The organism is Rothia sp. HMSC073B08 (genome assembly GCF_001812975.1).
In the GTDB taxonomy this organism is placed as follows: Bacteria; Actinomycetota; Actinomycetes; order Actinomycetales; family Micrococcaceae; genus Rothia; species Rothia mucilaginosa.
In genome coordinates, this window is record NZ_KV811082.1 from 57672 (window position 1) to 115342 (window position 57671).

Below are 57671 nucleotides of genomic sequence, written 5' to 3' on the forward strand. Positions count from 1 at the left end.
GCTCGAATGCCTTCGGGGGGATGGAGAGGTAGAAGGCGTGGTTGCCGTGGGCGCCACGCTCGTCGAGTTCAGCGAGGGTGTTCTTGAGCTTTTCGAAGGCTGCGTCGTCGTTGAAGGCACCTTCAACGAATCGCATGCCCTGCTGGAACTGGTTCCATACGTCCTCGCGGAAGGGGGTGCGGGCGTTTGCCTCAACAGATTCACGCACATAGGCGCGGAAGTCGTCATCGCTCCAGGGGCGGCGGCCGAAGCCGACAAGGCCGAAGCTCGGCGGGAGCAAACCGCGGTTCATGAGGTCATACACTGCCGGAAGCAGCTTCTTGCGGGCCAGGTCACCGGTTACGCCAAAGAAGACGAGCGCGGACGGCCCCGCAATGCGGGTAATGCGGCGGTCGCGAGTGTCCCTGAGGGGGTTCGCTTCATGACCGATAGTCACAATATATTCCTTTGATTGCCTTGGTTGGTTCGTGCGGCGCGCGGTTCGTACCTTGTCGCGCGGAGGCGATGCCGCATTCTGGAAGGTGTGTACCCTGTATTGTACCGGTTTTTGACGGGACGATATGAGGGGCACCTAACCCGCCGAGATTCTCTGGGACGCCTCGGGCGGTGAAGCCCTGGCGGGAATCCTGGCGAAAATCCTGGTTAGAATCTCTACGAGAATCCCGGCGGATTGGTGCTGTGCCCACAATATGTTGGGCGTGCATATCGGTTGGTGTGCGTCGGGTGGTGCACACCGGGAACGCATTGGTCATGCGCTATATTTCAGCGGTTGCTAAACTTCAGTAGCTTCCGAATTTCAATAGCTGTAGATTCGGCTGTGTCGCCTGGTTCTACTTAGCCTGCTCGAGTGCCTCGCGGACGGTCTGCAGCAGCTCTTCCCAGGAGACGTCGAACTTAGACAGGCCCTCAACCTCGAGCTTCTCCACGACCTCCGCGTAGGAGACGTAAGCGGAGATAGCGTCCAGAACCTCATTCGCTTCGGAGTAGTTCGGAACGATGGTGTTGCCGGTAACCTCGCCGTGGTCGGCAACAGCGTTCAGGGTTGCCTCGGGCATGGTGTTCACGGTGTTGGGCGCAACCAGACCGGTGACGTACAGGGTATCCGGCAGGGACGGGTCCTTCACACCGGTGGATGCCCACAGCGGGCGCTGTACGTTCGCGCCGTGTGCCTGCAGACGTGCCCAACGCTCGGAGGAGAACATTTCCTCGAACACCTCGTAGGCGAGGCGTGCGTTTGCCAGGCCTGCTTTGCCCTTGAGCTGCACAGCGTCGCCGCCGGCAGCTTCGAGGCGCGCATCGATTTCGGTGTCTACGCGGGAGACGAAGAAGGATGCGACCGAGTGGATGGTGGACAGGTCCTTGCCGTTCTCCAGCGCCTGCTCCAGGCCGAGCATGTAGGCGTTGATGACCTCGCGGTAGCGGGTCAGGGAGAAGATTAGGGTCACGTTCACGCTGATGCCAGCAGCCAGGGTCTCCGCGATGGGGCGCAGACCTTCCTGGGTTGCGGGGATCTTAATCATGACGTTTTCGCGGCCCACGCGCTCGTAGAGTTCACGTGCCATCTTGGCGGTGCCTTCGGCGTCGCGTGCCAGGCGGGGGTCAACCTCGATGGAGACGCGGCCGTCAAAACCGTTGGACGCCTTGTAGACGGGTGCGAACACGTCGCAGGCTGCGCGTACGTCGTCGCAGGTTGCGGCGAAGACTGCCTCTTCAACGCTTGCGCCGGCGGCGGCAAGCTCACGCATCTGCTCAGCGTATGCGGCGCCCTTGGAGAGCGCGCCAGCGAAGATGGTGGGGTTGGTGGTCACACCGACGACGTTGTGGGTCTTGATGAGTTCGGCAAGGTTGCCGCTGGTCAGACGCTCACGGGAGAGGTCGTCAAGCCAGATGGAGACACCGGCGTCGGAAAGCTTCTGAGTGGACTCAGACATGTGAAAACCTTCGATTCTTTGTCGAAATTGAAAATGTCGAAATTGAAATTTGAGATATCGGCGAAATCTTCTGGGCGGCGGGAGGCTCCGGCTGAGCGGTCAGCCGGAGCCTACCCGTTGCGTCCGCACCCCACCCGTACAGGGGGAGCGCAGTGTGCGCGGCAGTTACCGCGGCGTTGTTACTGCCTACTTAGCGGCGTCGATGGAATCCTTAGCGGCGGCCACGACAGCCTCCGCAGTGATACCGAATTCGCGGTACAGGGTCTTCGCATCGGCGGATGCACCGAAGTGCTCGATGGATACGGCGCGGCCGGCGGTGCCGAGCAGGTCGTACCAGCTCATCGCCAGGCCAGCCTCGACGGAGACGCGGGCTGCAACCGAGGAGGGCAGAACCGACTCGCGGTACTCTGCGTCCTGCTCAGCGAACCACTCACGCGAAGGCATGGAAACCACGCGGGCGGCGATGCCCTGCTCTGCGAGGGTTGCGCGAGCCTGAACAGCGAGCTCAACCTCGGAGCCGGTAGCGATCAGGATGACGTCCGGGGTGCCCTCGGTGTCAGCCATGATGTAGCCGCCGCGTGCGGTGCCCTCAGCGGAAGCGAACTTCTCACCCTCAGCGTCTGCGTGCACGTCTTCACGAGCCCAGACGGGCAGGTTCTGACGGGAGAGCACGATACCTGCGGGGCGGTCGGACTTCTCCAGGATGGTGCGCCATGCGACGGCGGTTTCGTTAGCGTCCGCGGGGCGAACCACGTCGAAGCCGGGGATAGCGCGCAGGGAGGAGAGGTGCTCGATCGGCTGGTGGGTGGGGCCGTCCTCGCCCACACCAATGGAGTCGTGGGTCCACACGTACAGTGCGGGAACGCCCATCAGCGCGGAGAGGCGAACAGCCGGACGCTGGTAGTCGGAGAACACGAAGAAGGTGCCCGAGAACGCGCGGGTCGGGGAGGAGAGCACGATGCCGTTGACGATTGCTGCGGCAGCCTGCTCACGAATACCGAAGTGCAGCACGCGACCGTAGGGGTTCGCGGTCCAGTCTTCGGTGCTGTGCGATGCCGGGTTGAAGGACTCTGCACCCTTGATGGTGGTCAGGTTCGAGCCGGCGAGGTCAGCGGAGCCACCCCACAGTTCGGGGAAGGTCTCAGCAATAGCGTTGATGACGGTGCCGGATGCCGCGCGGGTTGCTACGGAGGTGCCAGCCTCGAACACGGGGAAGGCAGCCTTGTAGTCTGCGGGCAGTTCGCCTGCGACGAGGCGCTTGTACAGTTCGGCGCGCTCGGGGTTAGCCTTGGCCCATGCCTCGAACTTCTCGTCCCATGCCTTGTGCGCTGCGGCGCCGCGCTCAACGAGCTGGCGGGTGTGCGCCAGGACGTTCTCCTCGATGAAGAAGCTCTTGGCGGGGTCGAAGCCGAGCAGTTCCTTGGTTGCGGCAACCTCTTCAGCACCGAGCTTGGAGCCGTGCACTGCGCCGGTGTTCTGCTTGGTGGGGGCGGGGTAGCCGATGATGGTGCGCAGCTCAATGAAGGAGGGCTTGTCGGTGACAGCCTTTGCACGCTCAATAGCGGCGTACAGTTCTGCGACATCCTCAACGTAGTCGCCGGTGCGGGTCCAGTCCACGCGCTGAACATCCCAACCGTAGGACTCGTAGCGCTTTGCTACGTCCTCGGTGAAGGCAACGTCGGTGTCTTCCTCAATGGAGATGTGGTTGCGGTCCCAGACGACGATCAGGTTGCCGAGCTCCTGGTGGCCCGCAAGCGCGCTGGCTTCGGCGGTCACGCCCTCCTGCACGTCACCTTCGGAGGCGATGACGTAGACGTGGTGGTCGAAGGGGGAGGTGCCCGGTGCTGCTTCGGGGTCGAACATGCCGCGCATACGACGCTGTGCGTAGGCGAAACCAACGGCGGAGGCCAGGCCCTGGCCGAGCGGGCCGGTGGTGATTTCTACGCCCTTGGTGTGCTTGTATTCGGGGTGGCCGGGGGTGAGGGCACCCCAGGTGCGCAGGGCTTCCAGGTCGCTCATTTCGAGGCCGTAGCCGCCGAGGAACAGCTGAGTGTACAGGGTGAGGGAGGTGTGGCCGGGGGAGAGGATGAAGCGGTCACGGCCTTCCCAGCGGTCGTCGGAGGGATCCTGGTTCATGACCTTCTGGAAGAGCAGGTAGGCGACCGGCGCCAGGCTCATTGCGGTGCCGGGGTGGCCGGATCCGACCTTTTCTACGGCGTCTGCGGCGAGGATACGTGCGGTATCTACGGCGCGCTGGTCGGTTTCTGTCCACTGGAAGTTCTCTGCCACGTGGGTGTCCTTTCACAACGTGAGTGGATGCGCCAGCAGGCTTGTGCTAGCGCGCTGTCCGTCGGGTGTAACGTGCCTTCGGGGGTGTTTATTCCCGCGCCGGTAGGTGTCCGGGTAGGTACCAGGGTAGGTGCGGAGCGCCGGGAGGTTTGTTTCGACCCTTTCGTTTTAACAGGATAGTTCACTGGGCGGAAGTATCCGGTGTGTGAATGCAGACATTCACAGGGTGATACGGGGCTGAGATGGAGAAAAAGCAACGCTACAACGCGGGCTCTGCGGATTTCGCGGTGCACGTTGAGCTGTGTTTCTGAGCTATGCGCTGAATATTGTTCAGTAACGTAACAATTTTTGTGTAAGTGGTGAAGCTCATGTTAAGGTTGAGCAGGAAGGTTGTAGACCGAAACAGTGGTTGGGTCGGTCTACATCTCGGTGATTGAAGCCCCTCCTCTGCGTAAGAACCATTGATTATCTCACTGTGGTGGTGAGATAAAAGGTTCTGGAGGAGGTGCTTTCTTTTAGTCTCTGACCGTGCACTTTGTGTGTGGTTGAGGCTAAAGGTTTGTGTTATATGAATGGGCGCCGGATATGTATCGGAACATATCCGGCGCCCGCCTTTTAATTTGCGATGAGAAGAAGCACTGGCTGCTCTTGCTCTGTCTGTGCTTGCGTTGTCTGTATTTGCGTTGCCTCTAGTCAGACCACTTGAACTTGCGCGAGGCAATAAACCCAATGACCACGGTCCACACAATGAGGACCCAGTGCGGGTCGGCGAGCCACTGATGCTGAATGAAGTTGCCACGCAACGCGTCACCCAGAGCCGCCGAGGGCGACCACGCCACGATTCCGGCGTACCAGTCGGGGAAGGACTTGAGCGGGAACACCACGCCGCCGGCACCGGCAAGAATTACCCAGGCGATATTTACGATGGCGAGGGTCGCCTCCGCACGCACCGTGCCGGCAATGAGCAGACCCAGTGCCGTAAACGCGCCGGCCCCCATGAGCATCGTGATGATGGAGCGCGAGACGGCGATAGCGTCCGGGCGCCAGCCCAGACCGTACCCGAGCACCGCAACCAGCGTGAACTGAATCGCTACGACCACCAGCACCGCAATGCACTTGCCCATGATCAGGCCGTTACGGCCCAGGGGAGTGGTCGCAAGGAATCGCAGCACGCCGTAGCGGCGATCAAAACCGGTGGCAATGCCCTGACCGGATAGCGCCGTAGAAATCACGCAGAGCGCCAGAACGCCGGGGACCGCCGCATCCATGCGGGAGACCCCGACCGAGTTGGCGTACTCATCGATCAGACCGGTGAACCGCAACGCAATGAGCGCCATGACGGGAAAAATAATGTTGAGCATCAGCTGCTCGCCGTTGCGGAGCATCGCCATCGTCTCGTAGCGGCCCTGCTCAATGACGCGCACGAGCGGGTAGTTCGCGCGCGGGGGAATGTACTCCTCATCTTCGTCAATAGAAGAGACCCTGGGGCGAGTGTCTACGGGGCGGGAGTCTACGGCGGGGCGGGTGTTCGCGGCGCGTTCTTCCATTCGGTTCCCTTCCGCTCGGCTCTCTTCTGCAGACTTTTCTTTTACTTGGTTTTCTGCCGCCCGGTTGTTGGCCGCCCGGTTGTTGTGAGTGCGTGCGGTGTTGCTCATCGGATATCACGTCCTGAAATGTCGAGGAAGACATCCTCAAGAGTCTTCGGTTCCATGGTGAGAGAAATCGGCATGAGGTAACGCTCAGCGAGCGCCGAGGTGAACGCCGCCAGATGCTCGGGGCGTAGCGCACCGACCAGCTCATACGCGCCGGGCACGGAGGGCGCGCCGTCGCGAGCCGGGGTGTAGGGCACCTTTTCGATGAGCTCCACACCGGCGCGCAGATGCGCGGGCAGCAGCTGCTCACGGGTGGGGGTGGGCGCATCCAGGGTGTACTGCAGGCGGTTCGTACCGTCGCTGGCGATGAGCTCCGAGACGGTGCCTTCCTGAACCGTGGTGCCGTTTTCGATGATGTAGACGTAATCGGCGAGCTTCTGCGCGTCGTCAATCAGGTGCGTGGTGAGCACGATTGCGGTGCCGAGTTCACGCTGTTCACGAATAATGTCGAAGACGACGTTGCGGGATTGCGGGTCCAGACCCGCGGAGGGCTCGTCGAGGAAGAGCACGTCCGGGCGGCCGATGAGGGCTGCGGCGAGGGAGACGCGCTGCTTCTGACCACCCGAGAGGCGGCGAATCGTGGTGCCGTTAAAAGTGTCAATGCCCAGGCGTTCCACGAGCTCTTCGACCGGGTACGGGTCGGTGTACATGGTCGAGATGTGCTCAAGCAACGGAACAGGATGCATGGCGTTGGGCAGGCCGCCGTCCTGGAGCATAATGCCGACCTTGGCGCGTAGCTCCGGGTCCGCCTGCAGCGGGTTTTCGCCGAGGAGGCGCACGGTACCGCGGGTGGGCTTGAGCAGGCCCTGTGCGCAGGCGAGGGTTGTGGTTTTGCCGGCGCCGTTAGCGCCGAGCAGGACGACCACTTCACCGGGGAAGACGCGCAGGTTGACCTTGTTGACGGCGCGGTAGAGCCCGCTGGCGGTGAGCCGTTCGGGGTATTTGGTGCGGAAGGCGCGTGAGGGCTTGAACTCTTTGATGAGGTCTTTAATGCTGAGCGCTGGTTCTTCTGCGATGGTGCGTCGTCGTGCGGTGGGGGAGGCGCTGGGCTCCGTGTGGTGCTCAGTGCGCGCCGTTGGTGCGGCGGATGCACGCCCCGGGTGGTCCTGCTGGCCCGCGGTGGTGGTCTCCATAGACAGTCACTTTCGAGTTTTTCGATGAATGAGCGTGTGTGCACCTTTCATCTTATGCCCTAACTCACGTTTAAGGCACACCCGTTACGACTCAAATGTTCACCTTCAGGTTGAAAAGTTATCAAGTAGGGGTACCTAACTAGCCAAATAAAAAGTAATTAGGACATACTTTATTTGTGTATTCCGTGAACAAGAGCTCTCAGCGCGCCTCAATGAACGAGACGCAGACCCGAAACGGCACCCGAACCGCCGCCTCGGGCTCTACTGGTGCTTCCAGTACCAAGTCCTCCGCGGCACGCACATCCAAGCGCAAAGCCGAGGCAGAAGAACGCACCAGGGATCGCGTCCTGCGCGAAGTCCTCAACAACGGCCCCGTATCCGCAGCAACCCTCGGTGAGCTCCTCAGCCTCACCCCCGCAGCGGTACGCCGCCACCTCGACGCCCTCGAATCCAACAACATGATTGAGGTCGCGCCCATCAAAAAGCACGGCGCCGGAGCTGGCCGACCCGCCCGCCGCTACGTGATCGCCCCCCAGGGCCACGAACGCCTCGGTAACGACTACCTCATCATCGCCCGCGACGCCCTACAAATGCTCCGCGACACGGTTGGGCAGGAAGCCCTCGAAGCTTTCGCCTCCGCCCGCGCCGCAGAAATGGAAGCCCGCTACCGACCCGTCGTAGAAGCCGCCGGTGATGACGTGGCAGCCAGAGCGCAGGCGCTCGCAGAGGCAATGAGTAAGGACGGTTTCGTGGCGACCGCTCAGGTCACCGCGCCTCCTGCAGGACGGACCGTTCCCGAGCATTTTCTGGCAAGTATTCAGCTCTGTCAGGGGCACTGCCCGGTACGCGACCTCGCTGGAGACTTCCAAGTGTTCTGTGAGCAGGAAACCGGGATTATTTCTGACCTGCTCGGCGTTGATGTCCGTAGGCTTTCAACCATGGCTTCGGGTGCTCACGTGTGTACCACGCACGTGCCCCTGAACCGCGTCACCGCCGAGGGTGAGAAGAACGCAGAAGAATCCTAGAGAAACCTATTCCTAGAGAAACCTTCCGCGTAACACTTACCGCAGTACCCCGCGGCGCACCCCGATGAACCCCTCAAAGGGTGCGACCCGCACGCTGGAACCCGCCCGCCCCACGCTGCGTTAAACGCCGTGGTCGAGCGCGGCATCAGCCCCCTAAACTACCGCGCCTGCAACCGGCAGGTGGCGGCGAGAAATGTAATAACCATCGAAGAAAGGCCGTAATGACTGAGAAAGTTGGGCAGAACGCCAACGACACCGTCATTTCAGAGATCCTGGAGATGAACCCCGAACTCGAGGGCATTGGCAACTACGAGTACGGTTGGGCAGACTCCGACGAAGCAGGCCAGGTAGCAAAGCGCGGCCTGGACGAGAACGTCGTGCGCGACATCTCTGCGAAGAAGAACGAACCCCAGTGGATGCTGGATATGCGTCTGAAGGCGCTGAAGTTCTTTGAGCGTAAGCCCATGCCCACCTGGGGTGCGGATCTTTCCGAAATCGACTTCGACAACATCAAGTACTTCGTGCGCTCGACCGAGGGCCAGGCGGCTTCTTGGGAGGAACTGCCCGAGGATATCCGCACCACCTACGAGCGTCTGGGTATTCCCGAGGCGGAGCGTAACTCCCTCGTCGCGGGTGTGGCTGCACAGTACGAGTCTGAGGTCGTGTACCACCAGATCCGTGAGGACCTGGAGAAGCAGGGCGTGATCTTCGTCGACACCGACACCGGTCTGCGCGAATACCCCGAACTGTTCAAGGAATACTTCGGCTCCATCATCCCGATTGGTGACAACAAGTTCTCCGCACTGAACACCGCCGTATGGTCCGGTGGCTCCTTCGTGTACGTTCCCCCGGGAGTTCACGTGGAGATCCCGCTGCAGGCGTACTTCCGCATTAACACCGAGAACATGGGTCAGTTCGAACGCACCCTGATTATTGCGGACGAAGACTCCTACGTTCACTACATTGAGGGCTGCACCGCCCCCATCTACAAGTCCGACTCCCTGCACTCTGCAGTGGTTGAGATTGTGCTGAAGAAGAACGCACGCGTTCGCTACACCACCATCCAGAACTGGTCGAACAACGTCTACAACCTGGTGACCAAGCGCGCTGTTGCGCACGAGGGCGCCACCATGGAATGGGTGGACGGCAACATCGGTTCGAAGGTCACCCAGAAGTACCCGGCTGTTTACATGGTCGGCGAGCACGCTAAGGGTGAGACCCTGTCCATCGCATTCGCGGGTGAGGGTCAGCACCAGGACACCGGTTCGAAGATGGTTCACATTGCACCGAACACCTCCTCGACCATTGTGTCCAAGTCCGTGGCACGTAACGGCGGCCGCAGTGCGTACCGTGGCCTGGTTCAGGTTCGTGAGGGTGCTAAGCACTCCAAGTCCTCCGTGGTCTGTGACGCACTGCTGGTGGACACCATCTCCCGCTCCGACACCTACCCCTACGTGGATGTCCGCGAGGACGATGTGACCATGGGTCACGAGGCGACCGTTTCCCGCGTCTCCGAGGACCAGCTGTTCTACCTGATGCAGCGCGGCCTGAGCGAAGAAGAAGCAATGGCGATGATCGTCCGCGGCTTCGTTGAGCCTATCGCCCGCGAGCTGCCGATGGAGTACGCACTCGAACTGAACCGCCTGATCGAACTTCAGATGGAAGGATCTGTGGGCTAATGCCGACCAACGAAGAAACCCTGGGTTACCACTCCCCGATCATCCCCGGCATGGACCAGGAGGGCGAGAAGCTCGCCACCGAGTTCGCCCACGATGACACCCTGTACCGTGCCACCGAGGCACACCACCAGGGCTCCAACCCGAACAACGTCCAGAAGGTACTCGAAGCATCCCGTGCAGAGCGTAAGACCTCCTACAACGTGGAGGACTTCGCGCCCCTGACCGGTCGTGAAGAGGACTGGCGCTTCACCCCGCTGAAGCGTCTGGGTGGCCTGCACCTGGAGAAGCTGACCGGCACCGCACCGGCACCGCAGATCACTGCACCCGAACAGGTTCAGGTTGAGACCGTCTCCCGCGAGGATGCACGCATCGGCTCCGCAGGTATCCCCGAGGACCGCGTGGCAGCGAACGCGTGGTCCAGCTTCACCGAAGCAACCGTGGTGACCATCCCCGCCGAAGCTGAACTGGCTGAGCACGTGGAAATCGACATCACCGGCACCGGTAACGAGGCTGCCGCGCAGCACATCGTGATTGAGGCTAAGCCCTTCTCGAAGGCTGTCGTGGTTCTGCGCCACACCGGCTCCACCATCCTGGCACAGAACGTTGAGTTCGTGGTGAACGACGAGGCTGAGCTGAACGTTGTTTCCGTGCAGCAGTGGGCTGACGACGCAATCCACACCTCCGCACACTACGCTAAGCTGGGCCGCAACGCACGCTTCAAGCACGTTGTGGTGTCCCTCGGCGGCGACCTGGTGCGCGTGACCCCCTCCACCAAGTTCACCGCTCCCGGCGCTGAGACTGAAATGTACGGCCTGTACTTCGTAGACGCAGGTCAGCACATTGAGTCCCGCCTGTTCGTGGACCACTCCGTACCCAACTGCAAGTCCCGCGTGACCTACAAGGGCGCGCTGCAGGGCAAGGGTGCGCACTCCGTATGGGTTGGTGACGTTCTGATTGGTAAGGATGCAGAAGGCACTGACACCTACGAGCTGAACCGTAACCTGCTGCTGGAAGTTGGCCCCCGCGCCGACTCCGTGCCGAACCTGGAGATTGAGACCGGCCTGATTGAGGGCGCCGGCCACGCATCCACCACCGGCCAGCTCGATGAGCAGCACCTGTGGTACCTGCAGGCTCGCGGTATTCCGGAGGCTGAGGCACGCCGTCTGGTCGTGCGCGGCTTCCTGAATGAGATCATTCAGCAGATTCGTGTTCCCGAACTTGAAGAGCAGCTCACCGAGGCCCTTGAGGCAGAGCTCGCCCTCAGCAACAACTAAGCTTTACCAGGAGAAATCAATGTCTACTCTTGAAATCAAGGACCTTCACGTCTCGGTTATCCTCGACGACGAAACCACCAAGCCCATCCTGAAGGGCGTTAACCTGACCATCAACTCGGGCGAGATTCACGCAATCATGGGCCCGAACGGTTCCGGTAAGTCCACTCTGGCTTCCACCATTGCTGGCCACCCCAAGTACCAGGTTGACTCCGGTCAGATCCTGCTCGACGGTGAGGACATCACCGAGATGAGCGTGGACGAGCGTGCACGCGCAGGCCTGTTCCTGGCTATGCAGTACCCGGTTGAGATCCCCGGTGTGACCATGTCCAACTTCCTGCGCTCCGCAAAGACCGCTGTGGACGGCAAGGCTCCCTCCCTGCGTACCTGGACCAAGGACGTTAAGGAAGCCATGAAGAACCTGGAGATTGACCCCGACTTCATCGCACGTAACGTGAACGAGGGCTTCTCCGGCGGTGAGAAGAAGCGCCACGAGATCCTTCAGCTGGAGCTGCTCAAGCCCAAGTTCGGCATCCTGGATGAGACCGACTCCGGTCTGGACGTTGACGCACTGAAGATCGTGTCTGAGGGCGTGAACCGTGCGCACGAGGCTAACGACATGGGCGTCATGCTGATTACCCACTACACCCGCATCCTGCGCTACATCAAGCCGCAGTTCGTGCACGTGTTCGTGGACGGCAAGATGGTTGACCAGGGCGGCCCCGAGCTGGCTGACCGCCTGGAAGAAGAGGGCTACGTTTCTTACGTGGGTAAGAAGTAAGCTTCTTCCCTGACCGGATTCTGACAGAAAGATAGGACTATGACTGAGACTGTGCAGGGTCGTGTTCCTCAGGAAGAGATTGAGGAAGCCCTCAAGGAGGTCATTGACCCGGAGCTCGGCGTCAATATTGTTGACCTCGGTCTGCTCTACGGTCTGCGCTGGGATGAGGATGGAACCCTCATTCTGGACCTGACTCTGACCACCGCAGCCTGCCCGCTGCAGGAGGTTATTGAGGAGCAGGTTCAGAGCAACCTGGATAACCTGGTTGATTCTTGGCGTGTGAACTGGGTTTGGATGCCGCCGTGGGGCCCGGAGCGTATTACTGAGGACGGCCGCGATATGATGCGCGCGCTGGGCTTCAACATCTAAGCTCCTGACTCGCAGATAAGGTACCCGCCCGGTGCGGAAGGTGTAAGCCTTCGGCACCGGGCGGGTATTTTTGTGTCTTCTGGGTTTTGCGTCTACCTAGTCGTTCAGGTGCAGCAGCTTCAGCGAGTATTCGTACTTGATCATCAGGGTCGAGCGGGTCGGCTCCGGCAGCAGAGCCAGACGGCGCGGGTCAGTATTATCCGCGACATCGGCAAGCTTCACCAGGCGAGCCAAATCATTCACACGCACCCTACCCAGGTACGCCTCGTAGGATTCGCCGGGGCGGCGGGTCAAGGCATCAATCGCATCCACAATACGCGCCGAGAAGTAACGGGCCAGATATGCGAGGGAAACGCCGGTATCCTCCACCGTGTCGTGCAGCAACGCCACAATCTGAGCCTCAGTCTTCAGTTCCTCCAAAGACGAATCGGGATGAGTGGCGGCAGCCATTTCAGACACAAGCTTACGTGCCCCAAGAGCCACACGGCGAGGGTGGGAGATGTAGGGCCAGCCGTTACGATCAGTCTGCCCCTCATGCGCCTTGTCAGCGATGCTGTCTGCCAGGCGAACCATCTCTTTGTAGTAGTTATTCGACATGAGAACCTCCGTTGGTTTAGACTCCTGCGAGTTGACGGCACCCGCGACCGTGCCGGTACGTTGCGCTAAGCCGATACGGAACGGTAGCTGGTACCAACACTCTACGCCAGCTGTGGGGCGGCGGTGGCGGAACTCGCCCAAAACACCCTTAATACGTCAAATATGACGCGTAGAAGAAGAACACAGGGCGTTTTTCCTTCTGAACTTGTGGGTTTGGTGCCCTTTCTGCCGTGTATCTGCGGTTGGTAACAGGCATTCAGGAGGCGCCCGCCACCTCCACGAAAGTGTCCTCCGAACCCTTTTGCACCGCCCGGTGTAACTCGCCCAAAATCTCATATGGTGGCAAAAAATTTCTGTCTTTTTCTGGCGAAAATCGGTGCGCAAACCGCCCAACACAAAGGCAGTTTAAGCGTGTTTAGCACACACCGATACACACTCATCAAACGAAAAAAATGCTCGCCCTCCGTGCCCTGCTAAAACCTTCAAAAACCCGTATTTTTGCGCGAAAATACGCGATAAACTGGGGGCAACCAAACATCGGAGAACACCATGGCAGAGCTCTACGAGCGCTTCGTCGCTTTGTATCCCTACCCACACGAGCGAATCCGCCACGGCGCCCCACGAGCCGAACTTAACCGGCGATACCTCGAACACCTCTACGAGGGCAAGAACCGGGGAACAACCCCCATCGTGGTTGCCCTCGACCCGACCCTGCTCGGAACCATTGAGAATAATGTCTCCCTACGTACCTCAACCCCAGTGCAGGACATCACCGCCGACACCGTCAAGCGGTACGCACACGACCTCATCACCGACCAACATCGTTACCTGGATCAAGTCGGTGTAGAAGTTGCCGCGCACGAGGCGTTCCGGCACCTGAACGAGAGCACCTACCTGCAGACCTACCGCCGCCTCATGGAAAACGGCGAACTCGGCGAAGACGATATTGGTACGCCCCTGAAAGCGGAGTACCCCTTCGAACTGACCGCCGGCATCATCAATGAGAAGGTCAAAACCACCGACATTGACAGTGCCGCGGAACTGCTGATTATGGACCTGCCGCTGCGGGACGTATCCGGGGTATTTGCCTACCTGCCCTTTGGCGGGTGGGATTCCAGCCCCAGCCCCGAGGCGATGCTGTCCATTGCCCGCTACTGGTTTGAACGCGATGACGCCTACCCGGCTGTTATCGCCTCAGACTTTATCGAGTTCTACACGCCGGTGCCGGTCACAACCCGCCGCGACGCCGAAATCCTAGCGGTTGAGCACACGATGGTTTCCTCGGCGATGCCGGTGCGTGTCTACCGCGGCTTCGACAAGCTCGTGGAGGCGCTCTACGGTCAGCACGACTGGTACCTGTGGTGGGAGCAGCTCCCGGCGGCGCTCCTCATTGAAACACCCTAAACCAGCCTAGCTAGGCGAGTTAAAGCGAAGGGGCGTGATGAACCTACACGGTTCACCCCGCCCCTCTCGCGTATCTGCGTTATTTCAGCTCGTCCACGTGTCGCGCGCGCAAAGCACGAGCGGTCGCCGTCGCGTAATCAACCGCCTGCACCACCCACGGAATCAGCAGCCGCCAATACATGCGCTTGGGCAGGTTACGCGCCACCGCCGCCCTGCGCAACGCACCCCAACGGTCCATGAGCGCCGGAATCGACCGGACCATTAACGCAATCAGCAGACCCAGACGCTCGGGGGAAAGACCCACGAAACGCAACGGCGAACACAGCCTCACAAAGCCATCAATCAGAACCGGCAGGGGAGTGCTCACCAGCAGAGTACGGGACGCGTAGAAAGCCGTCAGCATAGTCGCGATAGCATCCGCGCCGGAGGCGTACTGACCCGTCAACACGTAATAGCCGACCATAATCAGTAGCAGCAGAGACAGCGTGCGAACCACCAGCCACAGCTGGGAGGCCGGCACACCAGCCCACAACGCGCAGAACGTGGACGCCACCAAAGCCACCAGCGCCACCTGCCAACCGGTCACCGCCAACAGCAGAAACAGCCCAAAGAAGAGCGTGCTCTTGAACCACAGCGGCGCCCGATGCACCGGCGTGTTCAACGGCTGGTAGAAACCCACCAGCAGAGTACCGGGGTTGAAATCCGAGCCCTGAGAGGCGGGGCGAGGATTCACGCGCGGCGTGTTAGCGCCCATGCGCGCCTCCTGCCGAATCCAGACCTTCGGTAGCGCCTTCGTTGGGGAACCCTTCGGCACACCAGGTGCGGTACTGCTGTACCAGCTGCACCGCATCCCCCTGAGCGAGCAAACGGCCATCATGAATAATCACGGCTTCATCGCAGGACGCCGCCAAATCCAGGTCATGCGTGCTGAGCACCAGCATCTGATCCAGCGACTCCAAATGCTTCAGTAGCCGCGCGCGATTGCGCAAATCCAGCAGGGTGGTCGGCTCATCGAGCAGAAGAATCTGCGGGCGCGCCGCCAGCACGCTGGTGAGAGCGACCAGCTGCTTTTCGCCTCCTGAGAGGGTGAAAACGCTCTGGTTTTCAAGGTGTTCGAGGCCGCGCTCGCGGAGTAGTTCACGAATCCGTTCGAGGCGCTGCTCACCGCTGAGGGCACTACCTTCAACGGCGGCGGCACGGCGCAGGCTCAGGTCAATATCTTCGGCAACGGTGGGCATAATCAGCTGCGCCTCCGGTTGGGCGAAGAGCATGCCCACACCCTCAAAAGCGCCCTGGGAATGACCGCGAGCGCCCGTCGAGCCGCGGCTCGGCGCATCCAGGGTGTCGACACCGTTCACACGCACAATACCTTCATCCGGGTGGGTGAGCCCATTGAAAAGCCCCAGTAGGGTGGACTTGCCGCTACCGTTCAGACCCAGCACCGCGGTGCGCTTCGCCGTGAACCGCAGGCTCACATCCTTGAGGATACGGCGATGCCCGCCTTCGGGCAGCTCGGTGAAAACACTCACCGATTCAAGCTCAAGGGCGGGCATGCTGGTAGAGGCGCTCACCGCCTGCTCGCCTTGCACCTGCTGCGGTGCAGGCTGGCGCGTGGAGCGGCGAAAAAACATAGCTATCCTCTCGTGTGGCACATCGTGTGCCTTTAACGCTGGGTAGAAGCCAGGGACGGGAAGGCGCGGCGTACCGACAAACCAACCAGAACCGCGATCGTGGACTTTACCAGATCCCAGGGAACGAATACCATTGCCGCGCTGAATGCGGCGTCAAAAGTCATGTGGGCGTTCACCATCATACCGGCGATACCGCAGGCGGTCAGAACCACAAAACCGCAGAAGTTCGCGACCAGAGCCATGAGGAAGGTTGCACCAACCGAACGGGTGTTGCGGGTGAACAGGTAGGCGAGGGTACCGGCAATAGCGGCGAAGGGCAGGAAGCCGAGCAGGTAGCCGGCACTCGGGGAGGCGAGCGTACCCAAGCCGGCGCCGCCCTTAGCGAAGATGGGCAGGCCAGCGAAACCAACCAGCAGGTACAGCGCCACGGAGGCGGTGGCACGCTTGCCGCCGAGCACCTGAGCGGTGATGTAAATGCCGAGGGTCTGGAAGGTGAAGGGAACCGCAACGCCGCCCAAGCTGACGGCGGGCATGATGGCGAGCGCGGCGATGAAGCCCGCGAACACTGCGATGAGGGAGAGGTCGGTGGCGAGGGAGGTCTTTGCCGCTACGTTACGGCGCGGTGCCTGAGTTGCCTGGGGTGCCTGAGCTGATTCGCGCACGGAATCGGTCATTGGGGTGGTACTCCTTTGATACGTATTGCTCTGCAGATTTTTCTACAGAGTTGAGGGTAGCGGTGGTTGACTGCTTGTCACAACCCAATTTTTGAACAATGTTCTACGAATAGTGTTCGGTATGTATCGTACACCGCACACTACAAAAACAAAAGGTGCCCCACATGCGCACTCGGCACACCTGCACTAAAATTGATGAGGTGCTCCAAGCGCTCGCCGCTTCTAACCCGGCGAATCCCGCCTACCGAGCACTATCAACCCACACACCAGACCGCCATCCGGAAAGGCACCCATGATTGCTGTACAGAACCTCGAATTGCGTGCAGGCGCGCGCCTGCTCATGGAAGAGGTCACCTTCCGCATCGATAAGGGCGACAAGATTGGTCTGGTGGGCCGCAACGGTGCCGGCAAGACCACTATGACTAAGGTGCTTGCCGGTCTGACCCTGCCCGCTGACGGTACGGTGACCCGCAGCGGCACTATCGGCTACCTTCCGCAGGACCCGAAGGTGGATGACATGAGCCAGCTGGCGCGTGACCGCATCCTCTCGGCGCGTGGCCTGGACGGTGTGGCGCGCAAGATGCGTCAGGCGCAGAACGATATGGCTAGTGAGGACCCGGCGGTGCGCGCTAAGGGTATGCGCCGCTACGACCGTCTTGAGGCTGAGTTTATTGCCGGTGGCGGCTACGCGGCTGAGTCGGAGGCGGCGGTCATCACCTCCAACCTGGACTTGCCGGAGCGTGTGCTCGCCCAGCCGCTGTCTACTCTGTCGGGTGGTCAGCGTCGCCGCGTGGAGCTGGCGCGTATTCTCTTCTCCAATGCGGACACCATGCTGCTGGATGAGCCGACCAACCACCTGGACGCCGACTCGATTCTGTGGCTGCGTGACTTCTTGAAGAACTTCTCGGGCGGCCTGATGGTCATTAGCCACGATGTTGACCTGATGGAGCTGGTCGTCAACCGCGTCTTCTACCTGGACGCGAACCGCTGCGTGATTGACCAGTACAACATGGGCTGGAAGAACTACCTGACTCAGCGTGAGCAGGATGAGCACCGCCGCAAGCGTGAGCGTGCGAATGCGCAGAAGAAGGCGAATGCTCTGATGGAGCAGGCGAATAAGATGCGCGCGAAGGCGACGAAGGCTGTTGCTGCTCAGCAGATGATTAAGCGTGCTGAGAAGCTTCTGCGCGGCCTGGAGGATGAGCGTCAGAGCGATAAGGTTGCAGCGATTCGCTTCCCGGATCCGGCGCCGTGCGGTAAGACTCCGCTGTCTGCTCAGGGCCTGTCGAAGTCTTATGGCTCCCTGGAAATTTTCACGGACGTTGACTTGGCGATTGACCGCGGTTCGCGCGTGGTGGTGCTGGGTCTGAACGGTGCCGGTAAGACCACTCTGCTACGCATGCTGGCTGGTTCCACCGAGCCTGATACGGGTGAGGTCGTGTACGGTCACGGCGCGAAGCTGGGTTATTTTGCGCAGGAACACGAAATTCTTGATGGTGACCGCACTGTCTTTGAGAACATGAAGTCTGCTGCGCCGGATCTGGATGACACCCGCGTGCGTACGATTTTGGGTTCGTTTCTGTTCTCCGGTGATGACGTGGATAAGCCTGCCGGTGTGCTTTCCGGTGGTGAGAAGACCCGTTTGTCGCTGGCGACCCTGGTGGCGTCGAGTGCGAACGTGCTGCTGCTTGATGAGCCGACCAACAACCTGGACCCCGCCTCGCGTGAGGAGATTCTGAACGCGTTGAAGGCGTACCAGGGTGCCATTGTGATGGTTTCTCACGATGAGGGTGCCGTGGAGGCGCTGGATCCTGAGCGTGTGCTGCTTCTGCCGGATGCGGTGGAGGACCTGTGGTCGAAGGAATACCAGGACCTGATTTCGCTGGCGTAAGCAATATTCGCTGAACATCAAAGCCGACATAAAAGTACGGGGGAGGCCCCGGTGCCGTGTGGCGCCGGGGCCTCTTTGCATGTATTGCGCATTGTTTTATTGTTTGTGGCGTATTGTCCAGGGCGTATTTTTTGTGTTCTGAAAATGTGTTGCGGAGATATTGTCGGTATTTTTCTCGTGAATAGTGCGGAAAAATGTGACCTGACCCGTGGGGTTGTATTGTTTTCTGAGCGTGTGTGCTGTTATTGCGTTCCCGTGCATGGGAACTGTGGGTTCTGACACACGAAATTTGCGGCGTATTTGACGGGAAATAATGTTGCCTTGTGGGTTTTCCCGAGGGAAAGAAAAGCTCTCAGGCGATATTTCGGGGGGTCTGTGTGGGCTTTTCGAATTTTTCATGTGTCTCTACATACATTGTGGGAAAAATGGTAGAAACACAACATGCGTGGGGCGTAGACTTATAACTGTTCCCGCCATTGCGAGGACGCAAATGCGAAACATTAGGGCTCACTACCGATGGTGAGCTAACGCGGGGGAGAAGAGATTCCCGCCCGCTCACGAAGGAGAACTACCAATGCACAACACTGAGTTCGAGAAGTACCCCACCTCCGGTGAAGAGAACGTTGAGGTTGACGTCTTCTGGCCCATCCAGGACGCTTAATCTCTCACCCCGATAGGTCGGGATAAGGATTAGAAAAGCGCCCCGCCGCTTCCATAGGGAAGTGACGGGGCGCTTTGCTGTCTAAATTCTGTTATTTGAACGCTACTGTCTGGGCGATGTCGCCTGAGTTCTGTGGGTTATGCGGCGTGAATACCCAGCCCGAACATCTGCAGAGGGTATTCGGTAAAGCCCATCATGGCCGCCGCGTACCAGGCGACGTACCCGGTCAGCGCTAGAACGAGCGCCTTCTCGCGTACGCTGCCGGCATCACCCAGAATGGGCAGCGCCATGTAGCCGCTCTTTTTCCATAAGGGGGATGCCACCAGGGGCTTAATAACAATGGGGTAGAGGGGTAGCAGCCCGCGGGTCGTTAGCAAGTCACCAATCAGGTGGATGGTCGCACCGACCGAAATAGCCCAGGGGAGTAGTGCTAGTGAATCGGTCGTGTAGGCGGCATATCCGAGAGCGACGGCGCCGATCCATCCACCCGGTGCGCCGAGCACGCGCAAGGCTAGACCGCCCGAGAACGCGGCAAGAAGTAGTGACGCCCAGGGGATTCCGTTGTAGCTCAGGTTGGCGCTGAAATAGGCAATTGCCCAGAAAGCTACCAGACCCAAAATGGAGTGCGTTCCCTTGCGGTGTCCACCGCTGACTGCCCCGACAATGCGTGCTACCCAGCGTGAAATGGGCGGGATGGAGTTGGCGATACTGCCGTTGTGGTGGTCAATATCCGGTAGCATGCCCGCACCGGCGCACGCCAGGGTAGTCACAATGAGGGTGGGGGTATCGGGAACCTGCACCACTCCCGTCTCGACGAGCACTAGCCAGCCAGCTGCGGCGCTGACGGTGTGCGAATAGCCCATCATGGGGAGGTGCCTCCTTGAGGTACGGGGTTGGGGTGCCTGAACTTTATTAGAACAAATATAGCATATATCGAAATTACTTTCGATAAGCGGGGTTATCCCTCAAGCGACATCACCTCTCAAGTGGCACTACCCCTCAAAGGGCAGAGTCTGCTTCCAGAATTCGCGCTCGCGCAGGTAGTTCTCCAGCCAACTAACGTGCTCGGAGCACGCCAACCAAATCTTGCGGCGCTCGGGGGTGTGCACCTTCGGGTTGTTCCAGAGCAGCTGAAATTCTGCCGCCTGCTGGCAGCCCTTACGGGAGCACTTGGCGTACTCAGGCTGTGCATCCTGAGAAAGTGAACCGAGCAGATCCATGTCTTCTTATCCTTACTATTGCGCCTCGACATGCGGTGTTATTCCTTGCCCGCGCGACCGGGCAGAAAAGGGGTGCGGGCTGTTCCGCTTCAGCTAGTGTACGCGCCCGATGAGGCATGTAAAAGAAGGGGAGCAGGTGTTCAGTGTTCAAGAGTGGAGTGTAGCCTGCGGCACCTTTACGCTAAAACGCGGTAAAATAGGGTTTGTCTGTCCATCCGTCCACACCCCAACCGCGTAGCCGCTGCATCGGCTCTGATCGTGAGGGGTCGACTCATCAAGGAAGCTCATGAGCGAGAACACTCCCAAGACCGTGCTGGTCACCGGCGGCAACCGAGGCATCGGCTACGAAATTGCCAAGGAATTCCAGGCAGCAGGACACAACGTCTGCATCACCTACCGTAGCGGTGAAGCCCCCGAAGAATTTTTCGCCGTCAAGGCAGATGTACGCGATGCCGACAGCATTAACGAAGCATTCAAGGAAATTGAAGCAGAGTTCGGCCCCGTGGAGGTGCTGGTCGCCAACGCAGGTATCACCCGCGACATGCTGCTGATGCGCATGAAGGAATCCGACTTCACCGACGTGGTCGACACCAACCTCACCGGTTCTTTCCGCGTGGTTCAGCGTGCCATTAAGGGCATGCTGAAGCTCAAGCGCGGCCGCATCATCCTGGTTTCCTCCGTGGTGGGTCTGTACGGTTCCCCCGGCCAAGTCAACTACTCCGCATCCAAGGCTGCACTGGTCGGTATGGCGCGCTCCATCACCCGCGAGCTGGGCGGCCGTAACATCACCGCTAACGTGGTGGCACCGGGCTTCATTAACACCGCAATGACCGAGGTTTTGCCCGAAGAGACCAAGAAGAACTACCTGGCGTCCATCCCGGCTGGTCGCTTCGCGGAGGCGGAAGAGGTCGCTCGCGTGATTCGCTGGCTCGCATCCGATGAGGCTAGCTACATTTCTGGCGCTGTCATCCCCGTTGATGGTGGCCTGGGCATGGGTCACTAACCCTACCCCGTACGGACTGCACGAAGCGCCCGAATGTGGGCGCACCCTTTCTAAACTTTAAGGACATAAAACTATGGCACAGCTGACCGGCAAGACCATTATCATTACCGGCTCCTCCCGCGGTGTTGGCGCAGACACCGCACAGATTCTCGCCGCTGAGGGCGCGAACATTGTGGTGAACTATCGCTCCAAGGCACCGCGCGCGAACAAGATCGTCAAGGCTATTGAAGAGGCTGGCGGCAAGGCAATCGCAGTGCAGGCTGACGTGACCAACAATGAGGACCTGCAGAATCTCGTCAACACCGCCGTGGAGACCTTCGGTTCCCTGGACTACCTGATCCTGAACGCGTCGGGCGGCATGGAAACCGGCATGGGCGAAGACTACGCAATGCGCCTGAACCGTGACGCACAGCTGAACCTGGCACGCCTGGCTGCAGAGAAGATGCCCGAAGGCGCACGCATCGTGTTCGTGACCAGCCACCAGGCGCACTTCATCCGCGAGGTTGAGACCATGGACGAGTACAAGCCCGTCGCAGAGTCCAAGCGCGCAGGCGAAGACGCACTGATCGCCGAGATCCCCGCACTTTCCGAGAAGGGTATCTCCCTGGTCGTCGTGTCCGCTGACATGATTGAAGGCACCGTCACCGCGACCCTGCTGAACCGCCTGCACCCCGGCGCCATTGAGCAGCGCCGCGAGACCGCCGGCAAGCTCTACACCGTCAACGAGTTCGCGCAGGAAATCGCGAAGATGGTCACCGCAGACGTTGAGACCGGCCACGTTGAGCTGGTCGGCGGCGCACGCGGCTTCATCGACTAATAACTTCAGCCGCTATAGGTGCCGTTGCGGATGCGTCAGCCCCTCTGACAAGGTACATTTGATGAGGCGCGCCGCCCCTGACGCGGCGGCACCTATAGCCCCTAAAGCTTCGTGCGAGGAGCCCAATGTGGGGTACCCGCGCACTATGCGCCAACCGCTCCGATAACCCAGCACGGGTTGCGGGGTGGGGGCGCATCCCATCCATCTAACTCACTGGAAGAAGAACCATGAGCACCGTACTCAACCTTCAGAATGTCTCCGTGATTCGCGGCGGCCGCCCCATCCTTAACAACGTTTCGTGGACTGTGAACGAAGGTGAACGCTGGGTCGTTCTGGGCCCCAACGGCGCCGGTAAGTCCACTCTGCTTTCGATTGCGGCAGCCCGCCTGCACCCGACCAGCGGCGAGGTTGAAATCCTTGACGAGACCCTCGGCGCTGTTGACGTATTCGACCTGCGCCCGCGCATTGGTCTGTCCTCCGGTGCTTCGGCTACCCAGATTCCCGCCAACGAGAAGGTTTCCGACGTTGTCGTGACCGCAGCGTACGCTGTGTCCGGCCGCTGGAAGGAAGAATACGACGTCATGGACGACGAGCGTGCCACTGAGCTGCTGGCTGAATGGGGTGTCGATACCCTCGCTGACCGCACCTTCGGCTCCCTCTCCGACGGCGAGCGCAAGCGTGCACTGATCGCCCGCGCCCTCATGACCGACCCGGAAATGCTGCTGCTGGACGAGCCCGGCGCAGGCATGGACATCTCCGGCCGTGAGGACCTGGTCGAGCGTCTGACCGCACTTGCCGCTGACCCCTACGCACCGGCTACCGTGCTCATCACCCACCACCTCGAGGAAATCCCGGCGGGCTTCACCCACGCCCTGCTGATCCGTGACGGCGGCGTGGTCGCTGCCGGCCCGATTCTGTCCACCATTACCGAGGCGAACCTCGCAGCAACCTACGACATGGATCTGGCTCTGACCGTCACCTCCGCGGGTCGTTACTCCGCGTTCAAGCGCGCATGAGCCGTGCCCCGAAGCAGCTGAGCGCCGAACAGATCGCTGAGCGTGCCGAGCGTGTCTACGCTATCGAGTCGGTCACGGCTCTGGCGCAGGCACCCGAGCAGGCTTTGCGCTACTACACGCAGCTGACCGATGTGAAGCTCCGTAGCGCCATGGAGCCGCAGTGGGGTATTTACATTGCGGAGTCCTCGAAGGTGATTCGTCGTGCGCTCGCTGCCGGTCATCAGCCCGTTTCTTTCCTGATGAGTGAGAAGTGGGCTGATGATTTGGCGGATGTTCTGCGCGCCCATCCTGACACTCCCGCGTATGTGGGTAGTGAGGAGCAGCTGGAGCAGGTGACCGGTTTTCATCTGCATCGTGGTGCGTTGGCGGCGATGGCTCGTCCGGCGCCGCAGCCTCTGGAACGGTTGCTGCAGGGTGCCTCTCGCGTGGCGATCCTGGAAGATATTGTGGACCACACGAATGTGGGAGCTATTTTCCGTTCAGCTGCCGCGCTGAACGTGGATGCTGTGCTGGTGACTCCGCGGTGCGCTGATCCGCTGTACCGCCGCTCGATTCGAGTGTCGATGGGTACTGTTTTTCAGGTGCCGTGGGCTCGCCTGGAGTCGTGGCCTGCTGACCTGCAGACCCTGCGCGAGCTGGGCTTTAAGAGCGCGGCGTTGGCTTTGGAGGAGGATTCGCTGACCCTGGAGGAGCTTTCTGCCCGCCGGGATGAGAAGCTGGCGCTGATCCTGGGCACGGAGGGGCACGGACTGTCGCCCCGTACCCTCGCGGCGTGTGACGATACGGTGATGATTCCGATGTCGCACGGTGTGGATTCTTTGAACGTTGCGGCGGCGAGCGCTGTGGCGTTCTGGGAGACCCGCCCGCGTTCATAACCTGAGTTCTCACCTGATTCTTAACCCGCGTGAGTGCCTTCTTCGGGTGCCTTGCGGTGTGTGGGTTAGTGCCTGTGAGGGAACGTACTGGGATTTAATCCGTGAAGGTGGTACCCTTAATGGGTTGTGCACGCCCTATGCGGGCACAATGGTGATGCGCTCTGAGATTTTCTCGATAGCTGCACATCGAAAAACCTACTCCATCTATATAAGGGCTACTGGCAAAATCCAGTAGCAGAAGAAGGTAATCAATGAAGGCAGAAATCCACCCGGACTACAACCTGGTTCTGTTCCGCGACCTCGCATCCGGCAAGGTCTTCCTGACCCGTTCCACCATGACCTCGGACAAGACCGAGAAGTGGGAAGACGGCAACGAGTACCCGATCGTCGAGGTTGAAATCTCGTCCGAGTCGCACCCGTTCTACACCGGTAAGCAGCGCATCATGGACTCCGCAGGTCGCGTCGAGCGCTTCAACGCACGCTTCGGCAACTTCGGCAAGAAGTAAATCTTCTTTCCCACTTTTGCTTTTTAGCGAAATCAATGCCCCGTTCTCCTTGGTTTTCAGGGAGGCGGGGCATTGCGCGTTCTATGCGGGTACCAGAATGGTTCGCCCAAACGTGAGGAAAGTTGTAATGTAAAACCTTTCGTTCACCGGTGCGTAGACCCGCTGACGGCGTTACAATGGGAAAGTATTTTGCGAGCTGTGCATTTTCTGTGCCCTCCAGCACCGCCCCATATCGGCGGGTATTCTCCGGCTCTCTGTATTCTAGAGACTTCGCTGGATGCGCTGTGCGTCTCGCGTATCACCACCTCAAACAAAGGACAACTTAATGAGCGACGCTCACTCTGAACCGTCGCAGAAGAAGAAATGGGTCAAGCGTATTCTGCTGATCCTGCTGATTCTTCTGCTGGTTATTACCCTCGGTATTGGTTTCTTTATTTGGCGTGCTGGCCACACCTGGGATAGCAAGACCGAGAAGTTCGATTCCATCACTAAGGTGGACGAAGACCTCAGCAAAATTAAGGAGCAGCTTGGCGAGGCTAAGAAGCTCAACGTGACGGAGCTGAAGGCTCCGACCGTCACCAACTCGAATACCGGCAAGAACGGCTCCGATGCTGCTGCGGCTCTTGCAGCTAACGCGAGCGATCACGATAAGGACGGCGACGGCATCTTGGATGACGGTTACAGCTACAATGTCGTGAAGGGTCCGGGTAAGAACATCCTGCTGCTCGGTAGCGATACCCGTTCCGGTTCTGAAGCAGCTCAGGTGAGCGGCTCCCGTGCAGATAGCATCATGCTTGCTCACATCCCTGCCGATGGTAAGGGCGTGTACCTGGTTTCGATTATGCGTGATACCTGGGTGAATATCCCCGGTTACGGTTCGGCAAAGATTAACGCGGCGCTGAACTATGGCGGTATTTCTCTGCAGGTGGCGACCGTTGAGAACCTGCTGGGTATCAAGATTGATCACGTGGCAGAGATCGAGTTCGAGGGCTTCAAGGCTCTGGTGAATTCTGTTAATGGCGTGGATGTCCAGGTACCTTTCGACTTCGATATCAATGCGTGGTCTTTCAAGCAGGGTATGCAGCATATGGATGGTGGTGCGGCTCTTGCGTTCGTTCGTGCTCGCTACCCGTTCGCTGACGGCGACTACCAGCGTGTTCGTAACCAGCGTGCGTTCCTGCGCGGTCTGTACAGCACGATGAAGTCTAAGGGTGCACTGGAGAATGTGGGCTCTTTCCAGTCTGCTGTTGAGTCTATTGCTGGTTATATGCGTGTTGACTCTGGCCTGGACGCGGCGCAGATTGCCCAGATTGCGGCTCCGGTGCTGACTAGCGGTGATACCACGATGCGTATGACCACCCTGCCGAACGCAGGCCCGGGTTGGTCCTACGACGGTCAGTCGATTGTTATCGTGAACCAGGCTGCGAATGCTAACCTGTCCTATGCTTTGCAGCATGACAGCATGGATCAGTTCATGGCGACTTACGGCCAGGACTAAGATCTGACTCCTTGCGGGGGTGAAAGCTGATGAGGCTTTCGCCCCCGCTGGTTTTTAACTGTTCCCGAAAAGCTGTCGGAATGTAGATACCTGGAAGTACCTCGTTGGCGCTTAGAGAGCTGCTGGGGCGCACAAAAGGGCGGCTACCTCACCGTGATGGTGGGGTAGCCGCCCCATTCGTACCGTGCTCTTAGAGGGAGTTAGGCTTTCGAATCGGCTTCTTCTGCTTCCTCGGCAGATTCTTCCTCTTCGTACTCATCGTATTCGTCGTAGTCTTCGTAGTAGGGCTGGCGGCCAAAATAGAATGCTACAGCCGCGATAGCGCCACCCAGGATTGCGATGAGGATGCCAAGCATCGGGGTCCACAGCATTGAAATTAGGCCGGCGACCAGAACGGCGAGGCCTGCACCCTTGATCAGGTTCAGCAGACGGTCACGTTCGTTCGGCTCGTAGTATTCCTCTTCCTCAATGCTGTATTCGATGACAGGCTTCTCCGCGGCGGGTTCGCTACGGGTCGGCTCGGCGGGTGCCGAAGAACCACCGGTCAGGGAGCTCATGAAACCGCGACGCTTCTTCGGAGCCTGCTGAGCGGAGGACTCCAGGTAGTGGCGCTCACCTTCGGTGGGCACGAATGCGGCGGGCACATCGTACTCTTCACCCACCGGCAGCAGAGCCGGAACGTTGTTGGGCAGGGTCTCATACCATTCCTGCGGAATATCGGCGGGGCGTGCAGCCTGAACGGTCAGGGACAGCTCAAGGGTGTTGCCGCGAATCGTACCCCACGCGCTGGTGAGGCGGTCGTTCTCGAATGCGTAACGAATCACGGGGGCGAGCTGCTCAGACATCTGGGTGCTCAGGCGGCCCACGAGCTTGCGGTCGTGGCGTACCTCCACGCTGTCGACCACGCGGCCGTCGGAGGTCTTCAGCTGGTTAGCTTCCAGGGTCAGAATGACGCGACCCTCACCGCTGGGCGGCAGGATGCTGTGCAGGTATTCGGAGTGTTCCTTCTCATCAAGCACCTTCATCGACGGGCCCTGGGGTAGCAGGGTCGCGCGAGTCGGTGCGTCGTTGAGGGGGAAGAGCGAGCTAGGAGCGGACAGCGAGAGCACACCGGTGCTCTTCACTCGCATATTACCGCTCTCGGTGCGAACCGCCACGGCGGAAAGCTGCAGGTGCGCAATGGGCTCGTAACCGGAGGCGACCACGCGGGCAATGGCATCCCAGTACGCGGCGGAGTCCTCCACACTCATGCGGCCTACCTTGAATTCGTCAATGTAGACGGCAATGCTATTGGGCTCGTAGGGGTTATCCGGTTCGGGAACGAGGCGCGCTTCACCGTACCAGATACGTTCACGGTCGATGTGCAGTTCCTCAAAGATTTGGAGGGTTTCTGCTTCGTAGTAATCATCGGTGACAATGTCAACGCTACCGCGGTCACCGAGTGCGTAATCGACCACTGAAAACTCCTTCTGATGTGTCTAAGCGAGCGGATACCTAGTCTATTCTCTCATGCTTTCAGTGTGGACAGCTCACAAAAACGGGTGACATTTATCTGTCTTTTAGCACCGGGTGCATATAGTTTTGTGCCCTGGTGAAACTGCCCCGGTAATAAGTGCCCTTGTCAGTATGTGAACCACTGTATGAGGGAAATATTTAGACGGCATACCGCCGCTATGAATTCTATAGATAAGCCAGAAAAAGACCACCGCCCGGCGCGTCCCGGTACGTTACCGGAGGCGTGCCGAACGGCAGTCTCTCAAAGAGGCTAGAGAATCTAGCGGGGGAGAGCGGAACCTAGTCTAGATACCGGCTCACACCCCGCCACAAGCCCTCAAACCATGCAGCTTAGTCCTGCAGGGAGGCGTTGAACTTCTGAGCCACAATCGAACGGTGGCCGTGATCCTGAGCCTCCAGAACCAGACGACGCAGAGCCGAAGGAGCCTCGGGGTTCGCCTCCAGCCACTTCTGAGCCAGCGCAACGGAGGGGTTACCCTCAACGCCCAGACCCTCGGTGGAGCCGGTGTTGTACGGAGCCTTCGGGTACAGGCCACGCACAATGCGGGTCGCCATACCAATCGAACGGGACGCCCAAATGGGCAGCAGAGCCTCAAAGTAGGAGTCGTAGTAGGACTCACGCAACTCAACCGGACCGCGAGCAAAACCGTTAATGGTCGAAGCCAGAGCGTCGTTCGACAGCGACTCGTCTTCCATGATGGTCTTGTACGCGGCAGCCTTACGCTCGGCGTTCGGCAGAGCGGCCATCGCGTACGCGTAACCGTTCGAGGAAATCGAGGAGGGGCTGTACTTGGAGGCACGCTCCAGCTCCTCAACGGTCACCAGGTTGCGGCTTGCGAGCGCACCCAGTGCACTCCAACCCAGGTTCTGGTCGTAAGGAATGCCGGTTGCGTCAGCAATATCGCCGGTGGTGTCTTCGAAAGCACCGCGGGCAATATCGCGGCAGAGCTCTTCACCCTTGGTCGCGTTGGTGGAGACCGAAATCAGGGCGCGCAGCAGAATCAGCTGCTCGTCGGAGCCGGGCTTAGCCTGCGCCAGTGCGGCTGCGAATGCGTCGTAGAGAGCGTCGTAGAGGCGCTCGCGGCCGGTGGGTGCGGAGAAGGTTGCGATAGCGACCTGTGCGTTGTTGACCATGGTGCCCAGCAGGGATGCGCTCGGTTCCTTGGAGACGTTGCGTACGACTGCATCGACGTAGGTGGTGACAGGCAGGCGTGCATCGCGCACGTTCTCCCAGAGGGAGCCCCAGATGAGGCCGCGGGAGAGTGCGGATTCGAGGGTGGAGACACCTTCGATAGCTGCCTGCAGGCCGTCTTCGTCGGTCAGGGCGACCTTGGCGTAGGTGTGGTCTTCTGCGTTGAGCATGAGCAGGTCAGCTTCGCCAACGAGCTTCTTCTGCTCGTCGGTGAGCTCCACGTGGTGCTCGGAGACGGGCTCTGCCGGGTACTCGAGGGAGAGCAGGCCGGTGGAGGTGAGCTTGCCGTCGGTCAGCGCGAAGGTTTCCAGCTTTGCCACGTGGGGGCGGCCCAGACCTGCGGGCTGCTGTGCGGGCAGTTCCTGGGTGAGAATCAGGTCGGTGAGCTGGCCGTCTTCGCCGTAGACACGCTTGGTGCCCAGTGCGGACACGCCGGAGGTCTGCAGCCATGCGTTAGCCCATGCCTGCATGTCGCGGCCGGACACCTCGTTGAGTACCTGCAGGAAGTCGTTCAGGGAGGTGTTGCCCCACTCGAAGCGCTTGAAGTACACGCGTGCTGCCTCGATGAAGGTGTCGAAGCCGACGTAGGCGACCAGCTGCTTGAGCACGGATGCGCCCTTTGCGTAGGTGATGCCGTCGAAGTTCTGCGATGCTGCTTCCAGGTGGGGGATGTCAGCGACGATGGGGTGGGTGGTGGGCAGCTGGTCCTGCATGTATGCCCATGCCTTGCGGTTGTTCGCGAAGGTGACCCATGCGTCGTTGAAGTTGTTGGCTTCCTTAGCGCCGAGGGTGCCCATGAAGTCTGCGAAGGATTCCTTGAGCCACAGGTCGTCCCACCACTTCATGGTGACGAGGTCGCCGAACCACATGTGTGCCATTTCGTGGCAGATAGTGTTGGTGCGGCCTTCGAGGTCGTCCTCGGTTGCGCCGGAGACGAAGATGTAGTCTTCGGTGAAGGTGACCAGGCCGGGGTTTTCCATTGCGCCGATGTTGTATTCGGGCACGAATGCCTGCTCGTACTTGGGGTACGGGTAGGGGTAGTCGAAGAGGTCCTGGAAGAAGTCCAGGCCGTTTTTGGTGACCTTGAAGATGTGGTCGTAGTCGAAGTGCGGCTTGAGGGACTGGCGGCAGTAGACGACCAGGGGAATGTCACCGCTGTTGACCTTGCTCTTGGGCTTGTAGGTGGTGGTTGCGGTGAAGTATTCGCCGGCAACGATTGCGGTGATGTAGGTGGAGATCTTTGCGGTGGGGGAGAAGACTCGCTTGGTGATGGAGTCGTCGGTGGGGTCTACGACCTGGCTTTCGAGTACGCCGTTGGAGCTGACGACCCAGTCCTTGGGCGCGGTGATGCGGAAGTTGAAGACTGCCTTCAGGTCGGGCTGCTCGAAGTTCGGGAAGACTCGGCGGCAGTCGGAGGGCTCGTACTGGGTGTACAGGTAGACGCGACCGTCGGAGGGGTCGAAGTAGCGGTGCATACCTTCGCCGGAGCGGGAGTAGTAGGAGCGACCGTGGATGGTGAGTACGTTTTCTGCCTGCAGGTTGGGCAGGGTGATGCGTGCGCCGTTGACGGCATCTGCCAGGGTCAGTTCGGTGCCGTTGAGCTTAACGGAGTCGACGCTGTGGTGGATGTAGTCGATGAAGGTTTCTGCACCGGGGGTGTTGCAGGAGAATCGGACGGTGGTGACGGTGGGGTAGGACTCGAATTCGGGGTCCTTGGCGTTAGTCAGGTCGACATGCACGTCGTAGGTGTCGACACTGATGAGAGCCGAACGTTCTGCGGCTTCTTCGCGGGAGAGGTTCTCATTATTCATGCTCTTTATTCTAGTCGTTATGACCGAAAATATGGCAGTCGAGTGGGCGTGCCGGTCATATTACTCAAGGTGCGAGAAGATCACCCGTGGTGTGGGGAACCAACCAACCTCAAATGTGTGACGCAGAACATGCTCTTTCGATTTGCGGAGTGTTCAGAAAACCCGTATAGTATTACGTGTTGCTTCGAACGGCACCGAAAGGAAAACGTTCGAAAGTCACCTGCGCGGGTGGCGGAATAGGCAGACGCGCTAGCTTGAGGTGCTAGTCCTCGTATTAGAGGGTGGGGGTTCAAGTCCCCCCTCGCGCACAGATAATCCCCGGTTCTTCGGAACCGGGGATTTTTGTATGCTCGGTTGTATGTCCGGTAAAAAGCACGCAAAAAACAGTGGGGTGAGGCTCCTTGAAGGAACCTCACCCCACACTAGCTACGCTAAGGAAGCTAGAAGAACAGCTGCATCAGCTGAAACTGAACGAATCAGTATCGTTCGAAGAGATTACTCAGCCAGACGCTCCGGGTCGGTGGTGACCAGAATCTTCACAGCGGTCTCGTTGTGGTGGATCAGGGTGTCGAAGCCCTTGTCAATCAGGTCTTCCACAGCGATCTTGCCGGTGATGAAGGGCTTGAGGTCAATCTTGCCGGACTCAACGAGCTTGATGGTCTCCGGGTGGGAGTTCACGTATGCGATGGTGCCGCGGATATCGAGCTCCTTGAGCACAACCTTCTGAACATCCAGGGAAGCGGGCTTACCCCAAATGGAGACGATGACGACCTTACCGGTGGGCTTGAGGGCATCCAGGATTAGGTCCAGTGCGGGCTGAACGGAGGTGCACTCGAACGCGATGTCGGTGCCACGGCCGTCGGTCAGCTTGTGAATCTCAGCCAGAACGTCGGTCTCTGCGGGGGAGAAAGCGTAGTCAGCAACACCGGAGTCCAGAGCCTTCTGGCGACGCAGCGGGGACAGCTCGGAGATAATAACCTTAGCGCCCTTAGCCTTCAGAACTGCGGAGGTCAGCAGACCGATGGGGCCAGCACCGGTAACCAGTGCGAATGCGCCCTCTTCGAACTCGCCTGCACGCTCAACAGCGTGGTAGCCAACGCTCAGGGGCTCAATCAGTGCAGCCTCGTCCAGGGGAATGTTGTTAGGAATCTTGTGAACCCAGCGGCGCTTGACGGCAACCTTCTCGGACAGACCGCCACCGCGACCTGCCAGACCGATGAAGTTCATGTCCTTGGACAGGTGATAGTCCTTGGAGTCGGGGCCGGTGTAGACGTCATCGCGAATGATGTAGGGCTCGACGACAACGTGGTCGCCAACCTGCAGGTCGTCTACGCCTTCGCCCAGTGCCTCAACAACACCGGAGAATTCGTGACCGAGGGTGACGGGGGAGTCCTCACCAGAAATGGGGTGGGGATGACCGTGCTGGGGGCAGAAGATGGGGCCGTCAAGGTATTCGTGCAGGTCGGTACCGCAAATACCGCACCATGCGACCTTGACCAGAACCTCGCCCGCAGCGGCTTCGGGTGCGGGGATGTCTTCAATGCGGATGTCGTTACGGTCGTAGAAGCGTGCTGCCTTCATGGGATGGAGCTCCTTAGCGTGGTTGTGGCGCTCACAGCGGTGTGTGCTTGCCGGTACGGTTCGCATCCACGGGTCTGTCACAGCGTTGACAGAGGCCCAAACGACATGGTTTGGACCGGTTGTGAACTGTCCTGCCGGCATTCGCATCGCTAGCGCCGGATGGTGATGGGTGCGGCTGGATTGTCGCTCCCATGTGCTTAACGCTACTCCACTGAATCAAAGATTCCTAGGATATATACAAATTTTCTTTTATGTGACACAAATTTCTTTTTGGGCGTTTTCGACTCCATCACGCCTGAGCATCTAGCGCCCGGCGAGCGCAGACGGTAGCGTAGAAGCATGACTGACGCGAACGCACAGGGCACCGCCGCCCACACCCAGCCCACTTCTGACAGCTCCGGTCGAACGGCACCGAACCGACCCGCCGCAATAACCCGCCACTACGACGCGCCCGACGCTGATTGCGTGCGCGGTAGCGAGTACTCCGAAATCCTCGCCCTCGAAACCGAGCAGCGTAAGCATGCCGCTGAGCACCGCCGCAAGCGCGGGCACGCGCATCCTGAGCGGGAACATGCCGACCACGGTCAGCCCGAGCAGGAACGTAGCCACGGCGAACGCCACGGTCATGGAAAGGGCCACGGCGTGCATCACGGTCACCGCCTCGACGAAGACAGCGGACTGGCACATATTCGCCGCGACCTCGCCGAATCCGTAGCCACCCGCGCAGACTCCCTGACCTCAATTCTCAAGGCGATTCATGCGCATCCTGAGACTGCCTACGAGGAGTATTTTGCCTCCCGCACGCTCGTTGATGCGGTCCGCGAAGCCTACCCGAACCTCAGGATTGAGTACCCCGCCTTCGGTCTGGATACCGCATTCAAGGTGGAGCTCACCAGCGCCGACTATGACCCCGCCACACACCGCACCATCGCGATTCTCTCCGAATATGACGCGCTACCGGGCATCGGTCACGGCTGCGGCCACAACGTCATCGCGGTATCCGGGCTGGGCGCTTTCCTTGCCCTAGCGGATGCGCTCGCTACCGGCCCCGAGGCGTTCAGTGGCAGGATCCTCTACTACGGCACGCCCGCCGAGGAATCCGACGCCGGTAAGGAGCTGATGGCACGCGCCGGCGCGTTCGAGCGGGTGGATGCCGCCATCATGGTGCACCCCTACTTTATGGATGTGGCTGATCAGGCGTGGTTGGGTCGCCGCGAATGCCGCGTGACTTATACGGGCGTGAGTGCGCATGCTTCCTCGCATCCGTTTATGGGTCGTAACGCACTGGATGCGGCGAATTTGGCGTATCAGGGCCTGGGGTTGTTGCGTCAGCAGATTCCCGGTTCTGACCGTATTCACGCGATTATTGACCACGGCGGGGACGCCCCGAATCTGATTCCTGCCTCCGCGAGCCTGCATATTAATATCCGTTCTAAGTACGCGCCGACTTTGCGTGCGCTGTCGCGACGGGTTGAGGAGGTGCTGCGCGGTGCGGCGCTCATGGCTGGCGTGAGTGCGGAGGTGACGTGGGATTCTTCGCCGATGACCATGCCGGTGCGTACGAACCGTCCGCTGTTGAAGCGTTGGGTTTCGGCTCAGCGTTCGGTGGGTCGCCACCCGTACCCGCCCGGAACGGTCAGTGACACCCTGGCGGCTTCTACTGATTTCGGTAATGTGAGCCTGCGCGTGCCCGGTATTCACCCGCTGATTCAGATTGCGCCCGAGGGTACCGGTATGCACACGGTGGAGTTCGCGCACTGTGCTGACACTCCGGCGGCTGTGGATGCTGCCCTGGATGCGGCGTTCGGTTTGGCGTCTGTGGCTTTGGACTTCCTGGTCGACGACGAGTTGGCGGATGCGGTGCGTGCTGGTTTTGAGGCTTCCGGCGGTGCGGTAGATGTGGAGGGCTACTTTAGCGGCATGTGAGCTTGCTCAAAAGGTCAGAACGTCATTATTTGGTTTTATGAGTGAAAAACACCATCCACAACCCATAAAGTCACTATGACCCATCGAAAAAAGCAAAATAACCCAACACAAAACGCAGAATCTGCGGCATAATAGAAAGTAACGAAGCGAGCCCACCGGGGGAGAACGCCCACACCAGGGAAGCCGACCCCGAGGCACACACCCGCTTCCCGATAAACCACGCGAGAATCCTCTCGCACCACACGGATAACTCTCACGAAAAGAGGGCATACAGCAATGAACGGTGTCAACAACCCCACCAAGCTCGGCGTCATCGGTGCAGGCGGCGTCGGTAGCGCAACCGCATACGCAGCTATGGTCCGCGGCTCCGCAGACGAAATCGTCCTGTACGACATCGACGGCAAGCGCGCACACGCTGAAGCACTGGACATCGCACACGGCGCAATGTTCGCACACGAAGCAACCGTAACCGGTGGCGACGACATCGAGCTGCTGCGCGACTGCGACATGGTCATCATCACCGCAGGTGCTCGCCAGAAGCCCGGCCAGCCCCGCCTCGAACTGGCAGGCGCAAACGTCGCAATCCTCGAGAAGCTGCTGCCGAACATTCTGTCCGTAGCACCCAACGCAATCATCATGCTCGTCACCAACCCCTGTGACGTTCTCACCGTTGTGGCTCAGAAGATTACCGGCCTGCCCGCAAACCGCGTGCTGTCCTCCGGTACCGTTCTGGACTCCTCCCGCCTGCGTTGGTTGATTGCTAACAAGGCTGGCGTCTCCATCAAGAGCGTTCACGCAAACGTTGTTGGCGAGCACGGCGACTCCGAGTTCCCCGTCTGGTCTGCAGCAAACATCGGTATGGTTCCCCTGACCGAGTGGGAGCAGGACGGCAAGCTCGTCTTCACCGACGAGGTCCGTGCAGAGCTGGCAAACGAAGCTATGCGCGCAGCATACAAGGTTATCGAGGGCAAGGGTTCCACCAACTACGCAATCGGTATCTCCGGCGCACGTATCGCTGAGGCATTCCTCGGCGGCCAGAACGCAGTGCTGCCCGTCTCCACCACCATTGCAGGCGAGCTGTACGGCTTCAAGGACGTTGCACTGTCCCTGCCCACCATCGTGAACCGCGAGGGCATCCAGCGCGTGCTCGAGGTTCCCATGAACGAGGCTGAGCTGGCACAGCTGAAGGCATCCGCTGAGGCAATCCGCGCATCCGCAGCATCCCTCGGTTTCTAATCCTGGCTTCTAACCCCGGATTCTCATTCTCTCGGGCTCAACCCGTAAGAAGCAACCATTCAGTAGGCGCAGCGTCAAGCTGAGCTAACCGACAGAAGAACCCGCCGCACCGGCACCCACTCCTTGAGGGGTAGGAAAACTGGGGACGGCGGGTTCGCTGTGTCTGTGAGATATTTCTATCGGTGCTTGATGTGCCGCGTGCACGCTTAGTTTTACCGACCTTGCTTTACGAACCTGGCTATACCGCTCTGGCTTTGGCGTTCGCTACTATCACCGCGATTCTAGCTACCGCTTTACCCGCCGCGCCCGTTCATAGTTCCGCGTTTAAACCGCCGCATGACCGCCCGGCGCACACCATCGGCGCGTAGGTAGTAGAATAAATGGCATGAGCATTGATCCTCGCACCGAACTCACCCGCCTCCTTGACGCGCTGGAGGCGCACCTGACCGCCGTCGTCAACCGAACCGGCGAGCACGACCCCGCCGTCGATGAGGCATACGTAGAAATCGCCAACGCCTTCGAAGCCTACGAAGATGCCCTCTTCGAGGCGTACAACGAGGTCACTCCCTTGAGCGTCTACGGTGATGAAGACGAGGATGACCTCGAAGAAATCCTCGACGATGAAGACGACATCGACGACGATATCGAGTACGAGGACTAAATAGCGCCTCGCCCATACGTTACGGACCGACCCCTGACCGGTACCCCCTACGCGGGGTAATACGGCAGGGGTCGAACCGTACCCGCAACACCCGCGTAGATCTTGCCCTCAGCGCTTACTGCCTTCAGCGCCCGCCGAAAACCCGCCTGCCTGATACCCACCGAGCATGCACCGAGAACGGAGACACCCGTGAGCGAACCCCGCACCTGGCGCGACGCCGCCCTCATCCTCCGCACCCAAAAACTCGGCGAAACCGACCGCATCATCATCATGCTCACCCGCGACGGAGGAATCACCCACGCCGTCGCCAAAGCCGTACGCAAACCCACCTCCAAATTCGGTGGACGACTCGAACCGTTCATGCACACCGACCTGTCCTTCAGCCGCGGCAGAACCAACCTGCACACCATCACCCAGGCGGCAACCCTGCACGCCTACACCGCACCCATCATGGCGAACTACGATGCGTACACGTGCGCCTCCACCATCGCCGAACTGGCGGAAGCACTCACCAAAGACACCGACAGCACCGCCGATATTTACACCCTCACCCACGGGGCGCTTGCCGCGCTCGCGCACGGGCAGCACGTGCCGCAGAGGATCCTGACCCGCTATCTGGCGCGCAGCATGAACGCCGCCGGCTGGCCGCTCATCGGTGAGAACTGCACCCGATGCGGAAACCCGCTCGTGATCACCGATAGCCGGGGCGATAACGGGGCAGACAGTAGCACCCCCGTCGCTACAGGCGGAAGCGGCAGGTACATTGCCTTCCACACCGCCCACACCTACGGGCACCACACGGTTCTCTGCCCCCAATGCGCACCCGCCACCGACACACCCCTGACCGGCCTGCGTGCCGAAGAGCTCGGCTATGCGCTCGCTACCGCATCGGCGGATCCGCGCGCCTGGGCGACTATTGACGCAGCACCGGTGCCGGTCGCCTCCAAAATTCTGGGACTCTACCTGAAAACCACCCAGAACCTGCTCGAACACCCCCTGAAAACGGCGAGCGCCCTCGAAGCAGAAATTTCTGCATCGTAAAAGATGCACGCGGGCGCGTCAAACATGGGCCAACCAGGACGCAAAATAACCCCCGAAGCACCCGCCCATGCGCGCTATGTCACGGTAAAATAGCTAACAGCACGCCAGGTTTATATCTGGCGCATATCTAGGCAAACGACCCCGGGGGAGAACCCGCCAGGGAAGAAAGGCACACATGGCACGCACCCAGCCCGTACCCCCGCCCGCACACCCCACCGGGGCAACCCCGCCGCCGATCCCGAAGAAGTTCATTCCGCAGCACGTCGCCGTCGTCATGGACGGTAACGGACGCTGGGCGAACGAACGCGGCCTGCCCCGCACCGAGGGCCACCGCGCCGGCGAGGCGGCACTGCTGGACGTTGTCGCGGGCGCTATCGAAATGGGCATCCCGTACGTGACCGCCTACGCGTTCTCCACCGAAAACTGGAAGCGCTCACCCAGCGAAGTCGCGTTCATCATGCGTTTCTCCACCGAGGTGCTGCAGCGTCAGCTGGCAACCCTCAAGACCTGGGGTGTGCGCATCCGCTGGGCTGGCCGCCGACCCAAGCTGTGGAAGAACGTCATCGAAGAGCTCGAACACTGCGAGCGCGAAACCATCGACAACACCGTCTGCACCCTCACCATGTGCGTGAACTACGGCGGCCGTGCAGAAATCGCCGATGCGGCGGCAGCTATCGCAGCGGACGCTGTGGCGGGCAAGATCAAGCCCGGCAACATTACCGAAAAGACCATCCAGAAGTACCTGGACGAGCCCGACCTGCCCGACGTTGACCTGTTCCTGCGTTCCTCCGGCGAGCAGCGCATCTCGAACTTCTTGCTCTGGCAGAGCGCTTACGCCGAGATGATTTTCATGAACGTGCTCTGGCCCGATGTTGACCGCCGCACCCTCTGGGAGGCTGTCGAAGAGTACGCGCGCCGCGACCGCCGCTACGGTGGTGCAGTCGACGCTGTGGCGAACGACAAGTAGCCTCTGGTACACCCGGCTCATAGCCCCATAAACCACCCACACCCTCCAACCTTAGGGAGAACAAATGCGCATCTACCCGACCTTCTTCAACATCTTCTTCAAGGGCATGGACCCCGAGAAGGCACACCACGTCGGCTTCTGGGGCGTTCAGACCCTGCGCAACGTCGGCATCACCCGCGCGCTGCGCAAGTACTTCCAGCCCGCACCGGAACTGGCAACCACCGTCATGGGTATTACCTTCCCCTCGCCGTTCGGCCTGGCTGCTGGCTTCGATAAGGGCGGTAAGGGTATTGCCGCGCTGGCTGGTATCGGCTTCGGCCACGTCGAGATCGGTACCATCACCGGTCAGGCGCAGCCCGGTAACCCGCAGCCGCGCCTTTTCCGCCTTGTGGAAGATAAGGCGGTCATCAACCGTATGGGCTTCAACAACGACGGTGCCGCTGCGGCTGGCCCGCGTGTTGCTGCCGCCCGCGCAGACCTCGAAACCGAATACCGCGGTGCTGTACGCCCGGTCATCGGCGTGAACATCGGCAAGACCAAGGTTGTTGAGCTTGAGAACGCTATCGAGGACTACCTGATTTCTACCCGCACCCTGGCACCGCAGGCAGACTACCTGGTCGTCAACGTTTCTTCCCCGAACACTCCGGGTCTGCGCACCCTGCAGGCTATCGAGTCGCTGCGCCCGCTGCTTGCTGCCGTGCGTGAGGAGGCAGACCGCGTATGCCCCAACCGCCACGTACCGCTGACCGTGAAGATCGCGCCGGACCTGGTCGATGAGGACGTGATCGAGGTGGCAGCCCTGGCTAAGGAGCTGAAGCTGGACGGCATCATCGCCACCAATACCACTATTGCCCGCGACGGCCTGGGCCTGACCAGCGACATGACCAAGGTCAAGGAAATTGGTGCCGGCGGCCTCTCCGGTGCGCCGCTGAAGCCCCGCTCCCTGGAGGTGCTGCGACTGCTCAAGCGTGAAATCGGTGACGACCTCGCCATCATCTCCGTTGGCGGCGTGACCACCGCTGAGGATGTGCAGGAGCGCCTGGACGCTGGCGCTGACCTGGTGCAGGGCTACACCGCGTTCCTGTATGAGGGTCCGCTCTGGGCGGCACACATTAACCGTGGCCTGGTGAAGCTGCGCCGCGCTCGCCGCTAGAAGGTTTGCAGGCGGGTGCGTTATGCTTCCCGGCGTGCTGACTTGGCGTGTTGAAAGGGGGCACCGTTCTCTACCCATTGGGGGTGGAGGCGGTGCCCCTTTTTTGTGCCCTCTCTCTATTCCGCCCCTCTATTCCGTCGAAAAGCCACATGTGTTTCGAAAAGCCACTAAAGAAGTAGCTTTTCGAAACACATGTGGCTTCTGAGCGTATAAGTTCGCGCTCGCGCATAATGGAGATAAGCGGGAGATCATGAACTACGAACACGTGAAGGACCAACCATGAACCCCAACATGCTGAACCGCCGCTCAATACTGACCGGAGGCACACTCATCAGCCTCAGCACCCTACTCGCCGCCTGCGTGCCGCACGACATCACAACTGCAGGAGACGGATCCACCGCCTCCGGCACGCCTACCACCAACAGCAGCTCAAGCAACAGCACCGGCAACAATGCCGGTAACGGCGAATACCGCAAAGCAGACGCCAAAGGCCCCGCCCAGAACGTCCCCAAACCCAACGCCCCCGAAAACGGATACCGCGCAAAGACCCCCGACGGCATCCTCAAAACCATGGACGCCTGGAACCAGTGGATCAACTACGGCGTCCAAACCGGCGACTACAGCAAAGCCCGCGAATTCCTCTCCTCATCAAACGACGGAGAACTCAAAATTTATCGCGAAATAGAAGCGCTCTACCAGCGCGGCGGATGGGTCATCGACGGCATCGAACACTTCGAACCCGAAGGCATACCCTGGAGCGACGACGGCCGAACCTACTACCTGAAAACCAGCCACGAATGGGACAAACACACCGAAGTGGAACCCGACGGCCGCCAAGAAACCTGGAGTAGCGACAAGGAAGAAGAAATCTACACATTCGCCCTCGAACACCGTGACGGCAGATGGCAGATCCTCTACTCCCGAATCGAAGCCTAACCGTACCGGCGTCTAGCCACGGTTATACGTCCTCGCGTAAGAACATAAAAATAGGGGAGAGGCCTGAACCTTCAGGACCTCTCCCCAAGCACCTATAAGGCACTAACGACTTAGCGCGGGTACTCGCCGTACTTCACCATCGGAACCGGGCGGCGCATACGACGAATCATCATCACACGGTTAAACGCGTACATGCCAGAACCACGCTGAACCTCGCCGAACTTCGCGATCAGCTTCTTCTTCAGGCTGCGCCACAAAATGAAGTAGTCAACAACCCACAGGATCATCAGCGCATACATTGCGTACACGGAACCGTAATAAACCGTTGCACCAACGCTAGACGTACCCGACACACCCTGAGCAATCCAGCCACCAATAAGCAGAACCAGCAGCACAGCCAACATAAAATCGCCAAGGTTACGGCGCGCATCCACATAATCACGGATATAACGGCGCTGCGAACCACGATCCACGGCGGGCAGGTAACGCTGATCGCCACCCATCAACGCATCATTCTGACGTTCACGCGCCTTCGCCATCGCCTCACGTTCACGCGCCTTCGCCTCCTTACGGTCACTAACAACCAGAGGCTGACGACGAGCCGCCTGCTGCTCCTTACGCGAAGGAGTAGGACGGCCCTTCTTCGGGGTGAACTTCGGATTAACCGGAGCCTGAGGCTCCTCTACAACCTGCGGCTGAACAGCTTCCGCTTCAGCCTTCTCTTTCTTACGACCAAACACCCTCCCATCATACCCGAACGGCACACACCAAACCCGCCCCCACAAGCCCACACCAGCAACTGAAACAACCCCAACCACCCGGCGGCAGCGGGTAAGGTGGGGGTAAGGTAGAAACATGACTACTGAATTCACCCACCACAGCGCCCTACGCGACGCCGTCACCAAAAACTTCGAAGCAACCCTGCAGACCCTCACCGAGCTCGTCGCCATCCCCTCCATCGCCTGGGAATCGCACGACCTCACCCAGGTAGACCGCAGCGCCGAGGCAGTCGCCGCGCTCGCAACCAAGGCAGGCTTCAACAACGTACGCATCGAACGCGCCACCTACACCACCGCCGACGGCACCGAAAAGCAGGGCATGCCCGCCGTCATCACCTCCCGCCCCGCCGCAGAAGGCTACCCGACCATCCTGCTCTACGCCCACCACGACGTACAGCCCGCCGGCAACCTCGACCTGTGGGACACCGACCCCTTCGTCGCAACCCGCAAGGGCGACCGCCTCTACGGCCGCGGCGCAGCAGACGACAAGGCAGGCATCCTCGTGCACCTCGCCGCGCTCGCAGCCCTCAACGAAACTCTCGGCGAAGACTTCAAGCTCGGCGTGAAGCTCTTCATCGAAGGCGAAGAAGAGGCAGGATCGCCCTCCTTCGTCTCCTTCCTCAACACCTACCGTGAGGAACTGTCCGCCGACTACATCGTCGTGGCAGACTCCGCCAACTGGCGTGCCGGCGTACCCGCACTGACCACCAGCCTGCGCGGCGTCGCATCCGGCGACATCGAGGTGCGCGTGGGCAGCCACGCCATCCACTCCGGCATGTTCGGCGGCCCCATGCTCGACGCCCACACCCTCATGGCGCAACTCCTCGCAACCCTGCACGACGCCACCGGCGCCGTAGCCGTTGAAGGCCTGCACCGCGCCCCCGAACCCGAACTCGAATACGCCGAAGCAGACTTCCGCAGCGACTCCGGCATCCTCGACTCCGTACCCTTGGCAGGCACCGGATCCGTTGCATCCCGCCTGTGGACCCAGCCGGCAATCTCCGTCATCGGCATGGACATCCCCAGCATCGCAACCTCCTCCAACACCCTCGCCGTCGTATCCCGCGCACGCATCAGCACCCGCCTAGCACCCGGCGACAACCCCGAAAACGCGCACCGCGCACTCGCCGAACACGTCAAGGCGCACGCACCCCACGGCGCGCAGGCCAGCTACACCGCCGTCGACTCCGGCATGCCCTTCGCCACCGAAGTCGACGCAGACGGCGCACAGACCGCCCTCGACGCAATGCGCACCGCATGGGATGTCGAACCCGTACAGACCGGCATGGGCGGCTCCATCCCGTTCATCTCCGACCTGAAGGACCTCTTCCCACAGGCACAGATCCTCGTCACCGGCGTAGAAGACCCCGACACCCGCGCACACAGCGCCAACGAGTCCCTCTACATCCCGGACTTCAAGAACGCAATCCTCGCGGAGGCGCTGCTGCTGAGCGCACTCGGCGCCCGCTAGTCGTTCGCTAGAGACGCTAGAGATACCCGCGCTCGCCAGAAATAGCCGCGCAGAACGCGCTCGCTAAACCAACCCGCAAAAAGTGGGGGAGAAGGGCCACCAAACCCCAACCCCCACTTTTTCGGTATCCTAGAAGCAGAATTACTTACAAAGCCCCCACGCAAACACTCACGCCCCCGGCGAACTATGCACACCCTAGGTTGTGCTCAGCTCTCCCCGGCGCGTATCGTGAAGGCTAAAACGCCCACACGCACCCACACGCGGCGCACACGGGCAACCAACAAAACAAAAGGACAACACCAATGAGTGAAACCACCACCGAACTGCCGACCCACGGCGTCAACCTCACCGAAGTAGCACAGACCAAGGTCCGCACCCTCCTCGAACAGGAAGGCCGCACCGACCTGCGCCTGCGCATCGCCGTCCAGCCCGGCGGCTGCTCCGGCCTCATCTACCAGCTCTACTTCGACGAGCGCGTCCTCGACGGCGACGCAGTCCGCGACTTCGACGGCGTAGAAGTCATCGTCGACAAGATGAGCGCACCCTACCTCGACGGCTCCACCATCGACTTCGAAGACACCATCGAAAAGCAGGGCTTCTCCATCGACAACCCCAACGCAGCAGGCTCCTGCGCATGCGGTGACTCCTTCCACTAAACCGAAGACACCCCAGCGCTAAGCACCCCAAGGTGCAACACGCCTAAACAAACCCCCGTCTCGCATACTGCACCCAACCATGCAGATACGCGGCGGGGGTTTTACACTTAACACATGACTACGCACGAAATCACCTGGAAATACATCCTCAACCAGCTCGTCAAACACCAAAACCTCACCGACACCGAAGTCGCCTGGGCCATGGACCACATCATGACCGGCCAAACCGAACAGCCGATCCTCGCATCCTTCCTCACCGCCCTCCACTCCAAAGGCGAAACCCCCGAAGAACTCGGCGCACTCGCAGCCGGCATGATCGCCAAAGCCGAAACCGTCGACATCGACCCCCACGCCGTAGACATCGTCGGCACCGGCGGCGACCAGCAAAACACCGTCAACATCTCCACCATGGCGGCCCTCGTCATCGCAGGCACCGGCGCCACCGTCGTCAAACACGGCAACCGCGCCTCCACCTCCAAATCCGGCTCCGCAGACGTCCTTGAAGCCCTCGGAATCCGCCTCGACATGCCCATTCCCGCAGTCGCCGAATGCGCTCGCGAGACTGGCATCACGTTCCTGTTTGCGATGACTTTCCACCCGGCAATGCGCCACGTGGGCCCGACCCGCCGCCTGCTCGGTATTCCGACCGCGTTCAACTACCTGGGCCCCATGACGAACCCGGCTCGCGTGAAGTCCTCGGCTATCGGCGTTGCTAACCCGGTCATGGCTGAGAAGATGGCTCACGTCTTTGCGGAGCGCGGCGATCACGCCCTGATTTTCCGCGGTGATGACGGCCTGGATGAGCTGACCATCGCCACCACGAGCCGCCTGTGGGAGGCTGTCGACGGCGAACTGACCGAGTACCGTTTTGATCCGACCGAGTACGGTCTGCAGAATGCACCGCTGGAGCAGTTGCGTGGCGGCGACGCCGAGTACAATGCGGGCGTTTTCCGTGCAATTTTGGCGGGGGAGGGCGAGGCTCCGAAGAACCCGCTGCGCGCCATTCACGACGCTGTGGTGATGAACGCTGCGGCTGGCTTGGTCGCGTACCGCCCGGTCAACGGCGAAAGCTTTGAGACCCGCTTCACTCAGGCATTGGCTGATGCGCGCGAATCTATTGCATCCGGCGCAGCGGAGCGCGTGCTCAACGCGTGGGTAGAGTTCAGCTCTAAGCACGCAGAAGCGTAAAGCTCTAGAAATCGATGGCAGGCACCCGAGACGAACAGAGCGCACCGAAAGGTGTGGAGTCTCGGGTGCCTGTCGTTTAACTGGATGCACTGAGGAGCCTGAAGGCTCGGAGCATGTGAGCGAGTAGCTGAGCGCCGAGGAAGACGCAAGGCGCGTGGAGCTCAGAATAGCGGAGCGCAGAACCGCGGATGGAACAGTGTAGTCGCACTGCGGGGAGCGCACAGGTTTGATCCGTGCCAGCCTGAGCGTAGAAAGCGCCGGTGAACAGTCGGTGGGGTAGTGAAAATAGGCCTACTTTACATAATGTATATTATCGGCTTTTTAGGGAGGGCTAGAATGAACTCAAGATTCCCCGTATCTAAATAAAGTCTTAACAGTTCATGTATTAACCTCACTCGGTTACCAGAACTGTCGCCAGCACTCAATCCACCTGAAATAATGGATATACCCCGCATCACGAAGGTGCTGTCGCCTCGTGTGCAGATCCAACGTCAACCACGCCGGTTGATGTACACCAAAGGAGAAAACTCGTGGATTGGCTCTTTGAGACACCCTGGACACTCTGGGTTGCACTCGCCCTCGTTTTCGCCGTCATAGAAATGCTCAGCCTCGACCTGTTCTTTCTCATGCTGGCGATTAGCGCAGGCATCACCGCAGCAATATCGCCCTTCGTGGATAACATGCTGATTCGAACCGTTATTTTCGTGGTGATCTGCCTGATTCTGGTTCTTGGTCTGCGCCCGCCGCTGCTGAAAAAGCTCAATAAGTCAGCCACCGGAGCTGTCACTAATGCTGAAGCACTCGTTGGCGCTGAGGTGCGCGTCACTCAAGATGTGACTAGTGAAACTGGTTTGGTTGTACTAGCTGGCGACACCTGGACGGCGCGCACCGCCTCCGGAACGCTCGTAGCAGGATCACACGCGAGGGTACGAGCCATTGAGGGTGCTACCGCAATCGTAGAGCCTCTCCCCCATGACTAAGACCAACAAACTAAGACCCATCTGAATACCGGCTCCAAATGCCAATTCAGATGCCCTAGAACACACCATATAACTCACCGATAAGGAGAAACAATGCCTATCAGCCTTATTCTGACGGTCCTACTCATCCTCTTCGTGCTGACGATGCTCGCAAAGACCGTGCGCGTCATCCCGCAGGGACGAGCCGGCATCGTCGAACGACTGGGTAAATTCCACGCCGTTCTCAACCCCGGCCTGCACATCGTCATCCCTGTAGTTGACCGCGTGCTGCCCCTCATCGACCTGCGCGAACAGGTCGTTTCCTTCCCCTCACAGTCCGTGATTACCGAAGATAACCTCGTGGTCGGTATCGACACCGTCGTGTACTTCCAGGTCACCGACCCGCGCTCGGCAACCTACGAAATCACCAACTACATTCGCGCCGTAGACGAGCTGACCAGCGCAACCCTGCGTAACGTCGTCGGTGGCCTGAACCTGGAGCAGACCCTCACCTCCCGCGACCAGATCAACGCTGAACTGCGAGGCGTACTCGACTCCACCACCGGCCGCTGGGGCCTGCGCGTCTCCCGCGTGGACATCAAGGAAATCCAGCCCCCGGTGTCCATCCAGGACTCCATGGAGAAGCAGATGCGTGCAGAGCGTGACCGCCGCGCCGCAATCCTCACCGCAGAAGGCCAGAAGCAGTCCGACATTCTGACTGCAGAAGGTGAATCCCGCGCCGCAATCCTGCGTGCAGAGGGTGAAAAGCAGGCGCAAATCCTTCGTGCAGAAGGTGACGCACAGTCCGCAATCCTGCGCGCAAACGGTGAAGCAGAAGCCGTGCAGAAGGTCTTCGCAGCAATCCACGAATCCAACCCCAGCCAGCAGCTGCTCACCTACCAGTACCTGCAGACCCTGCCCAAGCTCGCCGAAGGCGACGCCAACAAGCTCTGGTTCATCCCGACCGAACTCGGCGATGCATTGCGCGGCCTGGGCAACGCATTCGGCACCCTGCCCGCATCTGACCTTGCGGACGCACCGAAGAAGCCTGCAGCAGAGGCGCCCAAGAGCGCACCGCAGGCACCCGGAAGCTACGGCATCAACGGCTAAACGCGAAATCTAACGCATAAAAAGGCGTGAATCACCAAAAATCACGCCGAATAAACACCACCACGTTGGGCGGGTGGAGACTATTACCGATATAATGGATGTTTTGTAAACGTTCGAGGGAATAGCTCTCCCCCGCCCAACGTTATGCCTAAAGCGCCAAAGAGCGCACCCGACGACACTGGAGGAAAAATGAGCGATCGTAGCCTGCGCGGTATGCGCCTGGGTTCCCAGTCGATGGAAACCGAATCGAACGTACAGCCCGCGCCCCGCCAGCGCGTCGAATACCGTACCGCTGACGGTGACCGCGTTTTCGTGACCTTCGCGGCAGAAGCAGAAATCCCCTCGGTATGGACCGCAAAGTCCGGCAAGGAAGCATACCTCGTCAACGGCGACTCCACCGCAGAGGCCGAAGAAGAGAAGCCCGCACGTACCCACTGGGATATGCTCATGGAACGCCGCAGCATCGAAGAGCTGGAAAAGACCCTGGAAGACCGCTTGGAATACTACCGCAAGCACTACGCGCTCTAAAAGCACCGTAGACATGCCGTAGAAACGCTTCAGGAGCCCGCTAAGAGCCACTTGCGCTCTGAGCGGGCTTCTCCGCTTTTTCGGCACTGGCTTCCCGTTGGTACGTGAGCCAGGAAAGAGCGCCAGAGAAAACAGAAAAGGACCGGGGCAGATACTTTTATGTATCTGCCCCGGTCCTTCGTATAAGTCTCAGAGCGAGGGACGATTACTTGCCCAGAGCCTTCTTCAGCTTCTGAATGCGGTTAGTCATGCCCCATCGAGTCACCTTAGACATGGAGTCAAAGATAATGTTGCCGTCCATCTTCGAAGCACCAATCTCACGCTCAACGAAGGTAATCGGAACCTCAACAATATTCAGGCCAGCCTGCTCAGAACGCCACGCCAGATCAACCTGGAACACGTAGCCCTTAGAGTCAATACCGTCCAGGTTCAGACGCTGCAGGGCCTCACGACGGTACGCGCGGAAACCAGCGGTAATGTCCTTAATGGAGGTACCCAGAATCAGGCGGGTGTACAGGTTAGCGCCGCGAGAGAGAATCTGACGGTGAGCCGGCCAGTTCTTGGTCTTGCCACCGGGAACATAACGCGAACCAATAGCCAGGTCAGCGCCTGCCTCCACGGCACGAACGAGAGAAGGAAGCTGCTCAGGCTGGTGCGAGCAGTCAGCATCCATCTCAATCAGAATGTCGTAGCCTGCCTCAAGGCCCCAATCGAAGCCAGCGAGGTACGCGCCACCCAGGCCGTCCTTAACGGTGCGGTGCAGAACGTGAATCTGGGAATCCTTAGCCGACAGCTCATCAGCAATCTGGCCGGTGCCGTCGGGGCTGTTATCATCCACCACGAGAATGTCCACCTCGGGAGCCGCCTTGCGAAGACGCTCCACCACGATGGGCAGGTTCTCCTTCTCGTTATACGTCGGGATGACAGTTAGAACGCGCATATTACTCCCTCACAGGTGCATATAAAACAGGCCGGTAGATGTCCAGTATACCGGGTAAACATTCAAATCAATGAATTATTGAGGGGTTGAAACCCCTTAAAAAGCTTCTGACAAGCTAAAAATTAGTTACTTTCAGTGTAAATAGATTCCAGGATGGGCAGAGGCGAATCTTCATCCAACACCGGAAGCAGCGGAATGCGAGCACGAGGGTCGGTACTCCACGATGCTACGCGGGAGTCGGGTGCCTGGACCATGAGGGCTTCTACGCGCCACTGTGCTACGAATGCGGGGGTGTCGGGTGCGAACTGGCCGGTGAAGGGGTTTTCTTCGTGGGCTAGGCGGTATACGCCGCGGGTGAGGGCGGCGAAGGCGCTGCGTGCGGAGATGCCGTGTTCGTTGTTGACGAGTTCGCGGATGAGGGACCAGGCGCCGGGTGCGTACAGCTGAGCATCAGAGCCCAGCGCGATGGAGGTGCCGGCTGCGTTTGCGCGGCGGGCTACGGATGCCACAGATTCGCGTGCTTCTCCCCCGGCGTGTGCGAGGAGTGCTTGGACGGTGTCGTTGGCGGTTTCGTCTTCTTCGGGTTCGCAAACGCTGAGGCCGAGGTTGATGCGTGCTTCTGCCAGCTGGGTGAGGTATTCGTCGGTGATGGGGTCCTGCGGGGTGCTGATTGCTGCGTCGAGGCGGATGGACAGCCAGGGGCGGGTTTCGCGTACGGCGAGCGCGGCGTCGGCGGCGTTGGCAAAGCTGGTGGATGCGTCGATGGAGAGTAGGAGTGCGGCGTCTTCGGCTACCTGTGCTGCTGCGGGGGCTTCGGTGGGTGCGACAAAGATGCCGACTAGCTGCAGGCCTTTGACGGAGCGTTCGTCTTCGGTGAGGGGGCGTAGTGCCTTGATGGCGCTGATGAGTTCGTCGGTTTCTACGCAGGTGGCGTTGAGGATGAGGCGGATGTCGGGTACGCCGTGTTCGGCGCTGTAGTAGCTGAGTGCGGAGACGAGGTCGGGTACGTCTTCCATGCCGGCGAGTAGGGTGTGCGTGTGGTAGCCGGCTGCGCGGTATGCCTGCAGGTAGTCGAGGATTTCGGGTGCTTCTTTGCCTGCTACCGGTGCTAGTGCGCGCGCAAAGGCGGGGGTTAGCAGGGCGCCGTCAAGTTCGGTGATGGTGGCTGATTCGTCGGCAATTGAACGCGCCCCGGAGTCGGAACCAACCCAGCGGACGAAGCCGTCTTCGACGAGCATTGCGGTTGCGTACGGGTCGACCGGGCTGTACACGCTACCATCTACAAAAATACGGGTAGACATTAGATTCCTTTCACCTTTGAGGCGCGCCGAAAGCGCACACGGGGCGGGCACTTCAATTGTGCTCGCGTAGCTTAGCTGAGCGTCTCATTTGAGTATAGAAGCACCCCCGCTGCCTGTGGTAGTTCGTTCGTCCTTAGATGAGGCGGAACTTAGATGATGCAGAACAATGCACAGTAGCGGGGGTGGTAGTTCGAACCGGTCGAGCAGGGTGTAGCACTAAGGTGCGGGTTAGACGTCCAGTGCGACTACGCCGCGGCGTACCGCCTCGATTGCTTCTTCACAGCGGGCGCGGATGACCGGGTCCAGTGAACGGATGTGCGCGATCTGGTCTAGGGCGTCTAGTACCTGCTTTGCCCAGCGTACGAAGTCGCCGGCGGCAAGGCCGGTGTCCTCGATTGCTTTTGCGAGGTGGGCACCGTTCGCCCAGGCGTACATGGGTTCGACCAGGCCGAAGTCGCATGCCGGGGTCGGGTTGACCCTGAACTGTTCCTCGGCGGCATTCAGGTCGGCGAGGCGCTGCGTAATCGTCGCGATGGGTGCGCGCAGGGACGGGTGCGGGTAGTGTGCCAGGTATTCCACCGCGTCGCGCTTGCCCTGGTAGGTTAGTGCGGCGACGGTTGCCGCGATGGCGGCGGGCTCCAGTCCGTCGAGGAAGTGCGCGTCCAGGCACAGGGCGGTCAGTAGGTCGCGCTCGCCGTAGATACGGCGCAGAGCCTGGCCGCCGGTGGTTAGCGACAACTCGCCGTCTTCGGTGCGTTCGACGTAGCCATAGCTCTCCAGCAGACGCGCAATGCGGTTGAAGACCTGAGCGATCGTGTTGGTGCGGCGGGCAATCTGACGGCGCAACCCTTCGGTTTCAGAGTTGAGCTTCTGCCAGCGCTCAGCCCAACGCATGTGGTTCGCGCGGTCGGAGCAGCCGTGGCACGGGTGGTTACGCAGCTGAGCCTGCAGAGCCTCCAGCTGCGCGTCAATGCTGTTCTGACGAGCAGGGATGTTCTGCTGCGCGAGCGCACGCGGGGCGCGGCCGTCGTAGAGTGCCTGGCGCATGCGGCTTGCGGTGTCGCGGCGTTCCTTGGCGGTTTTGAGGCTTAGGCGCTTGGGGATTTTGATGCGTGAGACCGGTTCGATGGCGCCTTCGAAGTCGCGGGTTGAGGCGGTGCGCTGGTGCGCGTCCTCGGTGACGATGCCGATGCGCGGGTCGGCGTGCGAATCGGAGCGGGTGATGACGACTGCGTAGCCGCGGGAGCGGCCGTGCGGAATGTAGATGATGTCGCCGGGCAGTAGCTGTTGGATGCTGTGGTGTGCTTGTGCGCGTGCGTGGCGTTCGTTGCTCTTGGATGCCTTCTTTTCCAGTTCGGTGATCTGGCGGCTGAGCTGGACGTATTCGGTGAAGTCGCCCAGGTGGCATGCCATTGCTTCGCGGTAGCCTTCTAGGGCGCTTTCGTTTTTGCGTACGCGGGAGGCGACGCCGACGACCGATTTGTCTGCCTGGAACTGTGCGAAGGAGGATTCCAGGATTTTGCGGGTGCGTTCGGCGCCGTAGGAGGCGATGAGGTTTGCCGCCATGTTGTAGGTGGGGCGGAATGAGGAGTTTAGCGGGTAGGTGCGGGTTGAGGCGAGGGTTGCCACGTGTTCCGGGGACATGCCGGGGCGCCACATGACGACGGCGTGGCCTTCGATGTCGATGCCGCGGCGGCCTGCGCGTCCGGTCAGCTGGGTGTACTCGCCGGGGGTGATGTCTACGTGGGATTCGCCGTTGTACTTGGTGAGCTTTTCCAGGATGACGGTGCGTGCGGGCATGTTGATGCCCAGTGCGAGGGTTTCAGTGGCGAAGACCAGCTTAATCAGGCCCTGGGCGAAGAGGGTTTCGACGACCTCCTTGAACAGGGGCAGCAGACCAGCGTGGTGTGCGGCGATACCGCGAATCAGGCCGTCACGCCATTCGTAGTAGCCGAGGGTGTTCAGGTCGCGGGTGTCCAGGTGAGCGGTTGCTTCCGCAATGTAGGCGCGGATGGTCTGCTGCTGTTCGGGGGTGGTCAGCGTGATATCGGCGGATACGCAGTGACTGACCGCGCCGTCGCAACCGGCTCGGGAGAAGATAAAGCAGATTGCGGGCAGCAGGCCCTGCTTGTCGAGGGCGCGCACCATCTCCGGACGGGTGATACGCTGCGGACGTAGAGGCTTCTGCTCACCGCGCGCATCAAAGTCCCGGTCGTTGCTGAAACGGTCACGACGGTCCGAGCGGCCGCGCTCGCCGCTGCTGAACGTCTCATTCAGCCAGCCTTCACGGCGGTGACGGAAACGCTCACGCTTGCCGCCGTAACGGCCACGACCCGGTGCGGAACGGAAGCCGGGGCGTAGCGCCTTCAGCTGCGGGTTCAGGCGCAGACCAGCAAGCAGAGGGTTGGCGCCCGCCTCCACGGTTGCGCCGCGCTGCTTAGCTTTCTGTGCCTTCTTCGCCTGCTTGCGGGAGAGCTTCTCCTCCGGCTCCTGGTTCTTGCCCTGGGTGTGGTTTTTGCCCTGTGCGGAGTTGTCTTCGGGTACGAACAGGTCCACCACGCGGTGACCGACCATCATGTGCTGCCACAGGGGCACCGGACGGTGCTCAGAAACGATAATGTCCGTGCCGCCGCGCACCGTATCCAGCCACGCGCCGAACTCCTCAACGTTCGACACCGTCGCCGACAGAGAAATGACGTTCACATGCTCGGGAAGGTGAATAATCGCCTCTTCCCACACCGCGCCACGGAAACGGTCCGCCAGGTAGTGCACCTCATCCATGACCACATAGCCCAGGCCGGTCAGCGTGGTCGAGTTGGCGTAGAGCATGTTGCGCAGCACCTCGGTGGTCATGACGACCACGGGTGCTTCCGTGTTAATGCTCGTATCGCCGGTGAGCAGACCCACGTAATCCTCACCGTACGCGCGCACAAAGTCGTGGTATTTCTGGTTGCTCAGCGCCTTAATAGGGGTCGTGTAGAACGCCTTCATGCCGCGGCGCAACGCCAGGTAGATACCGAACTCACCCACAATGGTCTTACCGGCACCCGTAGGCGCGGCAACGAGGACGGAGCGGTCCGCCTCCACGGCGGCACACGCCTGACGCTGAAAATCATCCAGCGGAAAATCAAGGGACGCCTCAAAAGCCCCGAGGGCGGTCTTCGCGTATGCGGCGCGCTCTCGGGATGCGGCGTAGGCGGCAGCGTAGTCGGTGCCGGTCTGCTCGTTAGAAGCGGTAGAAGTGTGCTGTGCGTGGTGCTTGCTCATAGTATGTCCAGTGTAACCGCTCGCCCACCGCCCACCTTCCGAAAGCATCCTGCACGGGCACTAATCCGGTATTGGCGAACAGCGAGCGCATCGGCGGCACAGTTTCGGCGCAATTTATACTCAGTTTCTGCCGGGATGTACCGGTGGGCGCTGTAAAAATTCGTCTGTGCGCCTCTTCGTCTGTGCGCCTCGAGACGCTTTTGCGGAACATGCGAAAGGGGCGGGGTACAGGTTCTCTGTACCCCGCCCCTTTCGGCTAGGTTGCTCAAAGCGAGCTATTCAATTTAGGAAGTCTTCTCGTCCTCGAAGTAGCCCATCTTCGCCAGGTCTTCGGCGCTGGTTGCGGTGTTCAGGCTTGCTTCGTCTGCACCCTGCGCCAGCTTGGCAAGCTTGCGGTCGCGGCGCTTGTCGTTAATCATGCAGATGAGGATTGCTGCGAAGAAGAAAATCAGCAGCGGCGCCATGAGCACGAACATCATCATGATGTCGCTACCGGGTGCAGTCAGTGCTGCGATAACCGCAACGAGCACAACAACCCAGCGCCAAGACTTCAGGATGGTCTTACCGCGAATCAGGCCCAGCATGTTAATGCCGACCAGAATCACGGGGATGATGAAGGCGCAAGAGAACGTCACAACGAACTTCAGGATGAAGGAGATGTACACGCCCGCGTCAATGTAGTTACTGTCGTTGAGGGGGGTGAACTTCAGCAGCGCGTAGACCACGCCGGGAAGGGTGAAGTACGAAATGGCGACACCGCAGGCAAACGCGAAAATAGATGCGGTGAGGAAGCCGAAGAGATACTTCTTCTCCTTGGTGTGCAGTGCCGGCAGCAGGAATCGCAGTGCCTGGTAGAGCCAGACGGGAGAGGCGATTACCAAGCCGATGTACATACCGACCTTCAGCAGCTGGTCGAAAGGAGATGCGACGCTACCGTAGTTCAGGTTTGCGTTGCGGCCGGTTTCTGCGTTGATCTGCTGCAGGGGTGCAGAGATCATATCGATGAAAGGCTGGTAGAGGAAGACCGTACCGATGATGGCTGCGATGATGGTTGCGATAGCCGCTTTGATGAGGCGGTCGCGGAATTCGCGCAGGTGTTCCTTGAGTTCCATGCGTGCTTCAGGATTGATTTTGCGGTTGCGCACGTCCTGGTCAGGTGTTGCCACGTGGTGTCCTCTGGGTGTCGGTGCCGTGTGTGATTCGGCTGAGGGGGTCTGGTGGGGTGTTTATGGGGTGGTGCCGCAAAACCCGTGCCGGCCGGTGGGCTGGCACGGGTTTGGTGCGTCGGTGGCGGGACCGTTACTTGGTTTCGGTCTTGCCGTCCTTGCCGTTGTCTACGACCTCAGCGGTGACGACCTCTTCGCCGTCCTTCTCGCGGGGGTCCTTCTTGGAGTCGTTCTTCAGGCCCTCAACTTCGGTCTTGAAGATGCGCATGGACTGGCCGAGGCTGCGTGCCATGCCGGGCAGCTTGGGTGCGCCGAAGAGGAGGACGATGAGGAGGATAACGACGATGATGGTCGCGGGGTGGCTGAAAATCTGGCCCATGGTGGTGTGCCTTTCTGTTAGAGCAGGTCTCCGATGTTTTGAGGTTGGCCGAGTCGATCTCGTCGGGAGACCCGTCGCTTGATCCGCTCAGACCTGCGTGTCTGCTTACCTTGTTCGTAGTTATTGTATGCCTCGGTGATGGGTGTGAATACCCCGAGGGTGGTGTCTCGCGGGAGTTTTCGGCTTGCGTTCGCTTGCGCTGCGTCGAATTGTCCCTCGATTGACTCGACCCAGGTTACGGTTTCGTCAAGGAGTGTGAAACCGCGAGTGAGTGCTTTGTAGGTGAACCATGCCAAATAGAGGAGCGAGCAGATGATGAGCGCGCCCCATAGCAAAATCCAGAACCACCAAGACATGAGCACCATTATACAAGTTTTAGGTTAATGTTTTGGCGCCTTAGATGGGTTTTTAGGGCGTTTTTGCTTGTGGGTGAAGTTCTATTTTTCTGCGGGCACACCTGCGGGCGCACCCCTGCGGCTACTCGCGTTGAGGGTTTGCAACTGGTCAAGCAGCGCCGCGCGCAGGTGCGCAGGGCCGACCAGTTCGAGGGCACCTCGGTGTGCGATGACGGTGTCGAGGATGTTCTTATCGCCAGCGCCGTGGGCGTTGTTGTAGTAGTGGATGCGCACGTACTGGGTGCGTGAAGCCTTCTTCACGTGGTGGGTGCTTCGACGCATGTACGTTGCAGTGAGAGTATCGAGCGGCTCACCGCTGGGAATGTGCTCGGTCGGGTGAATCCGCAACTCAGCGAAGGGGTTGGTCTGAGTGCTGTGCTGCTGCGCGTGCCAATGCGGGACGGTGTCACCGGTGACCGGGTGGGTGCGACCCGCGCCCGCCTCCTGAATGTGGTTGATGCGGGTGAGGCGGAAGTTACGCCAGAAGTTGGGTTCCTTCTCCCCCGCCTGGCTGTCGGCAGTCTCGCCGGTGGCTGCGTGAGCAAAAGCCTCGGGCACATACTCGGGCACTTCTTCACCGCGCGCGGCATAGTAGCGTTCCTCAGCGGTACGGCACCACGCATGCAGATACATGTGGTCGCGGTGCAATACCAACGCATACGGGTCCACCAGACGATCTGCGGCACGCTCAGAGGTACCGTACCCAATGGTCACGGCGTTGCCGCTACTCAAGGCGGCAGTCGCCTCCTGCAGCAAAGGCTCCTCCGGGGCGAAGCACAGGTGCTGCGCATAAACGGGCGCGTTCGGGTACGCGGCGGCGAGCGCCGCACGGATACTGCCCAGACGCGCGTCCGCCGGGTGCAGAATATCTGCGGCAGAGAGGGTGAAGACGAGAATGGCGAGCTCAGTGTCGGTAAGGCGCGCGTAGTTCAGTAGCGTGTTCGGGGTGGCGCCGCCAAAGTCCGGCAGCAGGTTAATGTAGCTGGGCTTGAGGGCGTCCGGGTCCTTGGGATCAGACTCGAAGGGTACGGTGTCTACCTGCGCGAAAATCTCGGCAATGGTTTTGCCGAGGGCACGGTTCTTCTCGGTGTCCACGCTGTAGAGGGTGTTGAGCTGGTTCAACGGCATGGGCGCCTCATCGTGGGCGCTCGCCCAGCGGTCGGCACGGTGCAGGCCCAGGAGCAGGTCAACAAGGTCGTCGAGGGAGTTGTTACGGTTGCGCTGGTTGATATCCGCCCAGGTTCCGGGGTCTTCGGCCGTGCCGCTGTGCAGGTCGGTGAGGGTACGCAGCAGTTGCTGCTGGGCGGCGTAACTGTCACGCTGGCGGGTAGAGGCATCCTCCGATTCCTCAGGCGGCTCAATCACGCAGCTGTAGCTGGTCGCCGCCACGGCGCTATCAATCGTGCCGTACGAGGGCACGGTGAAGGGCTCCGACAGCGTGGAATCGGCGTTGACCTCGGCAACAATCAGGCTCTCTTCGTAGCCCTTAATGTCTTCAAGCCAGTTCTTGGCGTTAAACGTCGCATTGATGGGGGTCGAATCAATACGCGAAAGCATCGTGAGCTTCTGAATACGGCTGGCACGGAACGTGTACTCCTTACGCTCCGCGCTCTCGGTGTAGTAGCCGACAAAATACCAGGTGCCGTAACGGTAACCGATACCGGCAACACTGACCTTCTCCTGCACGCGGGTTGCACCGGCAGCCGTCTGATAGGTGAACGTGACCGTCTTACGCTCCGCATAGGCTGTGAACAGCTCATTCAGGTGCGGGTTATCGCTAAAGTAAATGCGCTGAAGAGGCTCGCGATAGGTGTACAGGTTCTTCGCACGCTGACGTTTGCCGGTCTTCGGCTCCAGGATCTTCGCGGCGGCGAGCGCCTCATCGGTGAGGTTCTCGCTGGTCAGCGCAATCTTACGCAGGATGCGGTAGGCGTCATCCTGCAGTTCGGTGCCTTCCCAGCCGCGCAGGATGGTGTTGATGAGGCGGAACTCCTCGGCGGTGGGGTTCCAGGTGGGCAGCTGCGCGGCGTTGCTGGTTTCGAGGCGGTAGCGCTCCCCCAGGTCCGTGGTCACGTGGGTGATGCGCGCGCCGGCATCACGCAGAGTCTGCTTGGCTCGTTCAAAGGCGCGTTCCTGGGACTCGCTGAGGGAGCCGTTAGCGCGCGTGCTAATGCCGAGCAGGGTCAGTAGCTCGTTGCGGCTGATGCCCTGGGTTCGGGTTGCGGCATCGGGTGCCTCGGCGGCGGTGGCGAGGCGGTGAAGAGTCATGTAAAGCTGAGCTGCGGTGGACATAATTCCATCATACCGTGTGTGTTCCGCGGCACTTACTCAGCGTACGGGTACGCAAAAGCCCAGTACAAAAAAGCCCGGCGCCCCTCCCACAAACGGGAGAAAGCACCGGGCTACGCGTCTCTTACGCGAAAAACGTGAGAACCTGGCTAGTCCTTAGCGGACGTCCAGCAGGTCCACCACGAAAATCAGGGACTCACCGGGCTTAATGACCGAACCAGCGCCGCGGTCACCATACGCCATGTCGGCGGGAATCTCCAGGCGACGACGGCCGCCGACCTTCATGCCGAGCAGACCCTCATCCCAGCCACGGATAACCTGGCCAACGCCCACCTGGAACGGTAGCGGCTCGCCGCGGTTCCAGGACGCGTCAAACTCTTCACCGGTGGAGAAAGCCACACCAACATAGTGGGTGAGCACGCGGGAGCCGGGAACAACCTCAGCGCCTGCACCCTCGATCAGGTCGGTAATGACCAGCTCGGTGGGGGCGTCGCCCTCGGGGAAATCAATTTCGGGCTTTTCGCGGTCGAGGTTACGCTGACCGAAAGACATGGGTGTCTCCTTTGATTGGTTCGATATACATCGAAATAGTGGGTGCGCTCGCCGCCTAAGCCGTATAGGCGGCGAGCGCGGTATAAAACCGTGAAGTAAAAACTACGGTAAAAATGTGGGCGCCGGGCTACTGTGCGGTAGCCGAAGCGGACGCTGCCGGGGTTGCGGTCGCAGAAGCATCAGCGGATGCCGAGGCGCTCGCCTCCGCAGCAGCCGCGCTAGAAGCCGCCTGAGCACGCTGCAGGGTCTGCGGGTTCTCCTCCGCACCCAGAATATCAACCACAAACACGAGGGGACCCGAAGGCTTGGAACCGCCGGTGTCGTTACCGTATGCCAGGTCCGCCGGGATGACCAGCTCAACACGGGAGCCGACCTTCTTGCCCTTCAGACCCTGAGTCCAGCCCTTGATAACGCCCTGCAGGGAGATGCCCATCGGGGTGGCGGCGTCATAGTTGCCGTCGACGACCTTACCGTCGGAGTACTGCACACCAATGTAACGCACGTACACGGTATCGGTTTCCTTGACCTCGGCGCCCTCGCCCTCAATGAGGGTCTTAGCGGTCAGCTCGGTGACCTCCGGCTTGTTATCGGGCAGCTTGATTTCAGCCTTGCCGGTGGACTCATCCAGAGTGAAGGACGGCAGCGACGGGTCAGCCTCAACAGCCTTACCGGTTGCGTACTTGGGCAGCTTCGTCTTCACGGTGTACACCTCAACGTTAGTTGCGGCACCGGGCGAAGCGGTCGTAGTG

49 protein-coding genes and 1 tRNA gene (2 of these 50 cut by a window edge) are annotated in these 57671 nt (G+C 60.1%); 27 read left to right on the forward strand and 23 right to left on the reverse strand.

From position 1 onward, the window contains the following. The 5 genes from zwf to HMPREF2884_RS06505 all read right to left on the reverse strand — a co-directional run. On the reverse strand, positions 1–436 hold the start of the coding sequence (zwf, locus tag HMPREF2884_RS06485) for a glucose-6-phosphate dehydrogenase (protein WP_049327154.1). It extends 1112 nt beyond the left edge of the window; 436 of the gene's 1548 nt are visible here — the first part of the coding sequence; the start codon lies at positions 434–436; its stop codon lies off the left edge, out of view. Between the two features lie 394 nt (positions 437–830). Continuing rightward, positions 831–1931, reverse strand: coding sequence for a transaldolase (gene tal, locus HMPREF2884_RS06490; RefSeq protein ID WP_070616329.1), 1101 nt, complete (start codon positions 1929–1931; stop codon positions 831–833). Positions 1932–2117: 186 nt separating this feature from the next. After that, the gene (gene tkt / locus HMPREF2884_RS06495) at positions 2118–4220 is read right to left on the reverse strand and encodes a transketolase (RefSeq protein ID WP_070616330.1); all 2103 of its coding nucleotides are present in this window, start codon (positions 4218–4220) and stop codon (positions 2118–2120) included. 689 nt (positions 4221–4909) lie between these two features. Further along, positions 4910–5875, reverse strand: a complete 966-nt coding sequence (locus HMPREF2884_RS06500) for an ABC transporter permease (RefSeq protein ID WP_070616331.1) — start codon at positions 5873–5875, stop codon at positions 4910–4912. Next, on the reverse strand, positions 5872–7005 hold the full coding sequence (locus HMPREF2884_RS06505; protein ID WP_070616332.1) for an ABC transporter ATP-binding protein: 1134 nt from the start codon (positions 7003–7005) through the stop codon (positions 5872–5874). The genes HMPREF2884_RS06500 and HMPREF2884_RS06505 overlap by 4 nt, the downstream gene beginning before the upstream one ends. Before the next feature lie 176 nt (positions 7006–7181). Between HMPREF2884_RS06505 and HMPREF2884_RS06510 the strand changes: the two genes are divergently transcribed. The 5 genes from HMPREF2884_RS06510 to HMPREF2884_RS06530 all read left to right on the forward strand — a co-directional run bounded on the left by HMPREF2884_RS06510 (position 7182) and on the right by HMPREF2884_RS06530 (position 12130). After that, positions 7182–8030, forward strand: coding sequence for a helix-turn-helix transcriptional regulator (locus tag HMPREF2884_RS06510; protein WP_070616333.1), 849 nt, complete (start codon positions 7182–7184; stop codon positions 8028–8030). 221 nt (positions 8031–8251) lie between these two features. After that, the gene (gene sufB, locus HMPREF2884_RS06515) at positions 8252–9709 is read left to right on the forward strand and encodes a Fe-S cluster assembly protein SufB (protein ID WP_049341273.1); all 1458 of its coding nucleotides are present in this window, start codon (positions 8252–8254) and stop codon (positions 9707–9709) included. Then, positions 9709–10983: a Fe-S cluster assembly protein SufD gene (gene sufD / locus HMPREF2884_RS06520; protein ID WP_070616334.1), complete on the forward strand. Its 1275-nt coding sequence runs from the start codon at positions 9709–9711 to the stop codon at positions 10981–10983. The genes sufB and sufD overlap by 1 nt, the downstream gene beginning before the upstream one ends. A gap of 19 nt (positions 10984–11002) precedes the next feature. Then, positions 11003–11761, forward strand: a complete 759-nt coding sequence (sufC, locus tag HMPREF2884_RS06525; protein WP_005509109.1) for a Fe-S cluster assembly ATPase SufC — start codon at positions 11003–11005, stop codon at positions 11759–11761. 39 nt (positions 11762–11800) lie between these two features. Further along, entirely contained in the window at positions 11801–12130 is a 330-nt protein-coding gene (locus HMPREF2884_RS06530) for a metal-sulfur cluster assembly factor (RefSeq protein WP_005506103.1), read from the forward strand. Between the two features lie 96 nt (positions 12131–12226). Here the strand turns inward: HMPREF2884_RS06530 and HMPREF2884_RS06535 are convergent, their stop codons facing one another. After that, positions 12227–12727: an HD domain-containing protein gene (locus HMPREF2884_RS06535; protein ID WP_070616335.1), complete on the reverse strand. Its 501-nt coding sequence runs from the start codon at positions 12725–12727 to the stop codon at positions 12227–12229. Positions 12728–13276: 549 nt separating this feature from the next. Here HMPREF2884_RS06535 and HMPREF2884_RS06540 point away from each other — a divergent pair. Further along, the gene (locus tag HMPREF2884_RS06540; RefSeq protein ID WP_070616336.1) at positions 13277–14131 is read left to right on the forward strand and encodes a DUF4253 domain-containing protein; all 855 of its coding nucleotides are present in this window, start codon (positions 13277–13279) and stop codon (positions 14129–14131) included. A 79-nt stretch (positions 14132–14210) separates the two neighbouring features. On the opposite strand, the gene HMPREF2884_RS06545 is transcribed toward HMPREF2884_RS06540, so the two are convergent. Genes HMPREF2884_RS06545 through HMPREF2884_RS06555 form a run of 3 tightly spaced genes read right to left on the reverse strand, consistent with a single transcriptional unit; the run spans position 14211 to position 16436 of the window. Then, on the reverse strand, positions 14211–14885 hold the full coding sequence (locus HMPREF2884_RS06545) for an energy-coupling factor transporter transmembrane component T family protein (protein ID WP_070616337.1): 675 nt from the start codon (positions 14883–14885) through the stop codon (positions 14211–14213). Beyond that, a complete protein-coding gene (locus tag HMPREF2884_RS06550; protein WP_070616338.1) occupies positions 14875–15762 on the reverse strand; it encodes an energy-coupling factor ABC transporter ATP-binding protein in 888 nt (295 codons plus the stop codon). Before HMPREF2884_RS06550 ends, HMPREF2884_RS06545 begins: the two co-directional genes overlap by 11 nt. A gap of 32 nt (positions 15763–15794) precedes the next feature. Next, positions 15795–16436 (reverse strand): biotin transporter BioY, encoded by a 642-nt coding sequence (locus HMPREF2884_RS06555; protein WP_070593270.1) that lies wholly within the window; start codon positions 16434–16436, stop codon positions 15795–15797. Between the two features lie 292 nt (positions 16437–16728). On the opposite strand from HMPREF2884_RS06555, the gene HMPREF2884_RS06560 reads away from it, so the two are divergent. Then, positions 16729–18327 (forward strand): ABC-F family ATP-binding cassette domain-containing protein, encoded by a 1599-nt coding sequence (locus HMPREF2884_RS06560; protein WP_070616339.1) that lies wholly within the window; start codon positions 16729–16731, stop codon positions 18325–18327. Between the two features lie 798 nt (positions 18328–19125). Here HMPREF2884_RS06560 and HMPREF2884_RS06565 read toward each other — a convergent pair. Then, positions 19126–19854, reverse strand: a complete 729-nt coding sequence (locus tag HMPREF2884_RS06565) for a metal-dependent hydrolase (RefSeq protein ID WP_049354628.1) — start codon at positions 19852–19854, stop codon at positions 19126–19128. A gap of 126 nt (positions 19855–19980) precedes the next feature. Then, positions 19981–20208 carry an acetone carboxylase gene (locus tag HMPREF2884_RS06570; RefSeq protein ID WP_070616340.1) on the reverse strand — a complete coding sequence of 76 codons (228 nt, stop codon included), beginning with the start codon at positions 20206–20208 and terminating at the stop codon, positions 19981–19983. Between the two features lie 286 nt (positions 20209–20494). Here HMPREF2884_RS06570 and HMPREF2884_RS06575 point away from each other — a divergent pair, with 286 nt between their 5' ends. The 6 genes from HMPREF2884_RS06575 (at position 20495) to HMPREF2884_RS06600 (ending at position 25923) form a co-directional block, all read left to right on the forward strand. Continuing rightward, positions 20495–21211: a beta-ketoacyl-ACP reductase gene (locus tag HMPREF2884_RS06575; RefSeq protein WP_005509097.1), complete on the forward strand. Its 717-nt coding sequence runs from the start codon at positions 20495–20497 to the stop codon at positions 21209–21211. 73 nt (positions 21212–21284) lie between these two features. Beyond that, positions 21285–22028 (forward strand): SDR family oxidoreductase, encoded by a 744-nt coding sequence (locus HMPREF2884_RS06580; RefSeq protein ID WP_005506073.1) that lies wholly within the window; start codon positions 21285–21287, stop codon positions 22026–22028. Positions 22029–22255: 227 nt separating this feature from the next. Next, the gene (locus HMPREF2884_RS06585) at positions 22256–23044 is read left to right on the forward strand and encodes an ABC transporter ATP-binding protein (RefSeq protein WP_049341254.1); all 789 of its coding nucleotides are present in this window, start codon (positions 22256–22258) and stop codon (positions 23042–23044) included. Beyond that, complete coding sequence (locus HMPREF2884_RS06590; protein WP_070616341.1) at positions 23041–23919, forward strand: TrmH family RNA methyltransferase; 879 nt, start codon at positions 23041–23043, stop codon at positions 23917–23919. Before HMPREF2884_RS06585 ends, HMPREF2884_RS06590 begins: the two co-directional genes overlap by 4 nt. A gap of 251 nt (positions 23920–24170) precedes the next feature. Further along, positions 24171–24425, forward strand: a complete 255-nt coding sequence (locus tag HMPREF2884_RS06595; RefSeq protein WP_005506069.1) for a type B 50S ribosomal protein L31 — start codon at positions 24171–24173, stop codon at positions 24423–24425. Between the two features lie 325 nt (positions 24426–24750). After that, a complete protein-coding gene (locus HMPREF2884_RS06600; protein WP_049356971.1) occupies positions 24751–25923 on the forward strand; it encodes an LCP family protein in 1173 nt (390 codons plus the stop codon). A 200-nt stretch (positions 25924–26123) separates the two neighbouring features. Here HMPREF2884_RS06600 and HMPREF2884_RS06605 read toward each other — a convergent pair whose 3' ends face one another. Both HMPREF2884_RS06605 and pepN read right to left on the reverse strand, forming a co-directional pair. Next, complete coding sequence (locus HMPREF2884_RS06605; RefSeq protein ID WP_049356969.1) at positions 26124–27380, reverse strand: HIRAN domain-containing protein; 1257 nt, start codon at positions 27378–27380, stop codon at positions 26124–26126. Between the two features lie 388 nt (positions 27381–27768). After that, positions 27769–30441, reverse strand: coding sequence for an aminopeptidase N (gene pepN, locus HMPREF2884_RS06610; protein ID WP_070616342.1), 2673 nt, complete (start codon positions 30439–30441; stop codon positions 27769–27771). Between the two features lie 222 nt (positions 30442–30663). Between pepN and HMPREF2884_RS06615 the strand changes: the two genes are divergently transcribed. Then, a tRNA-Leu gene (locus HMPREF2884_RS06615) sits at positions 30664–30749 on the forward strand. Between the two features lie 187 nt (positions 30750–30936). Here HMPREF2884_RS06615 and HMPREF2884_RS06620 read toward each other — a convergent pair. Continuing rightward, entirely contained in the window at positions 30937–32022 is a 1086-nt protein-coding gene (locus tag HMPREF2884_RS06620) for a 2,3-butanediol dehydrogenase (protein ID WP_070616343.1), read from the reverse strand. Positions 32023–32361: 339 nt separating this feature from the next. Here HMPREF2884_RS06620 and HMPREF2884_RS06625 point away from each other — a divergent pair, with 339 nt between their 5' ends. The 7 genes from HMPREF2884_RS06625 (at position 32362) to HMPREF2884_RS06655 (ending at position 39942) form a co-directional block, all read left to right on the forward strand. Next, on the forward strand, positions 32362–33948 hold the full coding sequence (locus tag HMPREF2884_RS06625) for an amidohydrolase (protein WP_070616344.1): 1587 nt from the start codon (positions 32362–32364) through the stop codon (positions 33946–33948). Positions 33949–34224: 276 nt separating this feature from the next. Beyond that, complete coding sequence (locus tag HMPREF2884_RS06630) at positions 34225–35184, forward strand: L-lactate dehydrogenase (RefSeq protein ID WP_049327177.1); 960 nt, start codon at positions 34225–34227, stop codon at positions 35182–35184. A gap of 385 nt (positions 35185–35569) precedes the next feature. Continuing rightward, positions 35570–35845 (forward strand): hypothetical protein, encoded by a 276-nt coding sequence (locus HMPREF2884_RS06635; protein WP_005506054.1) that lies wholly within the window; start codon positions 35570–35572, stop codon positions 35843–35845. 189 nt (positions 35846–36034) lie between these two features. Further along, on the forward strand, positions 36035–36886 hold the full coding sequence (recO, locus tag HMPREF2884_RS06640; RefSeq protein WP_070616345.1) for a DNA repair protein RecO: 852 nt from the start codon (positions 36035–36037) through the stop codon (positions 36884–36886). Positions 36887–37061: 175 nt separating this feature from the next. Next, positions 37062–37853, forward strand: coding sequence for an isoprenyl transferase (locus tag HMPREF2884_RS06645; RefSeq protein WP_049341241.1), 792 nt, complete (start codon positions 37062–37064; stop codon positions 37851–37853). A gap of 64 nt (positions 37854–37917) precedes the next feature. Then, complete coding sequence (locus HMPREF2884_RS06650) at positions 37918–39006, forward strand: quinone-dependent dihydroorotate dehydrogenase (protein WP_049341239.1); 1089 nt, start codon at positions 37918–37920, stop codon at positions 39004–39006. Positions 39007–39285: 279 nt separating this feature from the next. Beyond that, on the forward strand, positions 39286–39942 hold the full coding sequence (locus tag HMPREF2884_RS06655; protein ID WP_070616346.1) for a DUF6318 family protein: 657 nt from the start codon (positions 39286–39288) through the stop codon (positions 39940–39942). Positions 39943–40052: 110 nt separating this feature from the next. On the opposite strand, the gene HMPREF2884_RS06660 is transcribed toward HMPREF2884_RS06655, so the two are convergent. After that, positions 40053–40682 (reverse strand): DUF3043 domain-containing protein, encoded by a 630-nt coding sequence (locus HMPREF2884_RS06660; RefSeq protein ID WP_070616347.1) that lies wholly within the window; start codon positions 40680–40682, stop codon positions 40053–40055. Between the two features lie 115 nt (positions 40683–40797). Here HMPREF2884_RS06660 and HMPREF2884_RS06665 point away from each other — a divergent pair, with 115 nt between their 5' ends. The 6 genes from HMPREF2884_RS06665 to HMPREF2884_RS06690 all read left to right on the forward strand — a co-directional run bounded on the left by HMPREF2884_RS06665 (position 40798) and on the right by HMPREF2884_RS06690 (position 46633). Next, the gene (locus HMPREF2884_RS06665; RefSeq protein ID WP_070616348.1) at positions 40798–42192 is read left to right on the forward strand and encodes a M20/M25/M40 family metallo-hydrolase; all 1395 of its coding nucleotides are present in this window, start codon (positions 40798–40800) and stop codon (positions 42190–42192) included. A gap of 302 nt (positions 42193–42494) precedes the next feature. Continuing rightward, entirely contained in the window at positions 42495–42848 is a 354-nt protein-coding gene (locus HMPREF2884_RS06670; protein ID WP_049347628.1) for a HesB/IscA family protein, read from the forward strand. 114 nt (positions 42849–42962) lie between these two features. Then, complete coding sequence (gene trpD, locus HMPREF2884_RS06675) at positions 42963–44036, forward strand: anthranilate phosphoribosyltransferase (protein ID WP_070616349.1); 1074 nt, start codon at positions 42963–42965, stop codon at positions 44034–44036. A 530-nt stretch (positions 44037–44566) separates the two neighbouring features. Beyond that, positions 44567–45016: an NfeD family protein gene (locus HMPREF2884_RS06680; protein WP_070616350.1), complete on the forward strand. Its 450-nt coding sequence runs from the start codon at positions 44567–44569 to the stop codon at positions 45014–45016. A gap of 93 nt (positions 45017–45109) precedes the next feature. Then, on the forward strand, positions 45110–46105 hold the full coding sequence (locus HMPREF2884_RS06685; RefSeq protein WP_005506035.1) for an SPFH domain-containing protein: 996 nt from the start codon (positions 45110–45112) through the stop codon (positions 46103–46105). Positions 46106–46294: 189 nt separating this feature from the next. Continuing rightward, the gene (locus tag HMPREF2884_RS06690) at positions 46295–46633 is read left to right on the forward strand and encodes an RNA polymerase-binding protein RbpA (protein WP_070616351.1); all 339 of its coding nucleotides are present in this window, start codon (positions 46295–46297) and stop codon (positions 46631–46633) included. A gap of 205 nt (positions 46634–46838) precedes the next feature. On the opposite strand, the gene HMPREF2884_RS06695 is transcribed toward HMPREF2884_RS06690, so the two are convergent. From HMPREF2884_RS06695 to HMPREF2884_RS06735, 8 genes are all read right to left on the reverse strand, one after another. Next, complete coding sequence (locus HMPREF2884_RS06695) at positions 46839–47573, reverse strand: polyprenol monophosphomannose synthase (protein ID WP_070616352.1); 735 nt, start codon at positions 47571–47573, stop codon at positions 46839–46841. A 122-nt stretch (positions 47574–47695) separates the two neighbouring features. Beyond that, positions 47696–48874, reverse strand: coding sequence for an amidohydrolase (locus HMPREF2884_RS06700; protein ID WP_070616353.1), 1179 nt, complete (start codon positions 48872–48874; stop codon positions 47696–47698). Positions 48875–49102: 228 nt separating this feature from the next. Next, entirely contained in the window at positions 49103–52141 is a 3039-nt protein-coding gene (locus HMPREF2884_RS06705) for a DEAD/DEAH box helicase (RefSeq protein WP_070616354.1), read from the reverse strand. A gap of 284 nt (positions 52142–52425) precedes the next feature. Beyond that, the gene (gene tatC, locus HMPREF2884_RS06710; RefSeq protein ID WP_070616355.1) at positions 52426–53307 is read right to left on the reverse strand and encodes a twin-arginine translocase subunit TatC; all 882 of its coding nucleotides are present in this window, start codon (positions 53305–53307) and stop codon (positions 52426–52428) included. A 133-nt stretch (positions 53308–53440) separates the two neighbouring features. Continuing rightward, the gene (gene tatA, locus HMPREF2884_RS06715) at positions 53441–53686 is read right to left on the reverse strand and encodes a Sec-independent protein translocase subunit TatA (RefSeq protein WP_005506024.1); all 246 of its coding nucleotides are present in this window, start codon (positions 53684–53686) and stop codon (positions 53441–53443) included. A 437-nt stretch (positions 53687–54123) separates the two neighbouring features. Then, positions 54124–56373 (reverse strand): WYL domain-containing transcriptional regulator, encoded by a 2250-nt coding sequence (locus tag HMPREF2884_RS06725; RefSeq protein ID WP_070616356.1) that lies wholly within the window; start codon positions 56371–56373, stop codon positions 54124–54126. Positions 56374–56526: 153 nt separating this feature from the next. Further along, a complete protein-coding gene (locus HMPREF2884_RS06730) occupies positions 56527–56922 on the reverse strand; it encodes an FKBP-type peptidyl-prolyl cis-trans isomerase (RefSeq protein ID WP_005508667.1) in 396 nt (131 codons plus the stop codon). 127 nt (positions 56923–57049) lie between these two features. Continuing rightward, positions 57050–57671: the 3' portion of an FKBP-type peptidyl-prolyl cis-trans isomerase gene (locus tag HMPREF2884_RS06735; protein ID WP_070616357.1), read on the reverse strand. The gene runs 437 nt beyond the window's last position; 622 of the gene's 1059 nt are visible here — the last part of the coding sequence; the start codon falls outside the window, past its right edge; the stop codon is at positions 57050–57052.

Bases quoted from the DNA above. Each gene is read 5' to 3' on its own strand.
- tal (WP_070616329.1), bottom strand. From the start codon at position 1,931: ATGTCTGAGTCCACTCAGAAGCTTTCCGACGCCGGTGTCTCCATCTGG.
- HMPREF2884_RS06500 (WP_070616331.1), bottom strand. From the start codon at position 5,875: ATGAGCAACACCGCACGCACTCACAACAACCGGGCGGCCAACAACCGG.
- HMPREF2884_RS06505 (WP_070616332.1), bottom strand. From the start codon at position 7,005: ATGGAGACCACCACCGCGGGCCAGCAGGACCACCCGGGGCGTGCATCC.
- sufB (WP_049341273.1), top strand. From the start codon at position 8,252: ATGACTGAGAAAGTTGGGCAGAACGCCAACGACACCGTCATTTCAGAG.
- sufD (WP_070616334.1), top strand. From the start codon at position 9,709: ATGCCGACCAACGAAGAAACCCTGGGTTACCACTCCCCGATCATCCCC.
- sufC (WP_005509109.1), top strand. From the start codon at position 11,003: ATGTCTACTCTTGAAATCAAGGACCTTCACGTCTCGGTTATCCTCGAC.
- HMPREF2884_RS06530 (WP_005506103.1), top strand. From the start codon at position 11,801: ATGACTGAGACTGTGCAGGGTCGTGTTCCTCAGGAAGAGATTGAGGAA.
- HMPREF2884_RS06535 (WP_070616335.1), bottom strand. From the start codon at position 12,727: ATGTCGAATAACTACTACAAAGAGATGGTTCGCCTGGCAGACAGCATC.
- HMPREF2884_RS06540 (WP_070616336.1), top strand. From the start codon at position 13,277: ATGGCAGAGCTCTACGAGCGCTTCGTCGCTTTGTATCCCTACCCACAC.
- HMPREF2884_RS06545 (WP_070616337.1), bottom strand. From the start codon at position 14,885: ATGGGCGCTAACACGCCGCGCGTGAATCCTCGCCCCGCCTCTCAGGGC.
- HMPREF2884_RS06550 (WP_070616338.1), bottom strand. From the start codon at position 15,762: ATGTTTTTTCGCCGCTCCACGCGCCAGCCTGCACCGCAGCAGGTGCAA.
- HMPREF2884_RS06555 (WP_070593270.1), bottom strand. From the start codon at position 16,436: ATGACCGATTCCGTGCGCGAATCAGCTCAGGCACCCCAGGCAACTCAG.
- HMPREF2884_RS06560 (WP_070616339.1), top strand. From the start codon at position 16,729: ATGATTGCTGTACAGAACCTCGAATTGCGTGCAGGCGCGCGCCTGCTC.
- HMPREF2884_RS06565 (WP_049354628.1), bottom strand. From the start codon at position 19,854: ATGATGGGCTATTCGCACACCGTCAGCGCCGCAGCTGGCTGGCTAGTG.
- HMPREF2884_RS06570 (WP_070616340.1), bottom strand. From the start codon at position 20,208: ATGGATCTGCTCGGTTCACTTTCTCAGGATGCACAGCCTGAGTACGCC.
- HMPREF2884_RS06575 (WP_005509097.1), top strand. From the start codon at position 20,495: ATGAGCGAGAACACTCCCAAGACCGTGCTGGTCACCGGCGGCAACCGA.
- HMPREF2884_RS06580 (WP_005506073.1), top strand. From the start codon at position 21,285: ATGGCACAGCTGACCGGCAAGACCATTATCATTACCGGCTCCTCCCGC.
- HMPREF2884_RS06585 (WP_049341254.1), top strand. From the start codon at position 22,256: ATGAGCACCGTACTCAACCTTCAGAATGTCTCCGTGATTCGCGGCGGC.
- HMPREF2884_RS06590 (WP_070616341.1), top strand. From the start codon at position 23,041: ATGAGCCGTGCCCCGAAGCAGCTGAGCGCCGAACAGATCGCTGAGCGT.
- HMPREF2884_RS06595 (WP_005506069.1), top strand. From the start codon at position 24,171: ATGAAGGCAGAAATCCACCCGGACTACAACCTGGTTCTGTTCCGCGAC.
- HMPREF2884_RS06600 (WP_049356971.1), top strand. From the start codon at position 24,751: ATGAGCGACGCTCACTCTGAACCGTCGCAGAAGAAGAAATGGGTCAAG.
- pepN (WP_070616342.1), bottom strand. From the start codon at position 30,441: ATGAATAATGAGAACCTCTCCCGCGAAGAAGCCGCAGAACGTTCGGCT.
- HMPREF2884_RS06620 (WP_070616343.1), bottom strand. From the start codon at position 32,022: ATGAAGGCAGCACGCTTCTACGACCGTAACGACATCCGCATTGAAGAC.
- HMPREF2884_RS06625 (WP_070616344.1), top strand. From the start codon at position 32,362: ATGACTGACGCGAACGCACAGGGCACCGCCGCCCACACCCAGCCCACT.
- HMPREF2884_RS06630 (WP_049327177.1), top strand. From the start codon at position 34,225: ATGAACGGTGTCAACAACCCCACCAAGCTCGGCGTCATCGGTGCAGGC.
- HMPREF2884_RS06635 (WP_005506054.1), top strand. From the start codon at position 35,570: ATGAGCATTGATCCTCGCACCGAACTCACCCGCCTCCTTGACGCGCTG.
- HMPREF2884_RS06645 (WP_049341241.1), top strand. From the start codon at position 37,062: ATGGCACGCACCCAGCCCGTACCCCCGCCCGCACACCCCACCGGGGCA.
- HMPREF2884_RS06650 (WP_049341239.1), top strand. From the start codon at position 37,918: ATGCGCATCTACCCGACCTTCTTCAACATCTTCTTCAAGGGCATGGAC.
- HMPREF2884_RS06655 (WP_070616346.1), top strand. From the start codon at position 39,286: ATGAACCCCAACATGCTGAACCGCCGCTCAATACTGACCGGAGGCACA.
- HMPREF2884_RS06665 (WP_070616348.1), top strand. From the start codon at position 40,798: ATGACTACTGAATTCACCCACCACAGCGCCCTACGCGACGCCGTCACC.
- HMPREF2884_RS06670 (WP_049347628.1), top strand. From the start codon at position 42,495: ATGAGTGAAACCACCACCGAACTGCCGACCCACGGCGTCAACCTCACC.
- trpD (WP_070616349.1), top strand. From the start codon at position 42,963: ATGACTACGCACGAAATCACCTGGAAATACATCCTCAACCAGCTCGTC.
- HMPREF2884_RS06685 (WP_005506035.1), top strand. From the start codon at position 45,110: ATGCCTATCAGCCTTATTCTGACGGTCCTACTCATCCTCTTCGTGCTG.
- HMPREF2884_RS06690 (WP_070616351.1), top strand. From the start codon at position 46,295: ATGAGCGATCGTAGCCTGCGCGGTATGCGCCTGGGTTCCCAGTCGATG.
- HMPREF2884_RS06695 (WP_070616352.1), bottom strand. From the start codon at position 47,573: ATGCGCGTTCTAACTGTCATCCCGACGTATAACGAGAAGGAGAACCTG.
- HMPREF2884_RS06700 (WP_070616353.1), bottom strand. From the start codon at position 48,874: ATGTCTACCCGTATTTTTGTAGATGGTAGCGTGTACAGCCCGGTCGAC.
- HMPREF2884_RS06705 (WP_070616354.1), bottom strand. From the start codon at position 52,141: ATGAGCAAGCACCACGCACAGCACACTTCTACCGCTTCTAACGAGCAG.
- tatA (WP_005506024.1), bottom strand. From the start codon at position 53,686: ATGGGCCAGATTTTCAGCCACCCCGCGACCATCATCGTCGTTATCCTC.
- HMPREF2884_RS06725 (WP_070616356.1), bottom strand. From the start codon at position 56,373: ATGTCCACCGCAGCTCAGCTTTACATGACTCTTCACCGCCTCGCCACC.
- HMPREF2884_RS06730 (WP_005508667.1), bottom strand. From the start codon at position 56,922: ATGTCTTTCGGTCAGCGTAACCTCGACCGCGAAAAGCCCGAAATTGAT.